52 protein-coding genes and 1 riboswitch (1 of these 53 running past the window's edge) are annotated in these 57027 nt (G+C 72.5%); of the genes, 21 read left to right on the top strand and 31 right to left on the bottom strand.

The window, feature by feature from the left end; genetic code table 11:
• The 3 genes from OO60_RS09080 to OO60_RS09070 form a co-directional block, all read left to right on the top strand.
• On the top strand, nucleotides 1-956 hold the 3' portion of the coding sequence (locus OO60_RS09080; RefSeq protein ID WP_003091080.1) for a quinone oxidoreductase family protein. Its footprint begins 10 nt before the window's first position; the window shows 956 of its 966 coding nt (coding positions 11-966); its start codon lies off the left edge, out of view; it ends in the stop codon at nucleotides 954-956.
• Between the two features lie 136 nt (nucleotides 957-1092).
• On the top strand, nucleotides 1093-2133 hold the full coding sequence (locus OO60_RS09075) for an alpha/beta fold hydrolase (protein ID WP_003091079.1): 1041 nt from the start codon (nucleotides 1093-1095) through the stop codon (nucleotides 2131-2133).
• A 90-nt stretch (nucleotides 2134-2223) separates the two neighbouring features.
• Complete coding sequence (locus OO60_RS09070; RefSeq protein WP_033261179.1) at nucleotides 2224-3660, top strand: amino acid permease; 1437 nt, start codon at nucleotides 2224-2226, stop codon at nucleotides 3658-3660.
• Here OO60_RS09070 and OO60_RS09065 read toward each other — a convergent pair.
• Genes OO60_RS09065 through OO60_RS09055 form a run of 3 tightly spaced genes read right to left on the bottom strand, consistent with a single transcriptional unit; the run spans nucleotide 3657 to nucleotide 5639 of the window.
• A complete protein-coding gene (locus OO60_RS09065) occupies nucleotides 3657-4706 on the bottom strand; it encodes an NAD(P)H-dependent flavin oxidoreductase (RefSeq protein WP_003091076.1) in 1050 nt (349 codons plus the stop codon). The two genes, OO60_RS09070 and OO60_RS09065, sit on opposite strands and share 4 nt — an antisense overlap.
• A 17-nt stretch (nucleotides 4707-4723) precedes the next feature.
• Nucleotides 4724-5080, bottom strand: coding sequence for a nuclear transport factor 2 family protein (locus OO60_RS09060; protein ID WP_003091075.1), 357 nt, complete (start codon nucleotides 5078-5080; stop codon nucleotides 4724-4726).
• 49 nt (nucleotides 5081-5129) lie between these two features.
• Nucleotides 5130-5639, bottom strand: coding sequence for a MarR family winged helix-turn-helix transcriptional regulator (locus tag OO60_RS09055; RefSeq protein WP_003091074.1), 510 nt, complete (start codon nucleotides 5637-5639; stop codon nucleotides 5130-5132).
• 108 nt (nucleotides 5640-5747) lie between these two features.
• On the opposite strand from OO60_RS09055, the gene OO60_RS09050 reads away from it, so the two are divergent.
• The 4 genes from OO60_RS09050 to OO60_RS09035 are packed head-to-tail and all read left to right on the top strand — an operon-like array spanning nucleotide 5748 to nucleotide 9777.
• Entirely contained in the window at nucleotides 5748-7520 is a 1773-nt protein-coding gene (locus OO60_RS09050; RefSeq protein WP_003091073.1) for a family 20 glycosylhydrolase, read from the top strand.
• A gap of 48 nt (nucleotides 7521-7568) precedes the next feature.
• Entirely contained in the window at nucleotides 7569-8723 is a 1155-nt protein-coding gene (locus OO60_RS09045; protein WP_003091072.1) for a pentapeptide repeat-containing protein, read from the top strand.
• An 8-nt stretch (nucleotides 8724-8731) separates the two neighbouring features.
• The gene (locus OO60_RS09040; RefSeq protein WP_003091071.1) at nucleotides 8732-9178 is read left to right on the top strand and encodes a pyridoxamine 5'-phosphate oxidase family protein; all 447 of its coding nucleotides are present in this window, start codon (nucleotides 8732-8734) and stop codon (nucleotides 9176-9178) included.
• A gap of 26 nt (nucleotides 9179-9204) precedes the next feature.
• Nucleotides 9205-9777, top strand: a complete 573-nt coding sequence (locus tag OO60_RS09035; RefSeq protein WP_003091070.1) for a PH domain-containing protein — start codon at nucleotides 9205-9207, stop codon at nucleotides 9775-9777.
• Nucleotides 9778-9783: 6 nt separating this feature from the next.
• On the opposite strand, the gene OO60_RS09030 is transcribed toward OO60_RS09035, so the two are convergent.
• Both OO60_RS09030 and lepA read right to left on the bottom strand, forming a co-directional pair.
• Nucleotides 9784-10353, bottom strand: coding sequence for a Uma2 family endonuclease (locus OO60_RS09030; protein ID WP_003091069.1), 570 nt, complete (start codon nucleotides 10351-10353; stop codon nucleotides 9784-9786).
• A gap of 132 nt (nucleotides 10354-10485) precedes the next feature.
• Entirely contained in the window at nucleotides 10486-12324 is a 1839-nt protein-coding gene (lepA, locus tag OO60_RS09025; protein WP_003091067.1) for a translation elongation factor 4, read from the bottom strand.
• Between the two features lie 115 nt (nucleotides 12325-12439).
• Here lepA and OO60_RS09020 point away from each other — a divergent pair, with 115 nt between their 5' ends.
• A complete protein-coding gene (locus tag OO60_RS09020) occupies nucleotides 12440-13060 on the top strand; it encodes a class I SAM-dependent methyltransferase (protein ID WP_003091065.1) in 621 nt (206 codons plus the stop codon).
• Here the strand turns inward: OO60_RS09020 and OO60_RS09015 are convergent.
• Complete coding sequence (locus OO60_RS09015; protein WP_003091062.1) at nucleotides 13057-13431, bottom strand: VOC family protein; 375 nt, start codon at nucleotides 13429-13431, stop codon at nucleotides 13057-13059. The genes OO60_RS09020 and OO60_RS09015 overlap by 4 nt on opposite strands.
• Nucleotides 13432-13454: 23 nt before the next feature.
• Nucleotides 13455-14318, bottom strand: coding sequence for an EamA family transporter (locus OO60_RS09010; RefSeq protein WP_003091060.1), 864 nt, complete (start codon nucleotides 14316-14318; stop codon nucleotides 13455-13457).
• Between the two features lie 313 nt (nucleotides 14319-14631).
• Here OO60_RS09010 and rpsT point away from each other — a divergent pair, with 313 nt between their 5' ends.
• Nucleotides 14632-14892, top strand: a complete 261-nt coding sequence (gene rpsT / locus OO60_RS09005; RefSeq protein WP_003091058.1) for a 30S ribosomal protein S20 — start codon at nucleotides 14632-14634, stop codon at nucleotides 14890-14892.
• Nucleotides 14893-15436: 544 nt separating this feature from the next.
• Here the strand turns inward: rpsT and holA are convergent.
• A complete protein-coding gene (gene holA / locus OO60_RS09000) occupies nucleotides 15437-16417 on the bottom strand; it encodes a DNA polymerase III subunit delta (protein ID WP_033261178.1) in 981 nt (326 codons plus the stop codon).
• A gap of 146 nt (nucleotides 16418-16563) precedes the next feature.
• Nucleotides 16564-16697: riboswitch (SAM riboswitch) on the top strand.
• Between the two features lie 13 nt (nucleotides 16698-16710).
• On the opposite strand from holA, the gene thrC reads away from it, so the two are divergent.
• Entirely contained in the window at nucleotides 16711-17976 is a 1266-nt protein-coding gene (thrC, locus tag OO60_RS08995; protein WP_033261177.1) for a threonine synthase, read from the top strand.
• 38 nt (nucleotides 17977-18014) lie between these two features.
• Here the strand turns inward: thrC and OO60_RS08990 are convergent, their stop codons facing one another.
• The 7 genes from OO60_RS08990 to nadD all read right to left on the bottom strand — a co-directional run bounded on the left by OO60_RS08990 (nucleotide 18015) and on the right by nadD (nucleotide 24690).
• The gene (locus tag OO60_RS08990) at nucleotides 18015-20387 is read right to left on the bottom strand and encodes a ComEC/Rec2 family competence protein (RefSeq protein ID WP_033261176.1); all 2373 of its coding nucleotides are present in this window, start codon (nucleotides 20385-20387) and stop codon (nucleotides 18015-18017) included.
• A gap of 208 nt (nucleotides 20388-20595) precedes the next feature.
• The gene (locus tag OO60_RS08985; RefSeq protein WP_033261175.1) at nucleotides 20596-21309 is read right to left on the bottom strand and encodes a ComEA family DNA-binding protein; all 714 of its coding nucleotides are present in this window, start codon (nucleotides 21307-21309) and stop codon (nucleotides 20596-20598) included.
• 102 nt (nucleotides 21310-21411) lie between these two features.
• Nucleotides 21412-22317 carry a DegV family protein gene (locus OO60_RS08980; protein WP_003067097.1) on the bottom strand — a complete coding sequence of 302 codons (906 nt, stop codon included), beginning with the start codon at nucleotides 22315-22317 and terminating at the stop codon, nucleotides 21412-21414.
• 4 nt (nucleotides 22318-22321) lie between these two features.
• Complete coding sequence (gene octT / locus OO60_RS08975; RefSeq protein ID WP_003067099.1) at nucleotides 22322-23050, bottom strand: diglucosylglycerate octanoyltransferase; 729 nt, start codon at nucleotides 23048-23050, stop codon at nucleotides 22322-22324.
• A gap of 3 nt (nucleotides 23051-23053) precedes the next feature.
• A complete protein-coding gene (locus OO60_RS08970) occupies nucleotides 23054-23668 on the bottom strand; it encodes a histidine phosphatase family protein (RefSeq protein WP_033261174.1) in 615 nt (204 codons plus the stop codon).
• Nucleotides 23665-24060, bottom strand: coding sequence for a ribosome silencing factor (gene rsfS / locus OO60_RS08965; RefSeq protein WP_003067112.1), 396 nt, complete (start codon nucleotides 24058-24060; stop codon nucleotides 23665-23667). Before rsfS ends, OO60_RS08970 begins: the two co-directional genes overlap by 4 nt.
• A 60-nt stretch (nucleotides 24061-24120) precedes the next feature.
• The gene (gene nadD / locus OO60_RS08960; protein WP_003067114.1) at nucleotides 24121-24690 is read right to left on the bottom strand and encodes a nicotinate-nucleotide adenylyltransferase; all 570 of its coding nucleotides are present in this window, start codon (nucleotides 24688-24690) and stop codon (nucleotides 24121-24123) included.
• Nucleotides 24691-24880: 190 nt separating this feature from the next.
• On the opposite strand from nadD, the gene OO60_RS08955 reads away from it, so the two are divergent.
• The 5 genes from OO60_RS08955 to OO60_RS08935 all read left to right on the top strand — a co-directional run bounded on the left by OO60_RS08955 (nucleotide 24881) and on the right by OO60_RS08935 (nucleotide 30850).
• Nucleotides 24881-26992, top strand: coding sequence for a RecQ family ATP-dependent DNA helicase (locus tag OO60_RS08955; protein ID WP_003067115.1), 2112 nt, complete (start codon nucleotides 24881-24883; stop codon nucleotides 26990-26992).
• Nucleotides 26993-27088: 96 nt separating this feature from the next.
• On the top strand, nucleotides 27089-28375 hold the full coding sequence (locus tag OO60_RS08950; protein WP_033261173.1) for an MFS transporter: 1287 nt from the start codon (nucleotides 27089-27091) through the stop codon (nucleotides 28373-28375).
• Between the two features lie 70 nt (nucleotides 28376-28445).
• Nucleotides 28446-30170 carry an arginine--tRNA ligase gene (gene argS, locus OO60_RS08945; protein ID WP_003067117.1) on the top strand — a complete coding sequence of 575 codons (1725 nt, stop codon included), beginning with the start codon at nucleotides 28446-28448 and terminating at the stop codon, nucleotides 30168-30170.
• Nucleotides 30171-30182: 12 nt separating this feature from the next.
• On the top strand, nucleotides 30183-30569 hold the full coding sequence (locus tag OO60_RS08940) for a PPOX class F420-dependent oxidoreductase (RefSeq protein ID WP_003067118.1): 387 nt from the start codon (nucleotides 30183-30185) through the stop codon (nucleotides 30567-30569).
• Entirely contained in the window at nucleotides 30566-30850 is a 285-nt protein-coding gene (locus OO60_RS08935) for a putative quinol monooxygenase (protein WP_003067119.1), read from the top strand. The genes OO60_RS08940 and OO60_RS08935 overlap by 4 nt, the downstream gene beginning before the upstream one ends.
• On the opposite strand, the gene OO60_RS08930 is transcribed toward OO60_RS08935, so the two are convergent.
• The gene (locus tag OO60_RS08930; RefSeq protein WP_003067120.1) at nucleotides 30820-31419 is read right to left on the bottom strand and encodes a TetR/AcrR family transcriptional regulator; all 600 of its coding nucleotides are present in this window, start codon (nucleotides 31417-31419) and stop codon (nucleotides 30820-30822) included. The two genes, OO60_RS08935 and OO60_RS08930, sit on opposite strands and share 31 nt — an antisense overlap.
• Before the next feature lie 62 nt (nucleotides 31420-31481).
• On the opposite strand from OO60_RS08930, the gene OO60_RS08925 reads away from it, so the two are divergent.
• Entirely contained in the window at nucleotides 31482-32195 is a 714-nt protein-coding gene (locus tag OO60_RS08925; protein WP_003067123.1) for an SDR family oxidoreductase, read from the top strand.
• 204 nt (nucleotides 32196-32399) lie between these two features.
• On the opposite strand, the gene proB is transcribed toward OO60_RS08925, so the two are convergent.
• From proB to OO60_RS08900, 5 genes are all read right to left on the bottom strand, one after another.
• Nucleotides 32400-33509, bottom strand: a complete 1110-nt coding sequence (gene proB / locus OO60_RS08920; RefSeq protein ID WP_003067125.1) for a glutamate 5-kinase — start codon at nucleotides 33507-33509, stop codon at nucleotides 32400-32402.
• The gene (obgE, locus tag OO60_RS08915; protein ID WP_003067127.1) at nucleotides 33506-34960 is read right to left on the bottom strand and encodes a GTPase ObgE; all 1455 of its coding nucleotides are present in this window, start codon (nucleotides 34958-34960) and stop codon (nucleotides 33506-33508) included. The genes proB and obgE overlap by 4 nt, the downstream gene beginning before the upstream one ends.
• Nucleotides 34961-35066: 106 nt before the next feature.
• Entirely contained in the window at nucleotides 35067-35324 is a 258-nt protein-coding gene (gene rpmA / locus OO60_RS08910) for a 50S ribosomal protein L27 (RefSeq protein ID WP_003067129.1), read from the bottom strand.
• 38 nt (nucleotides 35325-35362) lie between these two features.
• Nucleotides 35363-35677: a 50S ribosomal protein L21 gene (gene rplU / locus OO60_RS08905; RefSeq protein ID WP_003067132.1), complete on the bottom strand. Its 315-nt coding sequence runs from the start codon at nucleotides 35675-35677 to the stop codon at nucleotides 35363-35365.
• A gap of 165 nt (nucleotides 35678-35842) precedes the next feature.
• Nucleotides 35843-38866 (bottom strand): translation initiation factor IF-2 N-terminal domain-containing protein, encoded by a 3024-nt coding sequence (locus tag OO60_RS08900; protein WP_033261172.1) that lies wholly within the window; start codon nucleotides 38864-38866, stop codon nucleotides 35843-35845.
• Nucleotides 38867-39403: 537 nt separating this feature from the next.
• On the opposite strand from OO60_RS08900, the gene OO60_RS08895 reads away from it, so the two are divergent.
• Nucleotides 39404-40822, top strand: coding sequence for a S8 family peptidase (locus OO60_RS08895; protein WP_033261171.1), 1419 nt, complete (start codon nucleotides 39404-39406; stop codon nucleotides 40820-40822).
• A 116-nt stretch (nucleotides 40823-40938) separates the two neighbouring features.
• On the opposite strand, the gene OO60_RS08890 is transcribed toward OO60_RS08895, so the two are convergent.
• The 7 genes from OO60_RS08890 to OO60_RS08860 form a co-directional block, all read right to left on the bottom strand.
• Nucleotides 40939-41760, bottom strand: coding sequence for an ABC transporter permease (locus OO60_RS08890; protein ID WP_033261170.1), 822 nt, complete (start codon nucleotides 41758-41760; stop codon nucleotides 40939-40941).
• Nucleotides 41760-42563 carry an ABC transporter permease gene (locus OO60_RS08885; RefSeq protein WP_033261169.1) on the bottom strand — a complete coding sequence of 268 codons (804 nt, stop codon included), beginning with the start codon at nucleotides 42561-42563 and terminating at the stop codon, nucleotides 41760-41762. The genes OO60_RS08890 and OO60_RS08885 overlap by 1 nt, the downstream gene beginning before the upstream one ends.
• Entirely contained in the window at nucleotides 42563-43516 is a 954-nt protein-coding gene (locus OO60_RS08880; RefSeq protein ID WP_081911170.1) for an ABC transporter ATP-binding protein, read from the bottom strand. The genes OO60_RS08885 and OO60_RS08880 overlap by 1 nt, the downstream gene beginning before the upstream one ends.
• Before the next feature lie 33 nt (nucleotides 43517-43549).
• A complete protein-coding gene (locus tag OO60_RS08875) occupies nucleotides 43550-46864 on the bottom strand; it encodes a phosphodiester glycosidase family protein (protein ID WP_051767660.1) in 3315 nt (1104 codons plus the stop codon).
• 90 nt (nucleotides 46865-46954) lie between these two features.
• Complete coding sequence (locus tag OO60_RS08870) at nucleotides 46955-47668, bottom strand: maleylpyruvate isomerase family mycothiol-dependent enzyme (protein WP_004561227.1); 714 nt, start codon at nucleotides 47666-47668, stop codon at nucleotides 46955-46957.
• 60 nt (nucleotides 47669-47728) lie between these two features.
• Entirely contained in the window at nucleotides 47729-48139 is a 411-nt protein-coding gene (gene ndk / locus OO60_RS08865; RefSeq protein ID WP_004561228.1) for a nucleoside-diphosphate kinase, read from the bottom strand.
• 58 nt (nucleotides 48140-48197) lie between these two features.
• The gene (locus tag OO60_RS08860; RefSeq protein ID WP_033261167.1) at nucleotides 48198-49748 is read right to left on the bottom strand and encodes an alkaline phosphatase D family protein; all 1551 of its coding nucleotides are present in this window, start codon (nucleotides 49746-49748) and stop codon (nucleotides 48198-48200) included.
• Between the two features lie 125 nt (nucleotides 49749-49873).
• On the opposite strand from OO60_RS08860, the gene OO60_RS08855 reads away from it, so the two are divergent.
• Nucleotides 49874-52231, top strand: coding sequence for a penicillin acylase family protein (locus tag OO60_RS08855; RefSeq protein WP_004558802.1), 2358 nt, complete (start codon nucleotides 49874-49876; stop codon nucleotides 52229-52231).
• Nucleotides 52232-52251: 20 nt separating this feature from the next.
• Here the strand turns inward: OO60_RS08855 and OO60_RS08850 are convergent, their stop codons facing one another.
• Nucleotides 52252-52821: a TetR family transcriptional regulator gene (locus OO60_RS08850; RefSeq protein ID WP_033261166.1), complete on the bottom strand. Its 570-nt coding sequence runs from the start codon at nucleotides 52819-52821 to the stop codon at nucleotides 52252-52254.
• A gap of 86 nt (nucleotides 52822-52907) precedes the next feature.
• Between OO60_RS08850 and OO60_RS08845 the strand changes: the two genes are divergently transcribed.
• Genes OO60_RS08845 through OO60_RS08835 form a run of 3 tightly spaced genes read left to right on the top strand, consistent with a single transcriptional unit; the run spans nucleotide 52908 to nucleotide 54942 of the window.
• Nucleotides 52908-53819, top strand: coding sequence for an SDR family oxidoreductase (locus OO60_RS08845; protein WP_033261165.1), 912 nt, complete (start codon nucleotides 52908-52910; stop codon nucleotides 53817-53819).
• Between the two features lie 8 nt (nucleotides 53820-53827).
• Nucleotides 53828-54643, top strand: coding sequence for a hypothetical protein (locus OO60_RS08840; RefSeq protein WP_156081300.1), 816 nt, complete (start codon nucleotides 53828-53830; stop codon nucleotides 54641-54643).
• The gene (locus OO60_RS08835) at nucleotides 54640-54942 is read left to right on the top strand and encodes an ArsR/SmtB family transcription factor (RefSeq protein WP_004562804.1); all 303 of its coding nucleotides are present in this window, start codon (nucleotides 54640-54642) and stop codon (nucleotides 54940-54942) included. The genes OO60_RS08840 and OO60_RS08835 overlap by 4 nt, the downstream gene beginning before the upstream one ends.
• Before the next feature lie 3 nt (nucleotides 54943-54945).
• Here OO60_RS08835 and OO60_RS08830 read toward each other — a convergent pair whose 3' ends face one another.
• Both OO60_RS08830 and folC read right to left on the bottom strand, forming a co-directional pair.
• Nucleotides 54946-55332, bottom strand: a complete 387-nt coding sequence (locus OO60_RS08830) for a DUF4233 domain-containing protein (RefSeq protein ID WP_004562803.1) — start codon at nucleotides 55330-55332, stop codon at nucleotides 54946-54948.
• Entirely contained in the window at nucleotides 55329-56984 is a 1656-nt protein-coding gene (folC, locus tag OO60_RS08825; protein ID WP_004562802.1) for a bifunctional tetrahydrofolate synthase/dihydrofolate synthase, read from the bottom strand. The genes OO60_RS08830 and folC overlap by 4 nt, the downstream gene beginning before the upstream one ends.
• Between the last annotated feature and the right edge of the window lie 43 nt (nucleotides 56985-57027).

Here is a 57027-nt window from a genome sequence, read left to right as displayed (position 1 = left end):
TGTACGCGCAGGAACCCAACGCCGAAAGCCCGCTGGACTCGCTCGTCGTCGGCGAGCGCCCCGAACCCGAAGTGCCGGACGGCTGGGTCCGCGTGCACGTCAAGGCGGCCAGCCTCAACATGCACGACCTCTGGACGCTGCGCGGCGTCGGGATCAAGCCGGACCAGTTCCCGATGATCCTCGGCTGCGACGGCGCCGGCACCCTCGACGACGGCTCCGAAGTGGTGCTGCACTCGGTGATCAACGCCCCGGGCTGGCAGGGCGACGACACCCTCGACCCGAAGCGCACGCTCCTGACCGAGAAGCACCAGGGCACCTTCGCCGACCAGGTCGTCGTGCCGGCCCGCAACGTCGTCCCGAAGCCCGCCGGGCTGAGCTTCGCCGAAGCCGCCACGATGGGCACGGCGTGGCTGACCGCGTACCGGATGCTCTTCGTGAAGTCGGGGCTGCGCCCGGGGCAGACGATGCTCGTGCAGGGCGCCTCCGGCGGCGTCTCGACGGCGCTGGTGCAGCTCGGCCGCGCGGCCGGGTTCCGGGTCTGGGTCACCGGCCGCAGCGAGGAGAAGCGCGCGCTCGCCACCAGCCTCGGCGCGCACCAGGCGTTCGAGTCGGGCGCCCGGCTGCCCGAGCGCGTCGACGCCGTGTTCGAGACCGTCGGCAAGGCCACCTGGTCGCACTCGGTCAAATCGCTCAAGCCGGGCGGGATCATCGTGGTGTCGGGCTCGACGAGCGGCCCGGACGCGCACGCGGAGCTGCAGCGCGTCTTCTTCCTCCAGCTGCGCGTCGCCGGCTCGACCATGGGCACCCGCGACGAGCTCGCGGACCTGCTCGCCTACCTCGATCTCACAGGTGTCCGGCCGCAGATCGGCGCGGAACTTCCATTTTCCGAAGCACCCAAGGGCTTCCAGGCGATGCTCGACGGGGACACCGCCGGCAAGATCGTCTTCACCCGCTGAACCGCCGTGAGCTGGGCGGATCGCCGGATCCGCCCTGCTCCGGCATCTGGTGAATTCTTGACGTCTTCAGTTCGAGACCTGGTCGTTAGCACCGAAATTCGACCAAAACCCCACTCCGGCCAGGTAATCTGTAGTCATGACCGCGACGAAGCGGCCCGCTCCGGCTGAACCGGGCGGCCGGCCCAGTGACGCAGGCCCGATCCGGGTCTCCTTCCGGCGCTACGCCGGCGTCCGCACCCGGGTGCTCGAGGTCGGCGACCCCGAACCGGAGCAACCCGCCGCGCGCCGCTCCCTGCGCCGCCGGGCCGCGGCGCCGCACGTGAAGCCGTCGGCACCGCGCCTGGTGCTGCTGCACGGTTACTGCGACAGCGCCGATACCTGGCGCCCCGCCCTGGAGCAGCTCGCGGCCGCCGGGATCCCGGCGGTCGCGGTCGATCTGCCCGGGTTCGGCGACGCGCAGCCGCTGCGGCCGGGCCCGATGCTGCCCCAGCTCGACGCGTTCACCACCGCCGTCGTCCGCGAGCAGGCGGTGCTCGGCTCGGTCGTGCTGGCCGGCAACTCGCTCGGCGGCACCATGAGCCTGCGCGCGGCGCAGAACAGCCGGCTGCCGATCTCCGGCGTCGTCTCCATCGCCGCGCCCGGGTTCGTCGACTCGTGGCTGATCCGCGCCGTCGCGCGCTACCCGCTGCCGCTGCGGCTGTACTCGTCCCTGCCCCTTCCGGTGCCGGGGTTCCTGGTGCGCAAGGTCGCCGAGCAGGTCGTCCCGCGGCTGCTGTACGCCGACTCGAGCGTCGCCGACGCCGTGCAGGTGCAGCGCTTCACCGCGCTGTTCCCGGACTACCGCGCGACCAAGAGCCGGCTGGAGGAGGCCCGGCAGCTCGTCGCGGAGCTCGCCGACGCCTACCGGCTCGAGTCGGTGAAGGTGCCGCTGCTGGTCGTCGCGTGCGGCAAGGACAAGCTCGTCACCGCGGCGTCCGGGCGGCAGCTGCACACGCTGGTGCCGCACAGCAGGCTGCTGGTCCGCGAGGACTGGGGGCACTGCCCGCAGCTGGACGACCCGGTCGAGATCGCCGAGCTGCTCGGCTACTTCGCCGCGGGCGCGGTCCGGACCACGCAGGCCAAGCGGGCCGTGGCGACGGCGTCGGAGGCCGTGAGCGAAGACACCGCGGCGGGCTGAGCGGCTCACGCTGTCTTCACGCGGAGTTGGCGGTAGGTTCCGGCGAGGGTCCGTGATCCGGGCTCTCCACCGACCGTTCGGGAGACGATGATGTCCGCTCCAGTGGGTGCCGGCTCCGGCATCTTCCGGCGCAAGCCGATCGACCAGATCCAGGACACGCCGGAAAGCGGCGGCCTGCAACGCACCCTGGGGCTGTGGCAGCTGACCGCCATCGGCATCGGCGGCATCATCGGCGCCGGGATCTTCGCCCTCGCCGGCAGCGTCGCGCACGGCGACGACGCGGCGGGCATCCCGGGCGTCGGCCCCGCGGTGCTGATCTCGTTCCTCATCGCCGGGGTCGCCAGCGCCGCGGCGGCGTTCTCCTACGCCGAGTTCGCGGGCCTGATCCCCAAGGCCGGCTCGGCCTACACCTACGGCTACGCGGTGCTCGGCGAGGTCGTCGGCTGGTTCATCGGCTGGGACCTGCTGCTGGAGTACACCGCGATCGTGTCGGTGGTGGCGATCGGCATCTCCGGCTACTTCAACTTCCTGCTCGGCCAGATCGGCCTCGACCTGCCCGCGTGGATGCTCGGCGCGCCCGGCACCGGCCCCGGCCACAAGGTCGACCTGTTCGCCGCGCTGCTGTGCCTGCTGATCGCGTTCCTGCTCAACCGCGGCATCCGCAGCGCCGCCCGGTTCGAGACGGCGATGGTCGGGATCAAGGTCCTGATCGTGCTGGTGGTCATCCTGGTCGGCTTCTTCTACGTCAAGACCGGCAACTACACGCCGTTCGCGCCCGCGGGCTTCGGCGGTGCGGTGACCGGCGCGGCCACGGTGTTCTTCGCCGTCTTCGGTTATGACGCCATGAGCACCGCCGCGGAGGAGTCGAAGGACGCGCAGCGGCACATGCCGAAGGCGATCCTGTACTCGCTGGCCATTTCGATGGTGCTGTACGTGCTGGCCTGCCTGGTGCTGACCGGCATGCAGAAGTACACCGAGATCGACCCGAAGAGCGGCTTCTCGACGGCGTTCAAGTCGGTCGGCCTCGACGGGCTGGCCACGGTGATCGCGATCGGCGCCATCGTCGGCATCCTCACCGTGCTGTTCACGTTCCTGATGGGCGCCACCCGCGTCGGCTACTCGATGAGCCGCGACGGCCTGCTCCCGCCGTGGCTGGGCAAGACCCACCCGACCCGGCAGGTGCCGAGCCGGATGACGTGGATCCTCGGCGGCGCGTCCGCGGTCATCGCCGGCGTGCTGCCGATCGGCGAGGCCGCGGAGCTGACGAACATCGGCATCCTGCTCGCGTTCGTCGTCGTCTGCGTCGCGGTGATCGTGCTGCGCTACAAGCAGCCGGACCTGCCGCGGACGTTCAAGACGCCGGGCATGCCGGTGGTGCCCGCGATCGGCGTGGTGTTCTCGATCTGGCTGATCACGTTCCTGCAGCCGGCGACCTGGCTGCGGTTCGCCGTCTGGTTCGTCATCGGCCTGATCATCTACTTCCTGTACAGCCGGCGGCACTCGGTGCTGAACCGCACGGACGCCTAGCGGATCCGGTCGAGGCGCGCGGCGGCGTCGCGCGCCTCGACCTTCAGCCGTTCGATGATCACGGCGGCCGAAGCGTCGTACGCGAGCGGGTAGGTCTGGCCCGCCCACAGCGAAATCGCTTCCGGGTCACCGGCCTTCGCCGACGCCCTGCGCACCGGCCCGGCCAGGTGGTTGAGCTGCGGGTACGCCGCGGGTGCGCCCTCGGACAGCGCGTCCATGAACTTGTTGACCAGGCCCCGCGCCGGGCGGCCGCTGAAGGCGCGGGTGAACGCCGTCTCGCGCTCGGCCAGCGCCAGGGCCTTGCGGTGCGCCTCGGACGTCCCGGCTTCGTCCGCGCGCAGGAAGACGGTGCCCAGCTGGGCGGCCGCGGCCCCGGCGGCGAGGACGGCCGCGACGTCGGCACCGTGCACCAGCCCGCCGGCGGCGATCAACGGCAGGTCGACCCGCGCGGCGACGAGCCGCAGCAGGGCCAGGACGCCGTACTCGGCGCCCCCGCCGGGCCGGTGGGCGTCGTCGGTGAACAGGCTCCGGTGCCCACCGGCCTCGAAGCCCTGCAGGACCAGCGCGTCGGCGCCGAGGTCCGCCGCCCGCTGCGCGGCTTCCGGCGTGGTCACGGTGACGACGACCGTGCTCCCGGCCTCCTTCAGGCGCACCACGTCCGACGGGGTGGGCGGGCCGAAGGTGAACGACACCACGGGGATCCGCTGCTCGAGGACGACGTCCAGCTTCGCCGGGTAGCTGTCGTCATCCCACTTCGGTTCGCCGAGTTCGACGTCGTACTCGCGGGCGAACGCCTCCAGCCGCTCGCGGTGCGCACCGATGTCGGCGCCGGTGTCCGGCTGCGGGACGAAGAGGTTGACGCCGAACCCGCCCGTGGTGAGCTCCCGCGTCCGGTCGATCTGCGCGGCCAGCGCGGCGGGGGTGAGCATGCCGGCGGAGAGGAAGCCGAAGCCACCGGCCTCGGTCACCGCGGCGACCAGCTCGGGGGTGGTGGGACCGCCCGCCATCGGCGCGGCGACGACCGGGAACGTCAGCTCGTCGAACATGCCACCGAGCGTAGTACTCAGGCGGGCAGCAGCATCGTGTAGAGCTTCTCGATCACGCCGTCCTTGATCAGCGCGACATCGATCCCCCGCACGACCGGCGGGGCGCCTTCCGGGCCGAGCTGCCAGGCGAGGTGGCCCAGATCGTGGTTGACGAGCACCGGGCCGGCGGGCGAGAACACGAAGCCCGGCGACTGGTCGAGCAGCCCGCGCGCCTTGGCGTTCAGGGCTTCGTGACCGGTCACGAACCCTTCCGGGTCGGCGAACTCGACGCCGGCCGCGTAGGTCTCGGCGATCGCCTTGGCGCGCCGCTCGTCGTCACGCTCGTTGAACACCTTGAGCAGATTGGCTTCCATCAGCTCGGCCACCGTCGCCATGCGTCCTCCTCGGGTCCGCCGCCATATTACGTGACATGTCACGTAACTGTCAGGGGTGGTCGCTCGGCCGGGGCAGGCTGCCACGCTCGACGAGCGTGTCGTAGACGCGTTCCAGCAGCGTCGCCAACTGCGCCTGTTCCCCGGACCCGAGGGCGTCCAGGAACGCTTCGCGCACGAAGGCGACGTGGTCCGGCGCGGCCTCCCGCAACGTCTCCCAGCCCGCTCCCGACAGCACGACCTCGGTCACCCGGCGGTCGTCGGCGGCGGTCCCGGTCTCGACCAGCCCGCGGTCCCGCATCCGCCCGAGGTGGTGCGAGAGCCGGCTGCGCTCCCAGCCGATGCGGATCGCGAGGTCGGTGACCCGCATCCGGCCGCCGGGCTCGCTCGTCAGGGCGACCAGCACGTGGTAGTCGGCGAGCGAGATCCCGCTGTCGGCGCGCAACTGCCGGTTCAGCTCGTACTCCAGCCGCAGGTGCACCTTCATGTAGGCGTACCAGGCGGCCGTTTCGGCCTCCGAGAGCAGCGCGAACGGCGATCCCGGCACGAAGTCCCGCGTCACCGGCCGAGCTTAACCACCCAAACTGGTCTAGACCATCAGCGCGGGAAGTGCGACCATCCGGGCAGGTGCGACGGCGAGGTCGCGCCCTGCCCGCCAGGAGGTCCCCCGGTGAAGACGTCCCGAACGCGGCGCCTCGGCCGCGCGCTCGCCGTACTGGCCCTGATCGGCGCCAGTACGGCCGCTGCCCAGCTCACCCCGGCGTCGGCGGCCACGCCGGCACTGCAGTCGATCGTGCCGGTGCCGGTCTCGGTGACCCCGGCCGCCGGCGTCACGTTCCCGCTGGTGGCGACGACGAAGATCGTCACCGAAGCCGGTTCGGCGCCGGCCCGCCAGGTCGGCGACTACCTGGCCGGGGTGCTGCGCCCGTCGACCGGCTTCGCGCTGCCGGTGTCCGACACCCCGGCCTCGGTGCCGTCGGACAGCATCGCCCTGCTGCTCAGCGGCGCACCGGCGTCCGTCGGCGCGCAGGGCTACCAGCTGGTGTCGACGGCGGCTTCGGTCACCGTGCGGGCGGCCACCGCGGACGGGCTCTTCGCGGGCGTCCAGACCCTGCGGCAGCTGCTGCCGGGCCGCGTCGAAAGCCCCACCGCCCAGCAAGGCCCGTGGAGCATCCCCGGCGCGACGATCGTGGACTACCCGCGGTTCGCCTACCGCGGCGCGATGCTCGACGTGGCCCGGCACTTCCACCCGGTGTCGACGGTGAAGCGGTACCTCGACCAGCTGGCCCAGTACAAGATCAACAACCTGCACCTGCACCTGGCGGACGACCAGGGCTGGCGCATCCAGATCGACAGCTGGCCCCGCCTGACGACGTACGGCGGCAGCACCCAGGTCGGCGGCGGCGCGGGCGGCTACTACACGAAGGCGCAGTACGCGGACATCGTGGACTACGCGGCGTCGCGCCACATCACGATCATCCCGGAGATCGACATGCCGGGGCACGTGAACGCGGCGCTGGCGTCGTACGCGGAGCTGAACTGCAACGGGGTGGCGCCCGCGTTGCGCACCGACACCGCGGTCGGCTACAGCTCACTGTGCATCTCGAAGGACATCACGTACACGTTCGTCGCGGACGTCCTGCGTGAACTGGCGGCCATGACCCCGGGCCCGTACCTGCACATCGGCGGCGACGAAGCTTCGGCGACTTCGCAGGCGGACTACGTGACGTTCATGAACAAGGTGCTGCCCCTGGTCGCGGCGACGGGCAAATCGGTGGTGGGCTGGCACGACATCGCGAAGGCGTCCCTGCCGGCGTCGGCGACACCGCAGTTCTGGGGGACGACGACGTCGGATTCCGGTGTCTCGACGGCGGTTTCCCGCGGCAGCAAGGTGATCCTGTCGCCGGCGAACAAGGCGTACCTGGACATGAAGTACAACAGCTCGACCCCGATCGGCCTGTCGTGGGCGGGCTACATCGAGGTCCAGGACGCGTACGGCTGGAACCCGGGCTCGTACCTGTCGGGCGTCGGCGAAGCGGCGGTCCGCGGGGTGGAATCGCCGCTGTGGACGGAAACCGTGGTGAAGCCGGCGGACATCGACTACCTCGCGTTCCCGAGGCTCGCGGCGCACGCGGAACTGGGCTGGTCACCGTGGTCGACGCACGACTGGACGGCGTTCCGGACCCGCCTGGGCGCGCAGGCCCCGCGCTGGGTGGCGCAGTCGATCAACTTCTACCGCTCGACCCAGGTGACGTGGGACGACGGCGGGACGACGAACCCGGGCACGTGCACGGACCCGGAGTGGAGCGCGTCGCAGGTGTACACGGGCGGGAACGTGGTGGCCCACAACGGCCACAAGTGGACGGCGAAGTGGTGGACGCAGGGCGAGGAGCCGGGAACGACGGGCCAGTGGGGAGTGTGGACCGACAACGGCGCCTGCTGAATCGCCGAACCATCGCGCCGGGCGGGCCGGGCGTGGCACAGTCGACGGGTGAGCGAACCGCCCGGCACCGTCCCGGAGAAACCCGCCCGGCGCGCCGAACGCCTCGGCAAGGTGCTCACCACCCGGGCCATCGTGCTCGCCGGGCTGATCGTCGTCGTGGTCGCGCTCGGGACGCTCTGGCTGCTGCTGGCGCTGTTCGGCGACGGCACACCGGCGGACCAGGCGCAGCTGGACGTCTTCCGCGCGACCGGCAACGTCGTGCTCGGCGCGGGCGGTGCCGTCGCGCTGGTGCTGGCCGCGCGGCGGCAGCGCCTGGGCGAGCTCGAACTGCGCCGGAAGGAGCAGGAGCTCGCCCAGCGCGACCACGCCCAGAAGCACGTCGAGCAGGTGGCGGCGGACACCGCGGCGCACCAGCAGCGGCTGGCCGAGGACGCGCGCGTCGACGCGGCGGAGCGGCGCATCACCGAGCTCTACACCAAGGCCGCGGACCAGCTGGGGTCGGAGAAGACGCCGATCCGGCTGGCCGGCCTGTACGCACTGGAACGGCTGGCCCAGAGCACACCGGGCCAGCGGCAGACGATCGTCAACCTGCTCTGCGCCTACCTGCGGCTGCCGTACGCGCTGCCCGCCGGACCGCCGCCGGGCCACCAGGGCGACGAGGAGTTCGAGGTCCGCGGCACGGCCCAGCGCATGCTGGCCAACCACCTGTACCCCGGCGACGTTCCCGGGGTGACACGGCCGGAGTTCTGGCCCGGGATCACGCTGAACCTGACTCGGGCCGTGCTGTGCCACTTCGACTTCCGGGGCTGCCGGGTCGGCCACGTCCGGTTCGGCGGCGCGCGGTTCGCCGGCTGGACCCGGTTCGAGGACGTCGAATTCACCGGCTACGCGATCTTCGGCGGCAGCACGTTCGACCGGTCGGCGAACTTCGTCCGGGCCCGGTTCCACGGCCGGGCGGTGTTCCGGGGGACGACGTTCCGCAGCAACGCGATGTTCGACGAAGCCGTGTTCTCCGACGAAGCGTTGTTCGGCGGGCCACGCATGGTCGACGGCGTACCCCACCCGGACGGCGCCGTGTTCGGCGGCACCGTCTCCTTCGCCGCCGCGACCTTCGCACGGGACGTCGTCCTCGAAGACACCAAGGTGGCGGACGAGGCGGCCGGCCATGTCTGGCCGTCGCGCGGGGACAGTCCGGCAGGTTAGGTTGGGGCATGAGCGTTGATCTGGAGCAGGTTCGCACGCTGTCGCTGCAGGAGAACGGCCTCGCCACCGTCGCCACGACCCGTGCGGACGGCACCGTGCACGCCTCCGTCGTCAACGCCGGTGTCCTCGACGACCCGGTGACCGGCGCCCCGGGCGTCGCCTATGTCGCTGTCGGGCGGGCGCACAAGCTCGCGCTGCTGCGGCGGGCCGGGCACGCCACCGTGACCTTCCGCCGGGGCTGGAACTGGGTCTCCGTCACCGGCGCCACCCACCTCGTCGGGCCCGACGACCCCGATCCCGCCTTCGACCCCGCGGGCCTGCCGCAGCTGCTGCGGGACGTCTTCGTCGCCGCCACCGGCACCCACGACGACTGGGCCGAGTACGACCGCGTGATGGCCGAAGAGCGGCGGGTCGCGGTGTTCGTGCGGGCGGACCGGATAATCGGCAATCCCTGACCCACCCGGCCCCCGGAGTCGTCCCGTTGTCCTCCTTCCGTGTCACCACGCCGGTCAAGATCCTGCTCGGCGTGCTCTTCGTCGCCGACGCCGGCTTCGGCGCGGCCCTCGCGCTCGGGCTGCTGCGCGGACTGTCGCCGTGGCTGATCGGCGGCGCCTACGCGGCGACCGTGCTCATCGCCGTGCTGGCCTACCGGGCTTCCCGCGCCCGCGCGCTCAAGCGCGGCTTCGACGGGCTGCGCGATCTCACGATCGGCGACGAAGGCATCCGCCTCCCCGCCGGCACGCTCAGCACCCGGGTGGTCCCGTGGGCCCAGATCGCCGACGTCACCACCCGGCGTTCGGCCCGCTTCGGTGACGGCCACCTCCGCGACGCCCTCTGGCTCGACCTGGTCACCGGCGGCGGCATCGAGAGCTCGGTCCAGCGGTACGCGCCCCGCGGCAAGCTCGAACCGGCACCGCCGCAGCGACGGCAGTTCGACCAGACGGCGATCCTCGACCCGGCCCTGTTCGACGCGGTGGTCGAGCGGCTCCGGAAGGAACTCCGGCACCGGCAGCTGCACGCCCAGCTCCGCAGCACCCGCCTCCGGGAGTACTGACCGGCGTCAGCCGAGCCGGCCCAGCAGCTCCCGGGGCACGATCCGCACCGGGAACGGCCGCTCGAGTTCGGCCGGTTCGTCGCCGGCTGCCTTGGCCACCTGCTGGTAGTGGCCGTCCTCGTCCAGCTCGAAGACCGTCAACGCCGGCTCAACCGGGTCGATCACCCAGTAGCTGCCCGTGCCGAACCGTTCGTAGACCGCCTTCTTGAGGTTCATGTCGTAGATCGCCGTGCTGGGCGACAGGACTTCGACGGCCAGCACCGGCGGCGCCGGGAGGTCCTTCTCGGTGAAGTCCTCGTCCCGGCCGACCAGGACATCCGGCTGCAGTTCCGTGTCATCGCCCGAGTGCACCGCGAACGGCGCGACAAGAACGTCGTACTCGGCCGGGCACGCGTCCTCGAGAACCCTCGCAAGCCTGAACACGATCTTCTGGTGTCTTCGTCCCGGCGCGGGGCTCACGATGAGCACCCCGTCGATGAGTTCGTGACGCCGTCCATCGTCGGGCATCCCCTCGAGGTCGCGCACCGTCAGGGGGCCAGAATCGGCGGGATGCTCGAGGTCAGCCATGACCGTCATGGTGCTCTCCTTTCGCTCTTCACACCAGAGGAGACCAGAGACCACCGACAGAAACCGCATCGAACGCGAGTTCGGCGCCCATATTCACACCACCGCGTGAATATGGGCGCCGCTGTCACATCAGCAGAACAGTTACTTCTTCTTCCCGGAGTCCTCAGTGGACAGTGCGGCGACGAAGGCTTCCTGCGGGACCTCGACCCGGCCGACGGTCTTCATCCGCTTCTTGCCTTCCTTCTGCTTCTCCAGCAGCTTCCGCTTCCGCGAGATGTCACCGCCGTAGCACTTGGCGAGCACGTCCTTGCGGATCGCGCGGATCGTTTCCCGCGCGATGATCCGCGACCCGACCGCCGCCTGGATCGGCACCTCGAACTGCTGGCGCGGGATCAGCTCGCGCAGCCGCGTCGCCATCCGGTTGCCGTAGCCGTAGGCCGCGTCCTTATGCACGATCGCCGAGAACGCGTCGACGGTTTCGCCCTGCAACAGGATGTCCACCTTGACCAGATCCGAAATCTGCTCGCCCGCCTCTTCGTAATCGAGAGACGCGTAGCCGCGCGTACGCGACTTCAGCGTGTCGAAGAAGTCGAAGATGATTTCCGCGAGCGGGATGTTGTAGCGCAGTTCGACGCGATCCTCGGACAGGTAGTCCATGCCGAGCAGGGTGCCGCGCTTGGTCTGGCACAGCTCCATGATCGTGCCGACGAACTCCGACGGCGCGAGGATGCTCACCTTCGACACCGGCTCGTGCACCTCGGCGATCTTCATCCCGGTCGGCCAGTCCGACGGGTTGGTCACGACCACCTCGCTGCGGTCCTCCAGCACCACGCGGTAGATGACGTTCGGCGCCGTCGAGATCAGGTCGAGGCCGAACTCGCGCTCGAGCCGGTCACGCGTGATCTCCAGGTGCAGCAGGCCCAGGAACCCGCAGCGGAAGCCGAAGCCCAGCGCCACCGACGTCTCCGGCTCGTACGCGAGCGCCGCGTCGTTCAGCTGGAGCTTGTCCAGGGCCTCGCGCAACTCGGGGTAGTCGGAACCGTCCACCGGGTACAGTCCCGAGTAGACCATCGGCTTCGGCTCGCGGTAGCCGGCCAGCGGCTCCTTCGCGCCGTGGCGCTCCGACGTCACGGTGTCGCCGACCTTCGACTGGCGGACGTCCTTCACGCCGGTGATCAGGTAGCCGACCTCGCCGACGCCGAGGCCCTTGCTGGGCTTGGGCTCGGGCGAGATGATCCCGACCTCGAGCAGCTCGTGCGTGGCGCCGGTGGACATCATCCGGATCCGCTCGCGGGGGGTGATCTTGCCGTCGACGACCCGGATGTAGGTGACGACGCCGCGGTAGGTGTCGTAGACCGAGTCGAAGATCATCGCCCGGGCCGGTGCGTCGGCATCCCCCTGCGGGGCCGGGACCTGCTTGACGACCTCGTCGAGCAGCTCGCCGACGCCCATGCCGGTCTTGGCCGAGACCCGCAGCACGTCCTCCGGTTCGCAGCCGATGATGTGGGCGAGCTCACCCGCGTACTTGTCGGGGTCGGCCGAGGGCAGGTCGATCTTGTTGAGCACCGGGATGATCTGGAGGTTGTTCTCCAGGGCCAGGTAGAGGTTGGCCAGCGTCTGGGCCTCGATCCCCTGCGCGGCGTCGACCAGCAGGATCGCGCCTTCGCACGCCTCCAGCGCCCGGGAGACCTCGTAGGTGAAGTCCACGTGGCCGGGCGTGTCGATCATGTGCAGGACGTGGTCCTGCCCGTCGACCTGCCAGGGCAGCCGGACGTTCTGCGCCTTGATCGTGATGCCGCGCTCGCGCTCGATGTCCATCCGGTCGAGGTACTGGGCCCGCATGGCGCGCTCTTCGACGACGCCGGTGAGCTGCAGCATGCGGTCGGCCAGGGTCGACTTGCCGTGGTCGATGTGCGCGATGATGCAGAAGTTCCGGATCAGCTCCGGCGGCGTGAAGGTGGTGTCGGCGAACGTCGTCACTCGAATGAGTCCTCGGAAAGTCGGGGATGGCCACCTCTATGTTCCCATGACCCTCCGGGTGCGGGTGGGGGTCATCCCCGATGCGGGTTGTTCCGCGAAGTGGTGCCCTCGAAGTATGAGCACTCCGCACCAGCCGGCCCCGCCTCCCCAGCCGGATCCAGGCGGCCTCGCCCGCGTCCTCGACCGGGCCTTCGGTCACCCGTCCGGCGCGCTCGGCCGCCTCGGCGGCTGGGTGATGGCGAGGGGCAACGCCGCCACCGAACACCGCATCGTCGACCTGGCGAAGATCGAGCCGCACGAGACCGTCCTGGTCGTCGGGCCCGGCCCGGGCGTCGGCCTGGAAGCCGCCGCCCGGCTGGCCGGGCGCACCGTCGGCGTCGACCCCTCCCCCGAGATGCTCGGGCTCTGCCACGAGCGCTGCGGCGACCGCGCCGAGCTGCGCGAAGGGTCGGCCGCGCACACCGGCGAGCCCGGCGCGTCCGTCGACGTCGTGCTGACCGTGAACAACGTCATGCTGTGGGACGACCGCGCGGCGGGGTTCGCCGAGCTGTTCCGGGTGCTGCGCCCCGGCGGCCGGCTGCTGCTGTCCGCGCACGAGAAGTGGCTGCCCGTGAGCAGGCACGTCCTCGCCGACGAAGCCGCCGCAGCGGGCTTCACCGACCTGCAGACGTGGACCTGGGAGCCGCCGGGCTTCGCGGCGCTCGCGGCGCAGCTGCGCGCCGGCAAGCCCGCCTAGCGGGTGTCCGTACGGATCGGGTGGCCCTCGGGCACCTCGACCAGCACGATCCGCGTGCCGTCCGGATCGGCGATCCAGGCTTCGTCGAGGCCCCAGGGCTCGCGCTGCGCGTCCCGCACCGGCTCCAGGCCCTTGGCCTTCAGGCCGGCCAGGGTGCCGTCGAGGTCCCGCACCTGCAGCCAGAGCACCAGATCGGGCGACGCGCCCGTCTCGCCGCGGCCGGAGACCTCGAGGGAGCCGTGGCCGAGGAAGAACACCGTGCCGCCCGGGAACTCCCGCTCCACAGCCAGGCCGAGGGTGTCGCGGTAGAACGCCGTGGACGCGGCGGCGTCCCGCGGGCGGATCAGCACCCGGCTCTTCAGGATCTCCATCCGACCATCCCTACCGGACGGGCTCAGGCGGCCGCAATCGCGGCGATGCCGGACAGCACGATCACGGCCCCGGCCAGCCGCCGCCCGGCGTCGCGTTCGCCCAGCACCAGCCACGCGGCGAGGCTGCCGAGCACGATGCTCAGCTCCCGGGCGGGCGCGACCAGGCTGACCGGCGCCGTGGTGAGGGCGACCAGCACGAGGACGTAGGCGACCGGCGACAGCACGGCGACGACGAGGACCTCACGGCGCTGCTCGCGCCAGATCCGCCGCACTTCGGCGCGACCGGCCAGCGCACCGGGCACGAGCAGCACGCTCTGCAGGATCGAGCCGAGGCCGAAGTAGACGACCGGCGGGACACCGAGGCCGGTCACGGAGTGCGCGTCCCAGAGCGTGTACCCGGCGATGACGGCGCCGGTCAGGAGGCCGTAGAAGACACCGGCCTTCACCGCGCGCGGGTCTCCGGCCCGGCGGCCGGTGCTGATCACCAGCACCCCGGCGACGACCAGGAAGGCCCCGGCCAGTCCCAGCGGGCCGGGGCGTTCCCCGAGCACGAGGACGGCGGCCAGCACGGACAGCAGCGGCCCGGTCCCGCGCGCGACGGGGTAGACGATGGAGAGGTCGCCGACGCGGTACCCGCGTTGCAGCACGATGCCGTAGGCGATGTGCAGGACCGAGGTGACGACGGCGGCGACCAGCCAGCTCCACTGTGGACGCTGCTGTTCCACGGCGAGCAGCACGCCGGTGACCGGCAGCAGCAGGACGGCGGAGGCGGTGTAGTAGAGCCAGACGAACTGGGTGCCCCCGGAGGTGACCCGCTTGGCGGCGAGGTTCCACCCGGCGTGCACGACGGCGGCGGCGAGGACGAGGGACAAGGCGGTGGTGTTCACGGGACCCTTCCGGGTTTTCGCGCGCGCGAAAACCGGGTCCTCCAGGCTTTTGCCCCGTCAGATGAACGGCGAGCCGTCCGGGCCCGCCGACGGTGCCGCTCGGACCAGCCCCGCCGACCCTGGTTGTGGGCGTTCCTGCGGACCGGCGACGGAACCCTAGGCACTACCGCCGCCCACCGTACTCGGCCTGCTGACCCGGCTGTTAGAGTGGACGCTCGCTGCCCGTGCGGCATTCCGTCATGGAGGAAACCCGGTATTTCCGGGGCCACTTCAGCGCGGCGGCGATCTCACCGAGTGAAACAGGAGTTGCCCTATGGCCAACATCAAGTCGCAGATCAAGCGCATCACGACGAACGAGAAGGCGCGTCAGCGCAACCAGGCGATTCGGTCCTCGGTGAAGACCGCGATCCGCAAGGTCCGCGAAGCCGCCGAGGCCGGCGACAAGGCCAAGGCCACGGAGCTGCAGCGCGACGCCGCCCAGAAGCTGGACAAGGCGGTCTCGAAGGGCGTCATCCACGCCAACCAGGCCGCGAACAAGAAGTCGGCGCTGGCGAAGCGCGTCAACGCGCTCTGAGCTGGTTGATTTCCGGGAAGGCCCCGGCTTCGGCCGGGGCTTTCTTCATGTCCGGGTTCGGCGCACGCTCGGCGATCGGCAGCGGGATGTGTGGTGGGCGGCTCGCGGGCATTAGCGGCCACCTGTTGCGGGGGTCAGGTGGCCCCGCTGCCGTAGTCGCCTGGCGGTCCGCCCAGCGGCGGTCCCGCTCCGGCCGGAACCGCTCAGCGAGCCTGCCGAGCGGCGGTCGCCCGCCGCTGCAACCGCCCGGCGACGGTCGCCGTCGGCCACAGCCGCCCAGCGGCCCCGCCCAGCGACGGTTGCCCTCAGCCGCAATCGTCCAGCGGCCCCGCCCAGCGGCGATCGCCCGCCGCTGCAGCCGCCCAGCGACGGTCGCCCTCAGCCGCAACCGTCCAGCGGCCCCCGCCAGACGGCGCTCGCCCGCCGCTGCAGCCGCCCGGCGACGGTCGCCCTCAGCCACAGCCGCCCCGCCGCAGCCGCCTGGTGGCCTGCCCGCCTGGTGGTCGCCCTCCGCCGCGGCCGTCCGGTGGCACCTTCCGTCCGCTCAGCGGTCGCCCTTCGCCGCGGCCACCTCGAGGACCGCGCGCTCCAGGGCGTAGCCCGGGTCCGCCGCTACGCCCTTGACCTCGGCGTTCAGCCGCGCGACCACGCGCATCGCCGTCGCGAGGCCGTCCGGGTTCCAGCCTCGGGACTGGCCCTGTGCCTTGCGGATCTTCCACGGTGGCATTCCCAGCTCGCCCGCCAGCTGGTTCGGGTTGCCGCGGCCGGCGCCCGAAACCCGGGCGATCGTGCGGACCGCGTCGGCCAGTGCGTCGGCGACCAGGACGTGCGGGACCCCCAGCTGCATCGCCCAGCGCAGGGACTCCAGCGCCGCCGCGCGGTCGCCGCCGACCGCCTTCTCCGCCACCGCGAACCCGGTCACGTCGGCGCGGCCGCGGTGGTAGCGGCGGACCGCCTCGGCGTCGACCGCGCCGCCCGTGTCCGCGACCAGCTGCGTCGCCGCTGAGGAGAGTTCGCGCAGGTCCGAGCCGACCGCGTCGATCAGCGCCGCGACCCCGGCCGGGTCGATCTTGCCGCCCACCCGGCGCACCTCGTGGCGCACGAACTGCTCGCGCTCGGCCGGCTTGGTCAGCTTCGGGCACTCCGTGATCTCGGCCCCGGCCTTCTTCAGCGCCGCCGGGAGCGACTTGCCCGCCTTGCTGCGGCCGCCGCCGGTGTGCACGACGACGAGCACGACCCCGTCCGCCGGGTCCTTCAGGTAGGACGCGACGGCGTCGGCCAGCTCCTGCGAGATGTCCTGGGCCGACTCGAGGACGATCACCCGGCCTTCGCTGAACAGCGAGGGGCTGACCAGTTCGGCCAGCTCGGGGGCTGTGAGATCGGACACCCGGACCCGGGTCAGCTCCGCCGTCGGGTCCGTCGCGCGGGCGGCCGCGAGCGTCTCGCGGACGGCCCGCTCGATCAGCAGTTCTTCCTCGCCCAGGACCAGGTGCAGCGGGGCCGGGGCGGTGGCTTGCGCGGTCACCCCGGAATCTTCTCACTTGCGCTGTCGTGCCCCCGCTCCGGTGATGTCGGGCGGCCACCATGGCACGGGCCGAGCGCGATGTCGTACGGTGTAGCCGAGGCAGCCGCCCCGGAAGATCCGGTGTGCGCGCTCCGACAACCGAATACCGCTCATCCAGAGGGGCAGAGGGAACGGCCCGACGAAGCCCCGGCAACCGGCGTACAGCCTGTCATCCCGCGATCGCGGGGTAGCTGACGACCACGGTGCCAATTCCGGCCCGCTTCGGCGGGGCAGATGAGGAAAGGAACCTCGCGATGACCGCAACCCTCGGCACGACCTCCACCACGAAGACCCCGGATCTCGGTCCCGCCGTCGAACTGGTGTCGAAGGAAGAGGGCCACCGGCAGCCGCTCGCCCCGGAGTTCGTTTCCGCCGAAGACTTCTCGCCGCTCGAGGTCGCCTACGACTTCGGTCGCGTCCGCCGCGAGGACATCGAGGCGGGCCCCAAGAACATCTGGCGCTACAAGAAGCTCCTCCCGGTTCCGTCCAACGTCGAAGAGATCCCGAACACCGAGCCCGGCGCGACCCGCCTGGTCCGCGCCGACCGCCTCGCCAAGGAACTCGGCCTCAAGCGCGTGTGGGTCAAGGACGACACCGGAAACCCGACGCACTCGTTCAAGGACCGCGTTGTTGCGGTCGCTCTGGCCGCCGCCCGCGAGTTCGGGTTCGAGGTGCTCGCGTGTCCGTCGACCGGCAACCTGGCCAACGCGACGGCCGCCGCCGCGGCCCGCGCCGGCTGGCGGTCGGTCGTGCTGATCCCCAAGACCCTCGAGCGCGCCAAGATCCTCACCACCGCGGTGTACGACGGCGACCTCCTCGCCATCGACGGCAACTACGACGACGTCAACCGCCTCGCCACCGAGCTCGCGGGCGAGCACCCGAAGTGGGCGTTCGTCAACGTGAACGTCCGGCCGTACTACTCGGAAGGCTCGAAGACGCTGGCCTTCGAGGTCGCCGAGCAGCTCGGCTGGCGCATCCCGCCGCAGATCGTCGTCCCGATCGCCTCCGGTTCGCAGCTGACCAAGGTGGACAAGGGTTTCCGCGAGCTGGGCCAGCTCGGCCTGGTGGAAGCCAGCCCGTACAAGGTCTTCGGCGCCCAGGCGACCGGCTGCTCGCCGGTGTCGGCGGCCTTCCGCGAAGGCCACGACGTGGTCCAGCCGGTGAAGCCGGACACCATCGCCCGTTCGCTGGCGATCGGCAACCCGGCCGACGGCCCGTACGTGCTCGACATCGTCAACCGCACCGGCGGCGCGATCGAGGACGTGTCCGACGAAGAGGTCGTCGAGGGCATCCGCCTGCTGGCCCGCACCGAGGGCATCTTCACCGAGACGGCAGGCGGGGTCACGGTCGCCACGGCGAAGAAGCTGGTCGAGACGGGCAAGCTGGACCCGGACGCGGAGACGGTCCTCCTCATCACCGGCGACGGCCTCAAGACCCTGGACGCGATCGAGAACCACGTCGGCCCGAAGGCGACGCTGCCGCCGTCGGCCGCCGCGGTGAACGAGGCCCTCGGCTACTGAGCTGCCGGCCGGGGCGGGCGGTGGCCCGCCCCGGCCACTCAGCGCCTCGGCGGGCCACGGGGCTCGCCGCGGCGGGCGATGGCCGCTCCGGCGACCACCGCGGTGTCGCCGTCGACGTCGGTGCGGGTCACCCGGGCGCCGAGCGCGGCCAAAGTGTCCAATGTGGACTTGTTCGGATGACCGTAGGTGTTGCCCGCGCCCACGCTGACCATGGCCACCCGGGGTGCCACCGCCGCGAGGAACGACGGCAGTGAGTACCTCGAGCCGTGGTGGGGGACCTTCAGCACCTCCGCTCTCAAGTCGCCGATGTCCGCCAGCAGGTCCGCCTGCGCCGCCAGCTCGACGTCGCCGGTCAGCAGGATCCGGCCCGCCGGGGTGTCCGCGCGCAGCACCACGGAACTGTTGTTGATCGTGGTGCCGTCCTGCTGCCCGGGCGAGTGCGACGGCACGTACCGCGGGCCGAGCACGTCCAGGGACAGGCCGGGCCACTCCAGCCGCTCCCCCGGGCTCAGTTCCACCAGCGGCACCGCCTGCCGGGCGGCCTCCGCGGCGACCTGCCGCCACGCCCACTCCGGCGCGCGGCCCGGTCCGACGGCGATTCCGCCCACCGCCCGGCCGTCGAAGACCGACGTGAGGCCGCCGATGTGGTCGGCGTGCAGGTGGCTCAGCACCAGCAGCGGGATCCGGTCGACGCCGAGCCGGTTCAGGCACTCGTCGACCGGGCCCGGCTCGGGTCCGGTGTCGACCACGACCGCGCGGCCGGGCGACGCGGTCGCCAGCACGACCGCGTCACCCTGACCGACGTCGCACTCGACCGCCGCCCAGTTCCGCGGTGGCCAGCCCGGGGCCAGCACCTTCACCGGCACGAACACCAGCAATGCCCCGACGACGAGCACCGCCATGAGCACCCGCACCCGCCGGTGCCGGGCCGCGAGCACCAGCACGCCGAGGACGGCGGCGGCGAGGAGCCCGCCCAGCCAGCCGCCGGGCCAGGTGATGACCGCGCCCGGGGCCCGTGCGCCGTGCCGGGCCACGGTGATCAGCCACCGGGCCTCGGGATCGGCCAGGTGCACCAGGACCTTCCCGGCGCCCGGCCACCACGGTCCGGTGAGCGTCGCGAGCACGCCGAGCACCGTCGCCGGAGCCACCACGGGCGCGGCGAGGATGTTGGCCAACACCGAAACCAGGCTCACCGAGCCCGCCATACCGGCGAGCACGGGCGCCGTGACGAGGAAGGCCGCCAGCGGGATCGCCAGCCCGTCCGCGAAGCCCGGCGGGACCCCGCGGCGGACCAGCGCACCGGCCCAGCGGGGCGCGAGCAGGACGAGCCCGGCGGTGGCGCAGACCGACAGCGCGAACCCGAAGTCCGTGGCCATCGCCGGATCCGCCACCACCAGCAGGCACACCGCGAACGCGAGCGCGGGCAGCGCCGACCCCCGCCGTCCCAGCGCCAGAGCCAGCAACGCCACGGCCGCCATGACGCCCGCCCGGAGCACGCTCGGCTCCGGGCCGACCAGGACGAGGAAGCCGGCCAGGCACGCGCCGGCGGCCGTCGCCGACAACCGGGGCCCGAGGCGGAGCAGCCGTAGGAGGAGCAGCACCGCCCCGCAGACGACCGCGAGGTTCCCGCCGCTGACCGCGGTGAGGTGCGCGAGGCCCGCGGTGACGAACTCCTGCTCGACGCGCGGCGACAGCGCGCTCGTGTCACCCAGCACGAGCCCCGGCAGCAGGCCCGCGGGTTCGTCGGGCAGGACCTGGCACAGGTCGTGCAGACCGGTGCGCAGCCCGGCCGCCGCCCGCTGCCACCACGGCGCCGGGCCGGGTTCGCCCGGCGGTCCGCGCACGGACAGCACCGCGACGGTCAGGTCGGAGCCGCGTGGCGGCATCAGCAGGCCCGTCACGGCCACTTCTTTGCCTGGCAGCAGTGAAGCCCACTGCGCGACCGGCGCCAGCAGCAGGACGCGCCCGGACGACGGGACCGGCCGTCCGTCGGCCGACGCCGTGAGCACGTCGGCCGCGAGCACGACCGACCGGGCGCCGGCCTGCCGGTCGGCGTACCCGGCGCTGCGCACGGGCTTCGGTCGTTCGGCGACGGCGACCCGCAACGTTGCGGGCAGCCCTTCGGCGGCGACGGCGCGGAGTTCGTCCTGCTGCGCGTCGCGGATCCGCCATGCGACCGGTCCGGCGGCGAGCAGTCCCAGCGTCAGGAGGGCCGCTGCCGCACTGCGGGCCCGGGGGCGGTCGCGGACTCGCCAGAGCACCAGCGCGGCGAGCGCGGCCGATGTGAGGCCGGTCGCGAGGGCTGCCCACCAGCCGAGCAGGAGGCCGGTCAGGGCGGCGAGCCAGCAGGCCAGTGCGGCCGGGACCAGGCGCATGTCCTGCCGGGTGTCGACCACGGGGAGGGTGCTCATCCGGCCACCACCTGCTTGTGGCGGTGATCGGACTCGCGCCGGGCAACCGAGCGGGTTGCGGGACTGCAGGAGAAGGCCCGGCGATCGGCCGACCCGACGGACCGGAACCAGGCAACAATCTCCCGCCGACCGCAGCGACCGGCCCGGAGATCGGCGACCCGCCCGGAAGCAGGGCGCCCTGACCGGCGCCGGCGACGTGGCAAGGTGCTCATCCGACCGTCACCTGCTCTCGCAGGCGTTCGAACTTGCTTTCTCCTATCCCGTCGACATCGCGCAGTTGCTCGACCTTCGCGAAACCGCCGTGGTCGGTGCGCCACTGGACTATCCGCTTGGCCGTCACCTCGCCGACGCCGGGGAGCGTGTCCAGCTGGTCCGGGGTGGCCGTGTTCAGGTCGACCTTGCCGGGGCCCGACGGGGCGCCGGGGGCCGCGGCGGGTGGCGGGACGCCGACCGCCAGCTGCTCGCCGTCCGCTACCTTGCGGGCCAGGTTCAGCGGGCCGAGGTCCGCTCCCGGCTCGGGGCCGCCCGCTGCGCGCAGCACGTCCGCCACCCGCGCGCCCTGGGGGACCGTGATCAAGCCCGGCGAGCGGACGCGGCCGATCACGCTGACCACGAGACCGGCGGGCGGCGCCGAGCGTGCCTCCGCCGCCGGTTTCGCGCTCGGCAGTGCGGGCGGGGGCTCGGGCGGCGGGCTGCCGCCGGCGAGTGCGACCGCGCCGAGGACGATCACCACGACCGCCGCGAGGACGCCGGCCAGCGCCCATCGGCGGCGCGCGGGGCCGGCCGGGCCGCCCGGCAGCCAGCGCCGGAGCAGCCGGCCGCCGGGCCCGACCGTGCTCTCGTCGGGCGAGAGCTGGTCGGCCAGCCAGGAGAGCCGGTCGTTGACGGGAGGGCCCGGATCCCGGGCGGTCTGCTCGAACACACGATCGACGTTAGGGCCCGCGGGGAGCGTCCGACAGGGGTGCCGCCGCGACCTGTGGACAACCGGGGTGTTGTGGACGGATTCCCGGGGCCGGCGCCGGGATCAGGCGTTTTCGTCGTACCCGGGTGGCATGCTGGCGGGTTCGGCGCGCCCGTTCCCCGGCGGGACCGTGCGCTGGACGACCACGCCCAGCACCCCCGGCCCGGTGTGCGCCCCGATCACCGCGCCCAGCTCGGAGACCACGCAGCCCGCCGAGCGCGGCACGGCCTCTTCCAGCCGGTTCGCCAGTTCGACCGCCCGTTCCGGCGACGCGAGGTGGTGGACGGCGAGCTCGACGTCGTGGTCATCCGCGGCCGCGGCGGCCAGCTCGACCAGCCGCGCGATCGCCCGGTTCATCGTGCGGACCTTCTCCAGCGGCAGGATCCGGCCGTCGGACATGTGCAGCACCGGTTTGACCGCCAGCGCCGTGCCGAGCAGCGCCGCCGCCGGGCCGATCCGGCCGCCGCGGCGCAGGTGGTCGAGCGTTTCCACGACGAACAACGTCGACGAGCAGCCGGCCGCGGTCACCGCGGCGGCCTCGACGGCGGCCGCCGAAGCTCCGGCGGAGGCGGCCGAAGCGGCGTGCAGCGCGGCGAACCCGAGGCCCATCGCGGTGGTCCGCGAATCCACGACGCGGACCCGGTCCGGCCCCACTTCCTGGGCCGCCAGCACCGCCGCTTCCCAGGTGCCCGACAGCTCGCGGGACAGGTGCACCGACACGATCGCGTCCGCGCCGTCCGCGAACGCCGCTCGGTACTCCTCCGCGAACTCGGTGGGGGTCGGCCGCGAGGTCGTGACGATCTTCCGCTGCTTCATCGCCTCCGCGACCGCCGCCGGCCCGGTCTCGACGCCGTCCAGCGAAACCACGCCGTCGACCAGGACGTGCAGCGGCACCACCCGGACCGCGTGCCGTTCGGCGAAGCCCTCCGGCAGGTGGGCGGTGGAATCCGTGACTACGGCGACCGACACGCCGTCAGCCTACGTGCCGGGAGGCCAGCACCGGCGCGATCAACACGGACATCGCCTCGCCCACCGCGGCGTGTCCCGGCCAGCCCCAGTGCATGCCGTCCGGGTTGCCCGCGCCGCTGAGCACGTGCTCGCCCACGACGGCTTCGAGGTCCAGCAGCGGAACCCCGGCCCGGGCACCCCACGCCGCCATCGCGGCCGCCGCGGCCGGGCGCGCGGTGTGCACGCCGCCGTAGGCCGCCGCGCGGTGCACCGACGGCAGCATGCCGAAGATCGGCAGCCCGGGCCGCAGGACGCGCAGCGCGCCCACGGCGGTGTCGAGGTACTGGACGGTGAGTTTGGCCGGCAGCACCGCGGGCCGGCCGCGGAAAGCGACCGAAAGCCGCGGTTGCGCCGCGAGATACGCCTTGCGGACGACGCGCCGCACCGGGTCGGGCCGCAGGTAGCGCAGCCCGGTGCGCAGGTAGGTCGGCAGCGGCGAGGGCAGCGTGTCCATGCTGCCGATCGCGAACACCACGGCGTCGACGTGGTGCAGGTCGGCCCAGACGCGCGGGTCGCCGGTCAGCGACCACCAGGCGTCCCGGGCGTTCCAGCCGATGCCGGCGACCAGGTCGGCGGAGCCACCGAGCGCGGCGGCCGCGACGTTCGGCCACAGCCGCGGCTCGTCCGCGGCGCAGGGTCCTTCGGGACCGTGAAAGCTCAGCGAATCGCCGAACACCAGCAGGCGCGGCCCCATCGGCTAGCCGTGCATCCCCGCGTTGTAGGCGTTCAGCCGCCACTTCCCGTCGCGGCGGCCCAGCTCGACCCAGTGGCAGTTCGAGATGCCGCCGAGCGACGGCCAGATCGCGACCGGCAGGTTCAGCAGCCGCGCGGTGAGCGCGATGATCAGCCCGCCGTGCGCGGCCAGCAGCACGGTCTCGCCCGCGTCGGAGTTGGCCTGCTGCAGGTCGGCGACGACTTCGCTCGCGCGGTCGGCGACGTCGACGCGGTTCTCGCCGCCCGGCGGTGCCCAGGTCGCGTCGGTGCGCCAGCGGTCGCGTTCACCGGGGTAGGCCTTGTCGACCTCCTCGCCGGTGAGTCCCTGCCACTCGCCGAGGTGCGTCTCGCGCAGCCGCTTGTCGATCCGCAGGGGAACGCCGATGGCGTCGGTGAGCACGGTGGCGGTGTCGGTGGCGCGGCGCAGGTCGGAGGCGATGACGAGGTCCGGGGAGAAGCGGGCCAGCGCGGGCACCGCGAACCGGGCCTGGTTCCAGCCGCGCGGGGTCAGCGCGGAGTCCAGGTGACCCTGCATCCGCCCGGCGGCGTTGTAGTCCGTCTCGCCGTGACGCCAGAGCACCAGCCGCCGCGGGCTCACGGGACGTCCGGGTCCTCGTCGGCGGGTGGCTCCTCGAGTCCGGCCACCTCGATGCGCGGGCAGTCCTTCCAGAGCCGCTCGAGGCCGTAGAACGTGCGCTCTTCGACGTGCTGGACGTGCACGACGACGTCGACGTAGTCGAGCAGCACCCACCGCCCTTCGCGGGCGCCTTCGCGGCGGACCGGCTTGTGGCCGCTCTCCCGCAGTTTTTCCTCGACGTTGTCCACGATCGCGCCGACCAGGCGCTCGTTGGACGCGGAGGCGATGACGAAGGCGTCGGTGATGACGAGCTGTTCGGACACGTCCAGCACGACGACGTCGCTGGCCTTCTTGTCCGCCGCCGCGTGGGCGGCCGCTACGGCCAGCTCTCGAGCCTCGGACGTGGCTGCCACGGTGCTCCTTTTCCGGATCGGGTTCGCCCGAGAAGGGTACCCGCAGGCCCGAGCGGCCGTTCAGTCGCTCTTCCGGTACAGGTCCTTCTTGGCGATGTAGCGGACGACGCCGTCGGGAACGAGGTACCAGACGGGCTCCCCGCGCTCGACCCGGTCGCGGCAGCCGGTGGACGAAATGGCCATCGCGGTGACCTCGACGAGGCTGACCTTTCCGCTGGGCAGGTGGTGCGAGTTGAGCCGGTAGCCGGGCCGGGTGACGCCGATGAAGTGCGCGAAGTCGAACAGCTCGTCGGCCTTGTGCCAGGTCAGGATCTGTTCGAGCGCGTCGGCGCCGGTGATGAAGAAGAGCTCGTCTTCGGGGTACTCGGCGTGCAGGTCGCGCAAGGTGTCGACGGTGTAGGTCTGGCCGCCGCGGTCGATGTCGACGCGGCTGACCGAGAAGACCGGGTTCGACGCGGTCGCGATCACCGTCATCAGGTAGCGGTCCTCGGCCTTGGTCACTTCGCGGTCGGTCTTCTGCCACGGCTGCCCGGTGGGGACGAAGATCACCTCGTCGAGCCCGAACCGGGACTGGACCTCGCTGGCCGCGACGAGGTGGCCGTGGTGCACGGGGTCGAAGGTGCCGCCCATGACCCCGATCCGCCGTGGTGACATGACCGGAGAGCCTATACAGCCGGCGCCCGCGCGGCCCGGTGCTCTTCGCCACGCTGCCCACAATTGAGTGATCTAGCTCACATTACGGCCCGTATCGGTCGCGAACGCTCCGTTCGCGACGGTTCCGATTCCCGATCTGTCGGTGTCATGGGGTAGACGTGGGGACGTGGACACGACCAGCACCGCCTCAGCCCTCCGCGACCGAGCCGAGACCCTCCTCCGGGCCCTGGCCGGCGACTCGGCGAAGCTGCGCGAAGACCAGTGGACGGCCATCGAGGCCCTGGTCGCGCAGCGGCGCCGCGCGCTGGTCGTGCAACGCACCGGGTGGGGCAAGTCGGCGGTGTACTTCCTGGCCACGGCGTTGCTGCGGGAACAGGGCAGCGGCCCGACGGTCATCGTCTCGCCGCTGCTCGCCCTGATGCGCAACCAGATCTCGGCGGCGGCGCGGGCCGGGATCCACGCGGCGACGATGAACTCCGCGAACCCGCAGGAATGGGACCAGGTCCAGGCGTCGGTCGCGGCCGGCGAGGTGGACGTCCTGCTGGTCAGCCCGGAACGGCTGAACAACCCGGACTTCCGCGACAACGTGCTGCCCAAGCTGACCGCGAGCACCGGCCTGCTGGTGGTCGACGAGGCACACTGCATTTCGGACTGGGGCCACGACTTCCGGCCGGACTACCGGCGGCTGCGCACACTGCTGGGCGATCTCCCGGACGGCGTGCCGGTGCTGGCGACGACGGCGACCGCGAACGACCGCGTGGTCACCGACGTCGCCGAGCAACTGGGCCTCGGCACCGGCGCGGACACGCTGGTGCTGCGCGGCAGCCTCGACCGGGAGAGCCTGAGGCTGTCGGTATGCCGGCTGCCGACGTCGCAGGCGCGCCTGGCCTGGCTCGCGGAGCACCTGGCCGAGCTGCCCGGTTCCGGAATCATCTACTGCCTGACCGTGGCGGCGGCGCACGACGTCGCGTCGCTGCTGAAGGACCGCGGCTACCCGGTGGCGGCCTACACCGGCAAGACGGACCCGGCCGACCGGCAGGCGGCCGAGGACGACCTGCTCGGCAACCGGGTCAAGGCCCTGGTCGCGACGTCCGCGCTGGGCATGGGGTTCGACAAGCCGGACCTCGGGTTCGTGGTGCACCTCGGCGCGCCGTCGTCGCCGATCGCGTACTACCAGCAGGTCGGCCGCGCCGGGCGTGGCGTGGAGCGCGCCGAGGTCGTCCTGCTGCCCGGCGAGGAGGACAAGGCGATCTGGGCGTACTTCGGGTCGCTGGCCTTCCCGGACGAGCTGCGGGTGACGCAGGTGCTGAACACCCTCTCCTACGCCGACCGTCCCCTGTCGACGGCCGCGCTCGAACCGTCGGTCGAGCTTTCCCGGTCACGGCTGGAAATGGTGCTCAAGGTGCTGGACGTCGACGGCGCGGTCCGGCGGGTCAAGGGCGGCTGGACGAGCACGGGCGAAGACTGGCAGTACGACCGCGGGCGGTACCAGCGGGTCGCGCAGGCCCGTGACCGCGAGCAGGAGGCGATGCTCGGCTACCTCGCGACCGGGGGCTGCCGGATGGAGTACCTGCGGCGCCAGCTCGACGATCCCGAGGCGGTGCCGTGCGGCCGGTGCGACAACTGCACCGGACAGCACTGGGACACGACGGTGGCCGACGAGGTCGTCGACGCGACCCGGGAGCGGCTGCAACGGCCCGGCGTCGAAGTGGCGCCGCGGAAGCAGTGGCCCACCGGGATGTCCTCTTTGGACGTTCCGGTGTCCGGCCGGATCTCGGCCGACGACCAGGCCGAGCCGGGCCAGGTGCTCGGGCGGCTCACCGACGTCGGCTGGGGCAACCGGCTGCGGGAGCTCGTCGGCCCGCAGGCGGTGGACGCCGAGGTGCCGGACTCGGTGTTCAAGGCGTGCGTACAGGTGCTGGCCGGGTGGCAGTGGGCGCAACGGCCGGTCGCGGTGGTCGCCGTCCCGTCGGAGACGCGGCCGCAGCTGGTGTACAGCCTGGCGACGCGCCTGGCCGAGATCGGCAGGCTGGAGTTCCTCGGCGCGCTCGACGCCGAGGGGCCGCCCCCGCGACAGGCGAACAGCGCGCAGCGGCTGGCCGACCTGTGGCGGCGGTTGAGCATGCCGGCCGACCTCGCGGGTGTGCTGCCGTCCGGGCCGGTGCTGCTGGTGGACGACGTCATCGACACCGGCTGGACGATGACGCTGGCCGCACGGCTGCTGCGCCGGGCCGGCGCACCCGCAGTCCTGCCGTTCGCACTGGCCAGCACGGCCTGAGGGGAGGAGACCAGGAAACCGGGCAGTCAGGATCTTTCGCACCGCGAACGGATGTGGCAAAGTCCCGTTCCACCTTCGGGGGACGTGGAGGCCGCCATGACCGATTCCGCCGTCCAGGTGCCGCAGCGCCACCGGCTGCCGGTGCGCAAGCTGTTCGCGGCGAGCGCCGGGAACGCGCTGGAGTGGTTCGACTGGACGATCTACGCGACGTTCAGCATCTACTTCGCCAGTGCGTTCTTCCCCGCCGGGAACGACACGCTCGCCCTGATCAACACGTTCGCGACCTACGCGCTCGCGTTCTTCTTCCGCCCGCTGGGCGGGGTGCTGCTCGGGCGGTTCGCGGACACGCGCGGCCGGAAGCCGGCCATGATCCTCACCATCCTGCTCATGGCGGGCGGGTCGGTGGCGATCGGGCTGCTGCCGACGTTCGCGCAGGTCGGGTGGCTCGCGCCGATCCTGCTGCTGCTCGCGCGCGTCGCACAGGGGCTGTCGCTGGGCGGCGAGGTGTCGAACGCGTCGGCCTACCTGGGCGAGATCGCGCCGCCGGAGCGGCGCGGCCGGTACTCGGCGTTCTTCTACATCTCGACCGGGTCGGCGGTGCTGGTCGCGACCGTGCTCGGGTTCGTGCTGGCCCGGACGCTGGACAAGGCGCAGCTCGTGTCGTGGGGCTGGCGGCTGCCGTTCCTGCTCGGCGGCGTCTTCGGCCTGGTCGGGCTGTGGCTGCGCCGCAGCCTCGCCGAGACCGAGCTGTTCGAGCAGACCAAGACCAAGGCGCGCAAGATCGAACGGCCGCTGCTGACCACGCTGACCCACCACCCGAAGGCCGTCGGCAGGCTCGTCGGCTTCACGATGCTGTCGACCCTCTGCTACTACACGTTCTTCAGCGCGCTCACCTCCTTCGCGGTGAAGAACCGGCACGCGGACGCGGACGCCGTCTTCCTCGCGCTGTCGGTCGGGACGGCGTTGTTCATCGCGCTGCAGTACCCGATGGGCGCGCTCGCCGACCGGGCCGGGCGGAAGCCGCAGCTGCTGGTCTGGTCCGGGGCCACCGCGGTGGTCGTCGTGCCGCTGTCCACTTTGATCGGCCCGAACGTCGGCGGGCTGCTCGTGGTGTTCTGCGTCGGGCTCGGGCTGTACACCGCCATGACGTCGATCGCGCCGGCCATCATGAGCGAGCTGTTCCCCACCGAGCTGCGCGGGCTGGGCATCGGGGCCTGGTACAACCTGACCGTCGCGATCTTCGGCGGCACCGCTCCCCTGCTCATCACCCTGTTCGGGACGGTGTCGCAGACGCTCTACTTCTGGTACGTCGCCGCGGGGGCCGCGATCGCGTTCGCCGTCATCCTCACGCTGCCGGAGACCAAGGGCAGCAAGCTGCGGTAAACCCTTCGTCACCGGCCGGTCACGCTCGCTACGCTGCGGGCTTCCAGACCTGAGCCGAAGGAGGGACACCGTGCAGCAGACCGCCGACGTTACCGAGGAGCTGGCGCGCCGCGTGGTGACCGCCGCCGGCCGGGCACTCGATGTCGACCTGACGCCGGAGCAGGCGCTGGTCCAGGCGTCACCACGCGACGGCGTCGACTTCCAGGCCAACCTCGCGATGAGCCTCGGCAAGCAGCTCGGCCGGCCGCCGCGCGAGGTCGCCGGGCTGATCGCCGGGGCGCTGGAGCTCGGCGGGATCGCCGATCCGCCCGAGGTCGCCGGGCCGGGCTTCCTGAACTTCGTGCTGTGCAAGGAATGGCTGGAGGCGCGCACCGGCGCGCTGCTCGGCGATCCGCGTCTGGGCGTGCCGGAAACCGCCGCGCCGCGGCGGATCGCGCTCGACTACAGCAGCCCGAACGTGGCCAAGGAAATGCACGCCGGGCACCTGCGCTCGTCCGTGATCGGCGACGCGCTCGCCCGCCTGCTGCGGTTCGCCGGGCACGAAGTGCTGCCGCACAACCACCTCGGCGACTGGGGCACGCCGTTCGGCATGCTCATCGAGCACCTCCTCGACGTCTCCGCCGGGCAACGCACGATCGCCGACCTCGACGCCTTCTACCGCGAAGCGCGGCAGAAGTTCGACAGCGACGAGGCGTTCGCGACGCGGGCGCGCACCCGCGTCGTCAAGCTGCAGAGCGGGGACGAAGACACCCTCGCCGTCTGGCAGGAACTCGTCGACGAGTCGACCCGGCACTTCAACGCGGTCTACGCACTGCTCGGGATTTCCCTGACCGACAACGACATCTACGGCGAAAGCTTCTACAATCTGTACCTCGCCGCCGTGGTCGACGACCTCGAGAAGGCCGGGCTGACCGAAGTCAGCGACGGCGCGATCTGCGTGTTTCCCGAAGGGTTCCGCAACCGCGAGGGCGACCGCTTGCCGCTGATCGTCCGCAAGCGCGACGGCGGTTACGGGTATGCCGCCACGGATCTGGCGACCGTCCGGTACTGGACGTCGGAGCGTGGCGCGACCGACCTGCTCTACGTCGTCGGGGCGCCCCAGGCGCAGCACTTCGCGATGGTGTTCGCCGCCTGCCGCGCGGCGGGCTGGCTGACCGGGCACGCCGAGCACATCGGCTTCGGCACGGTGCTGGGCGCGGACGGCAAGGCCATGCGGACCCGGGCCGGCGAGACCGTCAAGCTGGCCGACCTGCTCACCGAAGCCGTGACGCAGGCCGCCGCGGTCGTCGCCGAACGCAGTGAGCTCGACGCCGCGGGCCAGGCCGAGGTCGCCCGGGCGGTGGGCATCGGCGCGGTCAAGTACGCGGACCTGTCCGGTGATCGCGAACGCGACTACGTCTTCGCGTGGGATCGGATGCTGGCCAAGGAGGGCAACACGTCGGTGTACCTGCAGTACGCGCACGCGCGGACGCAGTCGATCCTCCAGAAGGCGGGCGGGGTGCCCGACGGCGCGGGGATCCTGCTGGAGGCGCCCGCGGAACGAGCGTTGGCCCTGAAGCTGCTCAGGTTGGGCGAAGCGGTGAAGGCCGCAACCAGTGCGTACGCGCCGCACAAGCTGTGTACGTATCTCTACGAAACGGCCGTGGCGTTTTCCCGGTTCTACGACGATTGTCCGGTCCTGAAGGCGCCTTCGCCGTCGCTGCGCGCGTCACGGCTGAGGTTGACTACGCTGACGTCGAACACGCTTGCGCTCGGGCTTTCCCTGCTCGGCATCGAAGCGCCCGACCAGCTCTAGCGGGAGACCACTGTGGAACTGCCCGGCGACCTGCTCGCGCTGCTGCGCGGCCCCAGCCTCTGCTTCCTGTCGACGCTGATGCCCGATGGCTCGCCGCAGCTCACCCAGACCTGGGTGGACACCGACGGCACGCACATCCTCGTCAACACCGTGCTGGGCCACCAGAAGCAGCGCAACATCGCGCGTGACCCGCGGGTGGCGCTGAACGTCGCCGACCGCGAACGGCCGTCGCGCTACTACGCGGTCCGCGGGCAGGTCGTCGACATGACCGAGGACGGCGCGGTCGAGCACATCGAGGAGCTGGCGCAGCGCTACCTCGGCGGCCCGTACCCGTGGTGGGGCGGCCGCGACCAGACTCGGCTGCTGCTCACGATCAAAGCGGACCGGATCGCGTCGTGATCATCGTCGCCGGCTGGCTCGCCGTGGCTCCCGAAGACCGGGCCGCCTACCTCGACAGCTGCGCCGAAGCCGTCCGGCTCGCGCGGGAGGCGCCCGGGTGCCTGGAGTACGCGCTGGGCGCCGACCTGCTCGACCCCGGCCGGATCACGGTGTACGAGCGCTGGGAGTCCGATGCGGACCTCGAGCGGTTCCGCGGGTCCGGGCCGTCGGGCGAGCAGGCGGCGCGGATCCTCGACGCGTCGGTGGCCCGCTACCGGATTTCGGCGGTCGAGGCACCGTGATCCGCCAGTAGCGTCACCAGTTCACCGGCCAGGCCGCGGCCGATCGGCTCCCGCGTCGCGAGGAGCCGGTACCAGAGCGTGCCGAAGACGACGTCGATGACCGTGCCGGGAGCGACGCCCGCGGGCAGTTCGCCGCGCTCGCGGGCGCGGTCGACGAGCGTGCCCAGTGCTTCGCGGCGGCGGTACAGGAAGTCTTCGCGGAACCGCTTGCCGAACTCCGGGTCGAGCTGCGCCTGCGCCATCAGCGCCCGCAGCGTGTCCGAGACCTGGTTCTTGTCCCCCAGCTCGAACGTGCTGTCCAGGAAGTGCCCGAGGTCGGCGCGGAACGAGCCCGCGTCGGGGATCGGGATCTGCAGGTCGGCCTTCGTCGCGAGCGCGTCGAGGAGGACGTCGGCCTTCGACGGCCACCAGCGGTAGATCGTCTGCTTGCCGACGCCCGAACGCGCCGCGATGCCCTCGATGGTCAGAGCGCCGTAGCCGGCCTCCGCGACGAGGTCGAGCGTTGCGGCGAGGATCGCCAGCCGGCTGTGCTCGCTGCGCTTGCGGCCGGGGCGGGACTGGTCGGTCATGGGATCCGATGGTAGCGTCGAATTCGAAACGAGACGTACCGGTTCGAAATGGGGAACAAGACATGAGCATCGCTCTCGTGGCCGGCGGCACCTCGGGCATCGGCCTGGCGACCGCGCGACGGCTGCAGCAGCGCGGGTACGACGTCCACGTCACCGGACGCGGCAAGGAGCGCCTCGACGACGTCGCTTCGAGCGACCCGGAGCTGACCGGGCACCAGGCCGACGGCGGCGACGCCGAGGCGATGGCTGCGCTGGCCGGGACGCTGGGGACGGTCGACGTGCTGGTGGTGAGCCTGTCCGGCGCCGAAGGGATGGGGCCGATCGACGCGCTGGACCTCGCGGTGCTGCGGCGGGCGTTCGACGCGAAATTCTGGGCGCACCTGACGACGATCCAGGCGGTGCTGCCGCACCTGGCCGCGGACGGGTCGATCACGCTGCTCAGCGCGATCACGGCCCGGGCGGCGATGGCGGGCACGGCGGGGATCGGGGCGCTGAACGCGGCGATCGAAGCGCTGGTCAAGCCGCTGGCGGTGGAGCTGGCGCCGCGGCGGGTGAACGCGGTGTCGCCGGGCGTGGTCGACACGGCGTGGTGGAGCGGCTTCCCGGCGGAGATGCGCGAAGGGTTCTTCGCGCAGACGGCGGCTTCGATCCCGGCCCGCCGGGTGGCGACGGCGGACGACGTGGCAGAGGTGGTGACGCTGGCGGCGACGAACCGGAACCTGACGGGAACGGTCCTGGAGGCCGACGGCGGCGCCCGCCTGGTCTCCCTGGGCTGAGCCCCCGAGAGCGCCGACCGCCGGGCCTCACCGTGCTCGAAGGGGCATCAAGCGTGATTGGAAGGGCATCACACGTGATTGGAGGGGCGACACGCGTGATTGGAGGGGCATCACGGTGATGCCTCGGGAATCACGGGTGATTCCCCTTGGCGCACGGGTGATGCCCGGCTGATCACAGGTGATTCCCCTTGGCGCACGCCGGGGTCAGCGGCGGAGGGGGACGAGGTCGTCGGCGTGGACGACCTCTCTCCGTTGCTCCTCCGGGAGTTCCGGTGTTGAGCGACCGATCAGGTCCGGGAGCTCGGTTGCGTCGAAGGCGACCACTCCGCGGGCCACCGGGCGGTCCTTCGCGTCCACCAGGTCGACCACGTCGCCGGCCTGGAACTCGCCGTCGATGCCCGTGATGCCCGCCGCCAGCAGGGACCGGCGGCGGCGGACCACCGCCGTCACCGCGCCGTCGTCGAGGCGGAGCTTGCCCGTCGTGTCCGCCGCGTAGCCCAGCCAGAACCTGCGGGCCGACAGGCGGGTGTCCGCCGGGGCGAACGCCGTGCCCGGGGACGCCGAGGTCAGCGCCGCCGAGGCTTCCGAAGCTGCGGCCAGCAGGACCGGGATGCCCGCGCCCGCCGCCGTGCGGGCGGCCGCCAGTTTGGACACCATGCCGCCCGTGCCGAGGCCCGAGCTGGACATGCCGACCGAAATGCCGTCCACATCGGACTCCGAGAGGACCTCGGTCAGCTTGCGGGTCGCGCCGCTGCGGGGGTCGCCGTCGTACAGACCGTCCACATCGGACAGCAGGAGCAGCGCGTCCGCGCCGATCAGGTGGGCCACCAGGGCCGCCAGGCGGTCGTTGTCGCCGAAGCGGATTTCCTCGGTCGCCACCGTGTCGTTCTCGTTGACCACTGGGACCGCGCCCAGCGCCAGCAGCCGCGAAAACGTCCGCTGGGCGTTGCGGTAGTGCGACCGGCGGACGACGTCGTCGGAGGTCAGCAGGACCTGGCCGACCGTCAGCGAGTACCGCCCGAACGACTCGGCGTACGCGTGCGCCAGCGCCAGCTGGCCGACGCTCGCCGCCGCCTGCTGCGTCGCCAGGTCGCGCGGCCGCTTGCCCAGCGAGAGCGGGGCCAGGCCGGCGCCGATCGCACCCGAGGACACCAGCACGATCTGCGTTTCGCGGGCGACGCGCTCGGCGATCGCGTCCACCAGCGCGTCCAGGCGGGCCACGTCGAGCCCGCTGCCCGCCGTCGTCAGCGCCGACGAGCCGACCTTGACCACCAACCGGCGCGCGGCAGCGATCGCTTCGCGAGTGCCGCTCACGCGTCGAGGTCCAGGTCGTCGTCCTCGCCGGAGCCCGCGCGCCGGATCCGGCGGGCCTCCTTGCGCTCGGCCGCGCCGATCCGGTCGGTGCGCTCCAGCCGGACGTCGGTGCCGCGCCCGGACAGGTGCACCGCCACCGAAGGCGTCGACGGCTCCCATTCGAACTGGACGTCGCCGATCGTGACCGGGCTCCCGGGCTGCGCGCCGAGCTTCGCCAGCTCGTCCTCGACGCCGAGGCGGTTGAGCCGGTCGGCGAGGTAGCCGACGGCCTCGTCGTTGGCGAAGTCGGTCTGGCGGATCCACCGCTCCGGCCGTGCGCCGCGGACGACGAACGCGCCCTCTTCCTCGGGGTCGAGGCTGACGGTGAAGCCCGAGTCGTCGACGGCGAGCGGCCGCAGGACGATCTTCTCCGGCTCCAGCACCGGCTGTGCCTCGCGGTACTTCTCGACGATCGAGGCCAGCGCGAACGTCAGCTCGCGCAACCCCTTGCGCGACGCCGTCGAAACCTCGAACACCTGCAGGCCGCGGGCCTCGAAGTCGGGGCGGACGAACTCGGCGAGCTCGGCGGCCTCCGGGACGTCGATCTTGTTGAGGACGACCACGCGCGGCCGTTCTTCGAGCTTTCCGCCGAGACTCGGCGTGTACTTCGCGAGCTCCGCCTCCAGAGCGTCCACATCGGACAGTGGATCGCGGCCGGGCTCCAGTGTCGCGCAGTCGACGACGTGCACCAGCACCGCGCAGCGCTCGATGTGGCGGAGGAAGTCCAGGCCCAGGCCCTTGCCCTCGGACGCGCCGGGGATGAGGCCGGGCACGTCGGCCATCGTGAACACCGTGTCGCCGCCGGTGATGACGCCGAGGTTCGGCACCAGCGTGGTGAACGGGTAGTCGGCGATCTTCGGCTTGGCCGCGGACAGCACCGAGATCAGCGACGACTTGCCCGCGGACGGGAACCCGAGCAGGCCGACGTCGGCGACCGACCGCAGCTCCAGCGTCAGGTCGCGGCTTTCGCCCGGCTCGCCCAGCAGCGCGAACCCGGGCGCCTTGCGCGCCTTCGACGCCAGCGCGGCATTGCCGAGGCCACCGCGGCCGCCCTGCGCGGCGACGAACGTGGTGCCGGGGCCGATCAGGTCGGCGACCATCTCGCCGTCCTCGGTGAACACGACGGTGCCGGACGGCACCTTCATCACCAGCGTCTCCCCCGCCGCGCCCGCGCGGTTGCCGCCCTGGCCCATCTTGCCGCTGCCGGCCTTGGCGTGCGGCCGGAAGTGGAAGTCGAGCAGGGTGTGCACGTTGGGGTCGACGACCAGCAGGACGTCACCGCCGTTGCCGCCGTTGCCGCCGTCGGGGCCGCCGAGGGGCTTGAACTTCTCGCGGTGCACCGAGGCACAGCCGTTGCCCCCGTCACCGGCGGTCAGGTGGATGACCGCGCGGTCCACGAACCGGGACGCCATGACTCTGCCTCACTTCACTCAACGAAAAGGGTACTGACAAACAAACGAGGGGTGGCGCCGGATATTCCGGCCCCACCCCTCGTCAGAGGTCTAGACAGAAGCCGAATCAGGCTTCCGACGGCACGATGTTGACCGTCTTGCGGCCGCGCTTCTCGCCGAACTGGACCGCACCGGCGGCCAGGGCGAACAGCGTGTCGTCGCCGCCACGGCCGACGTTGACGCCGGGGTGGAACTTGGTGCCGCGCTGGCGGATCAGGATCTCGCCGGCGTTGACTTCCTGGCCGCCGTAGCGCTTGACGCCGAGGCGCTGCGCGTTCGAGTCACGACCGTTGCGGGAGCTGGATGCACCCTTCTTGTGAGCCATAGCTCAGTCCTCTTTCTTACTAAGATCCGGAAAAGTTCTTACAGCGAGATGGCGGTGACCTCGACGCGGGTCAGCTTCTGCCGGTGACCCTGGCGCTTGTGGTAGCCCGTCTTGTTCTTGAACTTGTGGATCCGGATCTTCGGACCCTTGGTCTGCTCGACGACCTTGCCGGTGACCGAGACCTTCGCCAGCGCGTCGGCGTCCGTGGTGACATCGCCACCGTCGACGTACAAAACGGCGGGGAGGATGTGCTCGGTGCCCGGCTCGCCCTCGAGCTTCTCGACCTCGACGACGTCGCCGACGGCCACCTTGTACTGCTTGCCGCCGGTCTTGACGATCGCGTACGCCGACACGGAAGTCTCCTGCATTACTCGACAATGGGTGGGGGCTCCGCGCGATCGGCCCACCTGGTGGAACGGGCGGTCCTGGACTCGCGCAGGCGACCTGCTCTGGTGGCAGGCCGTACTACAGGTTACGTGGGGTGCCCCGGTGCGTCACCACCGGGGTCCCCTAGTCGTTCACTGGCTCTGGTCGGAGGCGTGCACCGGCGGGCCCGCCGGCCGCGACGCCGCCCGGCGCGGACGGCGCCGGGTGGAGCGCACGGCCGGTTCGGGCACGCTGACCTCGGGGTCGGCGACCGGCTCGGCGGGCTCCGCCGCCGCGGTGACCGGCTCTTCCGCCGGTTCCGGCGCCGGGGACTGCTCGACCTCGGGCTCCTCCTCCTGCGGCACCGGCACCTCGTCCGCCTCGGTGGTCACCGGGGTGCCGGCGACCTCCTGGGCGGGCTCGGCGGGCGGCTCGGCCGCCACCGGCGTCTCGTCCGCCTCCGTGGTCGCCGGGACGTCCGCGACCTCCCGGGCGGGCCCGTTGCCGTTCAGCGCGCCGTGGTCGTGCTCCTTGGCGGCCTTCGACGCGTTCGCCATCGCCGCCACCGCCGACGCGATCGACTCGCGCTGCTCCGGCGTCGGGACGGCGTGGACCTCTGCCTTGGCGGCTTCGGCCGGCTCCTTCGCCGCGGCCTCCTCGCCCTTGCCGCGGCCCCGCGACCGGCGGGAGCTCTTCTCCCCGCCGCCACCGCCGTTGCCGCCGTTGGCGTTCCCGCCGTGGTTGTGGCCACCGCCGCCACCGCCGCCCGCGCGCTGCGGCTCGGTCGAGACGATCACGCCCCGGCCCTTGCAGTGCTCGCACGGCGTCGAGAACGCCTCCAGCAGGCCGGTGCCGATCTTCTTGCGGGTCATCTGCACCAGGCCGAGCGAGGTGACCTCGGCGACCTGGTGGCGCGTGCGGTCGCGGCCGAGGCACTCGGTCAGGCGGCGCAGCACCAGCTCGCGGTTGGACTCGAGCACCATGTCGATGAAGTCGATGACGATGATGCCGCCGATGTCCCGCAGCCGGAGCTGGCGGACGATCTCCTCCGCCGACTCCAGGTTGTTGCGGGTCACCGTCTCCTCGAGGTTGCCACCCGATCCGGTGAACTTGCCGGTGTTGACGTCGATCACCGTCATCGCCTCGGTGCGGTCGATGACCAGGTAGCCGCCCGAAGGCAGCCAGACCTTCCGGTCGAGGGCCTTGGTGATCTGCTCATCGATCCGGTGGTCGGCGAACGCGTCGCCGGTGCCGGTGTAGCGCTTGAGCCGGTCGGTCAGCTCCGGCGCGACGTGGCTGACGTAGCCGTTGATGGTCTCCCAGGACCGGTTGCCCTGGATCTCCAGCTTGGTGAAGTCCTCGGTGAAGAGGTCGCGCACGACCTTGACCAGCAGGTCCGGCTCTTCGTAGAGCATGGTCGGCGCGCCGCCCTTCTTGCCGGAACCGGCGGCGGCCTTCTCCTTGATGACGTCCCACTGCGCCTTCAGGCGGTCGACGTCGCGGCCCAGCTCCTCCTCGCCGATGCCCTCGGAGGCGGTGCGGATGATCACGCCCGCGTCCTCCGGGACGATCCGCTTGAGGATGTCCTTGAGCCGGCGGCGCTCGTTCTCCGGCAGCTTGCGGGAGATGCCGGTGGCGCCGCCCGCGGGCACGTAGACCAGGAAGCGGCCGGGCAGCGAGATCTGCGTGGTCAGCCGGGCGCCCTTGTGCCCGACCGGGTCCTTCGTGACCTGGACCAGCACCGAGTCGCCGGTGGACAGCGCCTGCTCGATCTTGCGGGCCTTGCCCTCCAGGCCGGCGGCGTCCCAGTCGACCTCGCCGGCGTAGAGCACGGCGTTGCGGCCGCGGCCGATGTCGATGAACGCGGCCTCCATGCTGGGCAGCACGTTCTGGACGCGGCCGAGGTAGACGTTGCCGACGATCGAGCCGGACCCCGACTGGGTCACGAAGTGCTCGACGAGGACGCCATCCTCGAGCACCGCGATCTGGGTGGAGTCGCCGTGCTCGACGACGACCATCGTGCGCTCGACCGACTCGCGCCGGGCCAGGAACTCGGCCTCGGACAGGATCGGGGCGCGGCGGCGGCCCGCCTCGCGGCCGTCGCGGCGGCGCTGGCGCTTGGCCTCCAGGCGGGTCGACCCGCGGACGCTGCGCACCTCGTCGCGCGCCGGGCGCTCGGGCTGCTCGGCCTTCGCCTGGCGGACGTGCGTGACGGTGTTGGGCGGGTCGTCGGTGGCCTCGGCGTCTTCGCCGTCCGAGCCCTTGCGGCGACGACGGCGGCGGCGACGGCGGCTGCCGCCTTCGCCCTCGTCGGCGTCGCTTTCGGACTCCGGAGACTCAGCGGCGTCCTCCGCCTCTTCGGTGTCCGCTTCGGCCTTTTCGTCCCCGCCGCGGCCCTTGCGGCGCGGCTGCTCCTCGGCCTGGTCGTCCTCGTTCTCGGAGGTCTCGTCGCCGCCGTCGGCGCCCTTGCCACGGCCACGGCCGCGACGGCCACGGCGGCGGCGACGGCGGCTGCCGCCGTCCTCGTCCTCGTCGGCCCCGGCGTCGGTGGCCGGTGTCGTGTCCTCGGCCTCTTCCTCGGCCACCTCGGGCTCGGGCCGCGCCGGCGGCTCCGCGAACGGGTCGACCGGCTTGCGGGCGGGCTTGGCCGCGAGTTCCGCGGGCTCCGGCGGCAGGAAGACCGGCGACGGCGCGGCGAACACCGGCAGGTGCGCGCGGGTCTTCTGCCGCGGCCGCGGCTTCTCGGCCTCGGGCGCCTGCTCGGTGGCTTCGCCGGCGGCCTGCTGGGCGAACGGCTGGCCGGCGCTGCCCCGGCCGGCGCGCTGCCGGGCGGGGGCGCGTTCGGCGGCGCCCTGGCCGGCGGTGTCCGGAGCGGCCGGCTGGTCCGAGCCGGCCTGGTCCGGACCGGTCGTGGCCGGCTCGGCGGGCTGCTCGCTCTCGGCGGGCGCGAACGCCTCGGCGACCTTGAGCGCCACTTCCCTGGTCACGCTCGACTGCGCGCTGCGGACGCTTTCGCCCAGCTCCGCCAGCTTCGCGAGGATGTCCCTGCTGTGCGATTCGAGCAGCTTGGCCAGCGCGTGCACCCGGATCCGGGCGGGCAGGTCGGCCAGCGGGCCGCCCGTGGGTGTGGCGGGATTCCCGCCGGCGTGCTCGGCGGGTGTTTCCGCGTTCGACATGTGTCTCCTCCGCCCCCGGGCGCGTCTGCCGGTTCGCACCGGCAGGGACGCGGCCGCGCAGGGGCCCCTTTCTGTTCGTACCGCCGTGGTGGTCACCAGCGGCGGGAATCCTTGCCCGACGACCGGGCGCCGCACCACCGCTTCCGGTGGGACGCAACCCGGTCAAAGGTCTGCTCGGCGGCGTGCATAAGGCACTCGCGGCCCCCGGGCCGCCCGCCACGTCGTCCAGCCGCCCGGTTCGCGGGCGGCGACGCGCGTCGCGGGAGTCCACGCACTTCACCGGGCCACAACGCCGCAGGCAGCACCTCTCACATGCGCCCCGCGGCCCAGCGGCCACCCCGAGTATCCCACACCGGGTGACCGCTCCGGTGTACTCGGTACCTCCGCCCACGCCGCCGGGCGCGCCGCGAGCCCCACCGGCGGGGGAACTTGGCCGCAGCGCTTGTCCGCCGGGCACGGGGTGGCTACCGTGCGGCTCGGGGTGACCGGGATCTCGCGCGCCGGCACCCGCGGTTCCTGCATCCGGTGGGAGGTCCGGTGTCCCTGCTGGCGCGGCCGCTGCGCGCGGCCGTGTGCACCGTCCTGGTGCTTTCGGGGTGCGTCACCGCCGGTCCCGCGGCGGCCGGCGAGCCCGGCTGCGCCCATGGCCGGGTCCTGCGGTACGTCGTCACCTTCGACCGCGGCACCGCCGAGCCCGCGGCCCGCTCGGAGATCGCCGCCGCCTGCGGCGCGACCACCGTCTACTACCCGCAGATCGCCGTCGCGGTCGCCACCTCCGGCGACCCGGGCTTCGGCGGCCGGATCGGCCTCGACCGGGCGTTCAGCGCCCAGGGCGAACGGCTCGCCGCGCAGCGCGCCACCGAGGTCCGGCCGCAGCCGGTGCGGGCGCCGCTGCCGCCGACCGATCCCGCGCGGGTGCCCACCGCGGACCTGAGCGGGCAGCAGTGGGACATGGCGATGATCAACGCCCGCCGCGGGGCCGGCGGCAGCCGGGACGTCGTGGTCGGCGTCCTCGACTCCGGCATCGACCCGGACCACCCCGACCTCGCCGACGCCCTCGACCGCGACGACTCGGCCGGCTGCCTGACCGGCGCCCCCGACCGGTCGCCGGCGGCCTGGGCGCCCACGACGTCGGTGCACGGGACGCACGTGGCCGGGATCATCGCGGCGGCCGACGACGACCGCGGGGTGACGGGGGTGGCGCCCGGGGTCAGCGTGGCGTCGGTGAAGGTCATCGACGACCGCGGTTACGCCGATCCCGAAGCCGCGGTGTGCGGCCTGATGTGGGCTGCGTCACGGCACATGCGGCTGACGAACAGCAGTTTCTTCGTCAACCCGTGGACGCTCTCGTGCATCCGCGGCAACGACCGCGGCGTCGTCCACGAGGTCCTGGCGCGCGCGGTCGAATACAGCACGTCGGCGGGCACGCTGAACGTGGCGGCGGCGACCAACGAGGCGGTCGACCTCACGCCGTCGGCGCGGTCCGGCGCACCCGGGGCGAGCAGCGGCTGCGAGGCCCTGCCGGCCGGGCTCCGGGACGTCGTCGCGGTGTCCGCCGTCGGCGCCGACCGGGTGAAGGCGGGCTACAGCTCGTACGGGCTGGGCGTGATCGACATCACCGCGCCCGGTGGGGAGGCGGGCGAGTGCGTCCTCTCGACGGTGCCGGGCGGGTACGCGCCACTGTGCGGGACGTCGATGGCCGCGCCGCACGTCACCGGTGTGCTGGCGCTGCTGGCGTCCGCCGCGGAGAAGGCCGGGCCCCGGCAACTGCGGCGCACGCTCGACGTGCAGGCGATGCCGATGCCCTGCCCGGCCGACTACGACCTGACCGGCGACGGCCTGCAGGACGCGTACTGCGCCGGGTACGAGGGCTACAACGGGTTCTACGGGCACGGGATGGTCAACGCGCCGGCGGCCGCCGTGGCACCGGGCGGACGGCCGGATCCGGCGCGCTGACCCCGGCGGCCGGTGCCCGAAGCCGGATCTGGCGTGATTGAGGACGGATCTGGCGTGATTGGGGGCGGATCTCGCGTGATTGAGGGGGCATCTCGCGTGATTGGCGGGGCATCACCTCAGGTCAGGAGGAGTTTGGCGATCCGGCGGGTCGATGCCCAGAGACCCACTGCGCCCAGGAGCAGGAGGTAGGCCAGGTTGACCAGCATGCTGCCGGACAGGATTCCGGTGGCCAGGCCGCGCATCAGCTCGATCGCGTGGTAGAGCGGGAGGCAGCGGACCACCCACTGGAGGGGCTCGGGGTAGACCGACAGCGGGAAGAACGTCGTCGCGAAGAGGAACATCGGGGTCAGGCCCAGCTGGATGTAGTCGAACTGGGCCGTCGACCGCAGGAACGTCACCAGGGCCATGCCGATCGCCGAGAACGCCAGGCCGACCAGGAGTGCCGCCGGGACCATCAGCAGCGCCCACCACGACGCGAGCAGGCCCATCGCCGCCGCGATCGCCAGGAAGGCGACCGCATAGATGCCGCCGCGCGTGATCGCCCAGCCGATTTCGCCCAGTGCCACGTCCAGCGGGCCGATCGGGGTGGCCAGCATGGCGTCGTACAGCTTGGCGTAGCGCAGCTTGAAGAAGAGGTTGTACGTCGACTCGAAGACGGCGCCGTTCATCGCCGACGTCGCCAGCAGCGCGGGCGCCACGAACGCGACGTAGCTCATCGGGTGCCCGTCCGGGCCCGTCACCTCGGTGACCAGCTTGCCGAACCCCAGCTGGAAGGCCAGCAGGTAGAGGAACGGCTCGACCGCGCCGGACAGGAAGATCAGCAGGTTGCCGCGGTAGACCATCGCCGCGCGTTCGACGAGCATGCGGGCTCGGCCCGCGTACAGCGCGGGCGGGAGGATGCGCAGGAACAACCCGGCGCGGGTTTCGACGGCCGCCATCAGACCACCAGCCTCCGGTAGAAGGCCCGGTGCGCGAGCACCCACCCGGCCGCGAACAACGCCGCCAGCACGACGAAGTGGCCGAGCAGCGCCCAGCCGCCGACCCCGCCGATGCTCACGCCACGGGCGAGCTGCGTGCCGTGCCACAGCGGGGAAAGCCAGGCCAGCCAGCGGATCGCCGCCGGCAGCTGGGAAATCGGGAAGAACGTGCCGGAGAACAAGGTCATCGGGATCAGGACGAAGCGGAAGATCAACCCGAAGCGCTGGCCCTCGTCGAAGGTGCGGGCGGCCAGCGCGGCCATCGGCGTGGTGCAGGCGAGCCCGGTGACGGTGCCGGCCAGGATCACCAGCAGCACCCCCGGCCCGGTCCAGGCGCCGAAGAAGAGCGCGACGAACGCGTAGATCGCGCCCGCAAGGGTCAGGCGCAGGGCCGACCAGATCAGGTGGCCGCCGAAGACCTGGCCCGGTGACACCGGGGTGGCGGTGACGGCCAGGTAGTCCTTCTGCCACTTGAAGCCGGACAGGACGGGGTAGCTCGACTCGCCGACGGCCTGCTGCGCGGCCCCGGCGGCCAGCAGCGCGGGCGCGACGTACTGCAGGTACGACAGCCCGCCGGTGACCGTGCCGGGCCGCACCTGCGAGCCGAAGCCGAGGCCCATGGCGGCGAGGAAAAGCACCGGTTGCAGGCCGGTGGAGTACAAAGTGGACACCCAGTGCCTTCGGTACCACGTCCAGTACCCCTCGACGCGCAGCCAGGCGCCGTGCCACTTGCCGACCACGCGGCCGGTGGAGACCGTCGCCATCAGTCCACCAGCGTCCGGCCGGTGAGCCGCAGGAACACGTCCTCCAGCGAGCTCCGGCGAACCAAGCTCGACAACGGCCGCACCCCGCGGGAGTGCGTGTGTTCCAGGGCTTCCTCGCCGTCGTCGGCGTACAGCAGGACCCGGTCCGGCAGCACCTCGACCCGCTCGGCCAGGCCGTCCACCTGCTGGGCCGCCGCAACCTGCTCCCCCGGCGCGAACCGCAGCTCGACCACCTCGCGCGTCGAATACCGCCGGATCAGGTCGGCCGGTGAGCCCTCCGCGGCGATGCGGCCGTGGTCCATCACCACCAGCCTGTCGCACAGCTGCTCGGCTTCGTCCATGTAGTGGGTCGTGACGATCAGCGTCGTGCCCTGGGCCTTCAGCCGGAACAGGCGGTCCCACAGCAGGTGGCGGGCCTGCGGGTCGAGGCCCGTCGTCGGCTCGTCGAGCAGGAGCAGCTCCGGGTCGTTGACCAGGGACCGCGCGATCGTCAGCCGCCGCTTCATGCCGCCCGAGAGCGGGTCGACCTTGTCGTCCGCGCGGTCGCTCAGCTGGGCGAACTCCAGCAGCTCCGCCGCCTTCCGCCGGGCCGCCGCGCGGGACAGGCCGAAGTAGCGGCCGTAGATCAGCAGGTTCTCCCGGACCGTCAGCTCGACGTCCAGGTTGTCCTGCTGCGGCACCACGCCGAGGCGCGCGCGGATCCGCGGCCCGGCGGCCTCCGGATCCAGCCCGAGCACGCGCAGGTCACCGTCGGTGCGAGGCGACACGCAGGCGATCATCCGCATCGTCGACGACTTGCCGGCGCCGTTCGGGCCGAGGAAGCCGAACGCCTCCCCGCGCCGCACCTCGACGTCGATCCCGCGCACGGCCTCGAACTCGCCGAAGCGCTTCACCAGTGCCTTGGCCTGCACCAGTGCCGGTTCCCGGTCCTCCGATTCGTCCACGCTCCGCACCCTAGGACGCACCACCGACAAAAACCGAACGCTTTACCCGCGCACGGTCACGACCAGCGACTGCGTCACCCCGTTGACCGTCACCGAAAGCCGCGCGACCCCCGGCCGCAGCGCCGTCAGGACGCCGGAAGCGGGGTCGAACGCCACGACGCCCCAGCCGACCTGCCAGTCCGCGCTCACCGGGTAGGCCACCGGCACGTCCCGCGTCCCCTGCCGCAGCGAAGCCCGGACGACCGCGCGTTCGCCGCGGGCCAGTGACGACGGCCCCGAGAGGGAAAGCGCGTCGACGTTCGGGCGCGTCTCGAAGCGCACCGGCTGGGCCCGATCGGCCGGGTCCACGCGCAGCAGCGTCCAGCCGACGAACCCGCCGTCGCCCGGCGCGGCCGCCGGTGCCTTGCCCGAATTGCCGTTGACCAGGTACGGCACCCCGTCGACGCGGGACAGCGAGAACACCCCGGCGTGCGAAGCGACGGCCGCAGCCGGTTTGCCCGACGCCTGCTCGAACCCGGTCAGCCACCGGGTCAGCAGGGCCGCTTCCTTGCGGTCGCCGAGCTGGGAGTTCCCGGTCGGGCTGGGGTCCTGCACCGGGTGGTGCATGGCGACGACGACGCCGCGGATCGACCGGTCCGCAGCCGCCGAATCCAGCGCCGAACGCAGCATCCGGACCTGGTCGAACCCGCCCGCGCGCAGCGAGCCGCGCGAGGAGTCCAGCAGCACGAGCCGGATGCCGCGCACGTCGATGACCTGGTGCGGCACCCCGAACGCGGCCTGGAAGTTCGCCAGGCCGTTGCCCGCTTCGGCCTCGTGGTTGCCCGGCACGTAGTACCAGGGCACCCTGCCGTCGAGCTCGCCGGTGATCACCTGCCGGGCCAGCGCGAAGTCGGGTGCCGTGCCGCGGTCGACGAAGTCGCCGTTGATCAGCACCAGGTCCGGTTTCGCCGCGACGGCTTCGCGCAGCGCCCGCCGGGCCTGGGCGACCAGCGGTCCCGCCGGGTCGTCCGCGGTGAACTGGGCGTCGCTGACCACCGCGACCCGCAGGCCGCCGGCCAGCACGCCGTCGGTGACCAGTGCCGGGTCGTGCGGGGCGGGATCGGCGGGCACGGTCGTCGTCGGCGCCACCTCGAACGTCAGGTCGTCGAACACGAGCCGGCCTTCGTACTGCTGGTCGGGCACGTTTTCGACGGCGTAGAACCGGGCCAGGCGCTGCCCGGCGGGCAGCCCGGCCGGCACCACCGCCGTGACGTACCGCCAGCCCGTCCAGTCGACGCTCAGCGAAAGGTCCACAATGGACGCCACATTCGCCGCGTCGCGCAGTTCCGCCCGCAGCCACGCGCCTTTGCCGTCGCCGTTGACCCACAGGCCGATCTTCTGCGTGCCCTCGGGGACCGGCAGCGGGGCCGACGGCGTCACGTAGGCCGCGCGGGTGGCCGTCGTGCCGGTGAGCCGGTAGTCGAGCGCGAGCCCGGCGCCGCCGTCACGGCCGGGCGCCGCCGACAGGGCCGCGCCGACGACCGCCGGGAACACCGTCGCCGTCCAGCCCGCCGGGCCGTCCAGCGGGGCCGCGATCCGCGGCACGGTGCCGACCGACGCGGCCAGGTGCGTGGTGAACCCCGCCGCCGACGCGGTGATCGCGGAAGCGCCGGAGGCTGTCAGCGCGGTCACCGCGTAGCCGTCGCCCGACGGCTCGATCCGGACGACCGAGTGGTCGTAGTCGAGCTTGACGTCGTCGGGCTCCAGCCAGGTGCCGTAGCCGTCGGCGTCGTAGCCGTAGACCTTGAACGTGCTCTTCGCACCCGCGCCCGAGAGGGCGACCTGCTCGGTGCTCGTCCCCAGCCGGACCGGCTTGCCCAGCACGGAAAGCGCCGTCTTCCCGGACGCGCGGCCGGAGCGCGCGACGACGTCGACGGCACCCGCGCGGTGACCGGTGACGACCCCGTGCGTCACGCTCGCACGCCGGGGGTCCGACGTGCTCCAGCGCGGGTCGGCGGCCACCGCGGCGCCGGTCTCGTCGTGTCCGTCGGCGACCAGGTGCCTGCTCAGCCCCGACAGCACGCGGTTCGCGCCGTCCGCGGCCACCGCCGGGGCGGGCGCGAACCCGGTCAGCTTGCCGCTGCCCGGCACGGTCGCGAAGCCGATTCCGTTGGGCACCAGGCGTTCCCCGCCGTCGGACGGCGAGTTCCGGACGCTCGGCGCCGCTTCGCCCTCGTTGCGCGCCAGGAGGGTCGACGACCCGCCGCCGTCGAGGTTGATCGCGTCGTCGGCGCCGAGGCTCTTCATGTGCCGCGCCAGTTCGAGCTCGGTCATCCCGCGGCTGTCGGCCTGCCGCCCGTCCACGGTGGCCAGCCAGAGCTTCCGGCCGTCGGCGGAGAAGCCGACCGCGGTCCGCGGGTGCATGGCGACGTTGTCGACCGGCTGCACCACGCCGTCGCGGAGGAGGACTTCGTTGCCGCCCACCGCGACCGCGATCTTCCCGGCGTCCGAGCGGGGCGCGTAGGTGACACCGACCGCGTCACCCGGCTGGAGCGCGGCGAGGGCGTCCGCGCCGGCTTCGCGGGCCAGGAGCAGAGTGGTGCCTGCCGCGATCGGGCCGGCCGCGGGCTGCTCGCGCGTGGCGGTCACGACGCCGTCGCGCAGCTCGACCTCGCGCACCCGGGACGCTCCGGCCACCGACGTCTGACGGCTCGAAGCGCCCCACAACGGCGTGTAGACGCCGATCGCGTCCGTGCCGAGGACCGGGCTGTTGAAGTTGGTCGCCTTCACCACGCCGCCGGGCAGCGTCACGGTGGCTTCGAGGAAGACCGACGCCAGCACTGCCTTGCCTTGGTCGGTGATCGATGCGGTGAGGTTGTGCCCGGCGGCGGGGGCAGTCTGCAGCTGCCCGCGGTCGATGCCGACGCCGATCGGCGCGCCGGTGGCGTTGATGTCGAAGAAGTCGCCGTTGACGCCGGCCACCGCGCCCGCCCGCGCGACCTGCTGCGACAACGGCGTGCGCGCGGAGACCGTGCCGGGGCTCAGGTACGCCGGCTTGAGCACCTTGCTGCCCAGATCGACGGCGAGGGTGTCGCCGCGGATCCAGCCCGCCGGGTCGAACCGGTCGAACTGGGTCAGGTTCAGGCCCGGCGCGACTTCGGTGGTCGCGCTGCCGGTGACCAGGCCGTCGTCGGGGTCCGCGGCGGCGAAGGCGGCCGGCCCTTCGTGGGCCGAGGACGCGGCGGGCGCGGCCTCGACCGGCGGCGTCCCGAGCGGCGCTTTGAGCGGGTCGGCGTGGGCGGGGACGACGAACACCGTCGCGAACAGGGCGGCGAGCGGCAGCGCAGTGCGTGACTTCTTCACCAGGTACCCCAGCATCAAGTGGAAGTGAGCCGGACCAGCACAGCGCAGCGGCACGGCCGGCGGAAGACTTCCCGGTGAACGCCGCCTGAATGGTCTAGAACACCATCACGGGGTCAGCGGGGCGGCGAGGAGCGCCTCCGCGGCTTCGCCGGTGGCGCGGGGCTCCGGCCCGGTCCGCTTCCACAGCCGCAGCAGGAGTTCACGGGCGGAACCTTCGACGGTCGCGGCCCCGGAAGCGGCCGGGCCGAGGGCGGGCGGCTCGCCGGGGTGCACGGTCCAGGCGTCACCGGTGTCGGTCGCGCGCAAGGTGACCGGCCCAGGCAGCCGCGGCACGGCGTGCCAGCGCGTCACGCGCGGCAGCATCGCGGTGAGGACCTCGTCGACACCATCGGCGGCGACAGCCGGATCGAGCACGTGCCCGCTCCCCGAATCGGCGAGGTGGACGGCGGTTTCGTGGACCTGGCGGCGGAACCAGAACGCCTTGGTCTTCCCGGTGCCGCCGAAGTGCCAGCACGGGTCTTCGGGGGTGGCCGCGGCCAGCGCGTCCACGAGGATCCCGGCGCTTTCGGCGTACCAGGCGGCCAGGTCGGCGCCCGGGGGCTGCTCGAAGTCCTGGCGCTGCGCGTCGCCGGTGGTGACGACGGTGGCGGCCCAGCGGTGCACGTTCCCGAGGTGGGTGCCGAGGTCGGCGAGGGTCCAGCCGGCGCAGTCGGGCACCGCCGCGGCCGGGTCGGCGGTGCGCAGCCGCTCGGCGAACGCGCCGGTCAGCTCGCGCAGCACCGGCAGGTACTCGCGGGCGGGGAACGGCATCGTGGTCATCGGGTCTCCCCCCGGAAACCGGGGCCGCGCGATGGCGCGGCCCCGGTGCCGGTCACGGCATCACAGGTCGGGGAACCAGAGCTTCAGCTCGCGCTCGGCCGACTCCGGCGAGTCCGACCCGTGGACCAGGTTGTACTGGGTCTCCAGCGCGAAGTCGCCGCGGATGGTGCCCGGGGTGGCCTTCTCGACCGGGTCGGTGCCGCCGGCCAGCTGGCGGAACGCCGCGATGGCGCGGGGGCCCTCGACGGCGAGCGCGACCAGCGGACCCGAGGTGATGAACTCCAGCAGGTCGCCGAAGAACGCACGCTCCTTGTGCTCGGCGTAGTGCTCCTCGGCCAGCGCCTGCGGAACGGTCCGCAGCTCGAGGGCGGCGAGCTTGAGGCCCTTGCGCTCGATCCGCGAGACGACTTCGCCGACGAGGCCGCGCGCGACGCCATCGGGCTTGACGAGGACCAGCGTGCGTTCAGTCACGACGGTTTTTCTCCTTGATGCGGTGAGTTTCGGTGCGCGTGAGCGTAGCCGACAGTGTTCAGCGGCCCTGCGGGTGCAGTGTCTTCGACCACAGCGACGCCCCGGTGGCGTCCCGCAGGTCGACGGTCAGGTCGCCGCTGGCGCCGTCGACGTTCAGCTCCCCGAAGTGCTGGAAGCCGTCGATCGGGGCGGTGTTCGCCGTCGGCGGGGCGTGCACGAACACCGCTTCCGGGCCGAACGTCGGGTCCAGCTTGTTCGGCCCGAACGCGCCCGCGTTCAGCGGCCCGGACACGAACTCCCAGAACGGGTCGAAGTCCTGGAAGGCCGCCCGGTCGGGCGAGTAGTGGTGCGCGGCCGTGTAGTGGACGTCGGCGGTCAGCCAGACGACGTTGCGCACGCGGCGGCGCTGGATCTGCCGCAGCACCCAGGCCAGCTCGGTCTCGCGGCCGCCCGGCGCGCCCGGCAGGTTGTTCGCCACCGCTTCGATCCCGCTGGGGCTGTCCGGGACGACCAGGCCCAGCGGCATGTCGGCCTGGACGATCTTCCACGTCGCCGTGCTGCGGCCGAGCGCGTCGGCGAGCCAGCGGGCCTGGGTGTCGCCGAGGATGTAGCCCGGCTTCGCCGGGTCGGCGGTGTTCGCGTTGCGGTAGGTCCGCATGTCCAGGACGAAGATTTCGACGCGCGAGCCGTATTTGAAGCTGCGGTAGACGCGGCCGTCGACCGCCTGGCGCGGGTCGATCGGGTGCCACTCGTGGAACGCCTGGTACGCCCGCGGCGCGAGCACGTCGACCCGCTTTTCGGTGTAGGCCGGGAGGTCGAGGATCTCCCCCGGGTACCAGTTGTTCAGGACCTCGTGGTCGTCCCACTGGACGTACGACGGAACCTGCGCGGCGAAGCGCTTGAAGTTGTCGTCGAGCCGGTTGTAGGCGTGCTGGCCGCGGAATTCGTCGAGGGTCTCGGCGACCTTGGACTTCTCCGGCATGACGACGTTGCGCCAGGTCCGGCCGCCGGGCAGGGTGACGGTCTCGGTCAGCGGGCCGTCGGAGTACACCGTGTCGCCGCTGTGCAGGAACAGGTCCGGGCAGCGGGCGGCCATCGCGGAGAAGATCGTCATCCCGCCGAGGGCCGGGTTGATCCCCCAGTTCTGGCCGACGACGTCGCCCGACCACAGGATGCGCGCGTCGCGGCGGCCCACCGGCGCCGTGGCGAACCGGCCGGTCAGCGGCTCGCTCGTGGCGCGCCCGTCGAGGGCTTCGGCCGTGACGCGGTAGTGGTACTCGGTGCCGGGCGCCAGCGCGGGGACGCGCACCCGGCCGGTGCCGCCGCTGTCCGGGCCCACCACCGGGCCGGGCACGCGGCGGGCGTGCCGGAACGACGGGTCCCGCGCGATCTCGACGACCAGGCGCGACGGGCGGTCCGCGCGCGACCAGACGATCGCCGAGCCCGGGGTGACGTCGCCGGACTGGACGCCGTGGGTGAGCACCGGCCGGTCGCGGCGGACGAGCGGGACCGCGGCGAAGGCCGTCGACGGCACGACGAGGCCGGCGGCGACGGCGGAGGCGCCGGTCAGCCCGGCCTTGAGGAGGGTGCGGCGGGAGTGTGCGGTCATGCGCGGTTTCTATCCCGCCGCGGCCAACGCCGGTTTGCGCGCGGGTGAACGAATACCGGGGGTTTCCCCCATGTCCGGACGTCATCGCCGTCGGTAGCGTGGCGATCACGACAAGGGGGTACGCAATGTCACACATCCGGAAGGCGCTGGCCGTTTTCGCGGCCGCACTCTCGGTGTCCACGCTGGGCGCGGGGGTCGCGAACGCCGGACAGGACGGCGCGAAAGCCGTCCTCCGCTACACCGAACACGGCATCCCGCACATCGTCGCCAAGGACTTCGCCGGCCTCGGCTACGGGTACGGCTACGCGGCGGCGACCGACAACGTCTGCGAACTCGCGAAGATCTACGTCACGGTGAGCGCGCAGCGGTCGCGGTACTTCGGCCCGGACGGCGGGGGTTACCCGTCGCTGTCCGAGGCGAAGAGCAACCTGCACAGCGACCTGTTCTTCCAGCAGCTCAACGACTCCGGGGTGGTCGACCGGCTGGTCGCGCAGCCCGCGCCGCAGGGGCCACGGCCCGAGGTCCGGCAGGTCGTCTCGGGCTATGTGAAGGGGTACAACGCCTTCCTGGCGCGCACGGGCCGGTCCGGGATCACCGATCCGGCCTGCCGCGGCGCGGACTGGGTCCGGCCGATCACCGAACAGGACTTCTACCGGCACTTCTACTCCATCGCCGTCACCGGCGGCCTGGGCTTCGTCACCGAAGGGCTGTTCGCGGCGCCGCCGTCCGGGGCGCCGACGCCGGCCCCGGGCACGGCCGCGCAGCTCTCGGCGAGCCTACGCGACGGGCTCGGCAAGGGCGGGCTCGGCAGCAACGGCATCGCCGTCGGCAGCGACGGCACCGCGTCGGGCCGGGGCAGCGTGCTGCTCGGCAACCCGCACTACCCGTGGCACGACGGGCGGCGGTTCTGGCAGAGCCAGCTGACCATCCCGGGCCGGGTCGACGTGGCCGGGGCGAGCCTGCTCGGCATGCCGTTCGTGATGATCGGGCACACCGCCGACGCGGCCTGGACGCACACGGTGTCCACCCCGGTCACGTTCGGCCTGTTCGAAGTGCCGCTGGCGGCCGGGAACCCGACGACGTACGTGGTCGACGGCAAGCCCGAGAAGATGACCTCCCGCGAGGTCACCGTCCAGGTGCGCCAGGCCGACGGCTCGCTGAAACCGGCGCGGCAGACGTTCTGGTCGACGCGGTACGGCCCGGTGCTGACCGACGTCGGCGGGATCCCGGTGCCGTGGACGGCGAAGTCGGCGTACGCGCTGCGGGACGCCAACGCGACCAACATGCGCGGGCTCAACACGTGGTTCGAGCTCGACCAGGCGCGCAGCACGGCCGACGTCGTCCGCGCGCTCAGCAGCACGCAGGGCGTGCCGTGGGTGAACACGATGGCCACCGACCGGGCGGGCAACGCGCTCTACGCCGACATCCAGGTCGTCCCGCACGTCACCGACGAACTGGCCGCGAAGTGCAGCACACCCTTGGGCCGGCAGACGTTCGCCGGCGACGGACTGCCTATTTTGGACGGTGGGAAGTCGTCGTGCCACTGGGGTTCGGATCCCGGCGCGCTGGAACCGGGGATCTTCGCGCCGGACCGGCTGCCGCAGCAGCAGCGCCGGGACTACGAGCTGAACACCAACGACAGCGCGTGGCTCGCGAACGCCAAGGCGCCGCTCACCGGGTTCCCGCGGATCGTCGGCGACCAGGACACCGAGCGTTCGCCGCGTACGCGGGAAGCGCTGCTCACGGCCGAGGCGAGCAAGTTCAGCACGGACTCGATGAAGAAGATGCTCTTCACCGACCACAGCCTCGTCGCCGACCTGGCGGCGGCGGACCTGGCGAAGCTGTGCGCGTCGTTCCCGGGTGGGCAGGCACCGTCGTCGTCCGGCCCGGTTCCGGTCGGCCCGGCGTGCACCGCACTCGCGAACTGGGACCACACGTACTCGCTCGACAGCCGTGGTTCGCTGCTGTTCCAACGGTTCGCCGCCCGGCTGGCCAACCTGCCGAGGTTCACCGTGCCCTTCGATCCGAAGGCGCCGCTGACCACGCCGAACACGCTGAACGTCGGGGACGCGGGCGTGCAGAAGGCGTTCGGGGACGCGCTGGTGGAGCTGCGCACGGCGGGCCTGGCCCCGGACGCGCGGCTGCGGGACGGCCAGGCCGTGACGCGCAACGGCGAGCGCATCCCGATCCACGGCGCCCAGGGCTTCCTCGGGGTGCTGAACGTGATGACGCCGGTGTGGGACCCGGCGCACGGCAACGTCGAGGTCGCGCACGGGTCCAGCTACATCCAGGTGGTCGGCTTCGGCGGGCGCGGGTGCCCGGACTCGTCGACGCTGCTGACGTATTCGCAGTCGGCCAACCCGGCGTCGCCGTACTTCAGCGACCAGACGAAGCTCTACAGCCGCGGTGAGTGGGTGAAGGAGCGGTTCTGCGAGGCCGACATTCTGCGCTCCCCGGCGCTGCGGGTGGTCGTGCTGCGTTGACGTCCGGCGGAGGCGGGCGCTCAGCCGCCCGTCTCCGCCGACAACGTGCGCAGGTCGGCGAAGGCCTCTTCGAGGTGTTCGTCCAGGCCGCGTGCGGATTCTTCGATCCACGCGCCTGCCGCGTGGTGGAAGGTGGCCCAGCCGACGTGGGCCGCCAGCGCGGCGAGCCGGGGGTCGACGCCACGCGCGCGCAACGCCGCCGCCAGCGCGTCGCCCATCGCCGCGGCCTTGGCCAGATCACGCTCGCGCAGGGCCGGGGTCGCGGCGATGACCGCCAGCCGCGGCTCGGCGAACGGCCGGTTGCCCTCCATGATCCGCGCGGCCTTGCGGAAGGCGCGGAGCAGGGTTTCCAGCGGCGGCAGCCCGTCGGGCGCGCCGGCCACCGATGCCGTCAGGTCCGCACGCAGCGCGGCTTCGCCGTCGAACAGCACTTCGCGCTTGTCCGGGAAGTGCCGGAAGAACGTGCGCTCGGTGACACCGGCCCGCGCCGCGATCTCGGCCGTGGTGGTCCGGTCGAAGCCGCGCTCCCGGTACAGCTCCAACGCCGCCTGCTGGAGACGGCGGCGCGCTTCTTCTCCGCTGCGTGGCACCCCGCCAGCCTACCCGTAGTGACAGTGACTGACACTACGAGGTACGGTTTGTAGCGTCAGTCACTGTCACTACGCGGGAGAGTCCCATGCACGTCTTCGTCACCGGCGGGTCCGGCCAGACCGGCCCCGCCGTCGTCGCCGAGCTGCTCGCGGCCGGGCACACCGTCACCGGCCTGGCCCGGTCGGACGCGGCCGCCGCCCGGCTCGGGTCGCTCGGCGCCACGCCGCACCCCGGTTCGCTCGACGACCTCGGCAGCCTGCGCGCGGGCGCCGAAGCCGCCGACGGCGTGCTGCACATGGCCTTCGGCGGCGACTTCACCGATCCCGACGACATGAGTCGCCGCGACCGGACGGCGATCGAGACGCTCGGCCAGGCCCTGACGGGCTCCGGGAAGCCGTTCGTGAGCACGTCCGGCACGCTGGTCATGCCCGCCGGGCGGGAGCGCACCGAGCGGGACGAACCCGACCCGGCCGGGCTCGCCGCGTTCCGGATCGCCGGCGAGCGCGCCTGCCTGGACTTCGCCGCGCACGGCGTGCGGGCGAGCGTCGTCCGGCTCGCCCCCACCGTCCACGGCCCCGGCGACCACGGGTTCATCGCCTGGCTGGTGGACACCGCGCGCAAAACCGGGCGGTCGGCCTACATCGGCGATGGCGCCAACCGCTGGCCAGCGGTGCACCGGCTCGACGCGGCGGTCGTCTTCCGCCTGGCCCTGGAGGGCGCTCCGGCCGGCAGCGTGCTGCACGCGACCGCCGAGAACGTGCCGTTCCGGAGCATCGCCGAGACGATCGGGCGCGGCCTGGACCTGCCGGTGGTTTCCCTGACCCCGGACGAGGCCGCCGGGCACTACGTGAGCCCGTTCATGGCGGCGGCCTACGGCTTCGACGGCCCGGTTTCCAGCACCTTCACCCGTGAACTGCTCGGCTGGTCACCGAAGCAGCCGGGCCTGCTCGACGACATCGCACAGGGGGACTACCTATATCCGGATATGCGGATATAGTGCTCGGCATGCGTGTTCTGGTGGTGGGACAGGGCCCGGTGGCCCGGGTGCTGGCGACGTCGCTGACCCGTCCGGTGGGGTTGGCCGTGCGCGAGCGGACGGCGGACTCCCTGCTGGTCGAGACCCGGCGGCGGCGCACCGCCCGGCGGACCGTCGACCTGGTGACGACGGGCGAGGGCTGGGACGTGGCGATCAGCACGGCCTCGCCCACCTCGCCCGGCGTCGCCGAACTGCTCGCGCCGGCGGCGGTCGTCGCGGCGGTCACGCAGGTGCCGTCGGAGGTCGAACTGCTCCGCGAACTGGCGGGCGACCGGCCGTGGGGCCTGGTGGTGCCCGGGTTCTTCGCCGGCGGCGCCGATCCGACGTGGCTGTGGCCGCGGGCGCGGTTCACGGTCGCCGGTCCGGCGTCGGCGCTGCTCGGGTCGTTGTTCGCCCGGCCGCGGACCGCACCCCTGGCGGCGCCGTTGCTGTCCGCCGCGGCGACGATGCCGGTCGTGGCCGGGCTGCACGCCGCGGACTTCGACCTGGCGGCCGCCCGCCGGTCCGCGCGCCGGCTCGCGGCCGCCGCGACGCAGGCGCGCAACGCGGTCGCGGCCGAATTCGACAGCCCGGTCCCCCGGCCCGTGCGCCCGCAGGCCGTGCGCACGGCGCTGGCGGTGCTGCCGCGGCTGGCGCCGTTCGACGTGCCGCAGTACCTGCGCAGCCACTTCGGCGGCCACGGCGAGCAGACGCTTCGGATGCTGCAGGACTGGATCGCGCTGGGCCGACGGCACGGCTTGCCGACCGGTGAGCTCGAAGAGCTGCTCGAGCGGGTGCCGGCGTGATCCAAAACGCGCTCACCACGGCCCTGCCCGTGCTGCGGGCGCTCGGCGAAGCGACCCGGGTGCAGATCGTCGGCGTGTTCCTCGAACGCGGCGGGTCAGCGACGGTCGGGGAGGTGCAGGAGGCGCTGGGGCTGCCGCAGTCCACGGTGTCGCGGCACCTGCGGGTGCTGCTCGACGCCCGCCTGCTGGCGGTGAGCCGGTCGGGCCCGCACCGGATCTACCACCTCGACGTGCCGGCCGATGCGTTGGACGCGCTCGACTCGCTGGTCACCGAGGTCCGGGCCTGCCAGCACCCGTGACGGTCAGGGCTGGGGCTGCTGGCTGGCCAGCGTCCCCGCCGCCATCCGCCGGGCGACATCGCGGCGCAGCCACAGCAGCCACAGCCACACCGCCAGGAAGATCACGCCCAGCACCGCGATCGCCGGGAGCCAGAACACCAGCGCGATCAGCACCACCTGCAGCGCCAGGATCACCGGCACCGCCCACGGGCGCTTGACGAACCCGCACGTCACGATCAGCAGCGCGGCCACCGCGATGACCGTCCAGCCGGTGCCCGTCGAGATGCCGCCGCCCAGTTTGTTCACCACCGGGATGGCCAGGGCGACCGTGATGGCCTCCATGATCAGCGTCCCCGACATCACCCCGCGGAAGCCCTTCATCGGGTCCTTGGGCTTGGCTGGCGACGTCACGCCGGCTCCTTCCCGAACAGCGTGCGCGCCTCGCCCGCCGTGACCACCGAGCCGGTGACCAGCACGCCGCCGCCCGCCAGGGGTTCCTCCGGGTCGTCGTTGGTCTCGACGAGCGCGATCGCCGTCTCGATCGCCGTCTCCAGGTCCGTTTCGGCGACCACGCGGTCCTCGCCGAACACCGAGATCGCCAGCTCGTTGAGCTCGTCCAGCGGCATCGACCGGGGCGAGGAGTTGCGCGTCACGACGATGTCCGAGACCACCGGCTCCAGCGCGTCCAGGATGCCGTGGGCGTCCTTGTCGGCCATCACGCCGACCACCGCGACCAGGCGGCGGAAGGCGAACTCCTCGGACACCGTGGTGGCAAGGGCTCGGGCGCCGTGCGGGTTGTGCGCCGCGTCGAGCAGGACCGTCGGCGCCGAGCGGACGCGCTCGAGCCGTCCCGGCGTCTCGACCTCGGCGAACGCCTCGCGCACCGCCTCGACGACCAGCTGCTTGTCCTTGCCCGCGCCGAAGAACGCTTCGACCGCGGCCAGCGCCAGTGCGGCGTTCGCGGCCTGGTGGGCGCCGTGCAGCGGCAGGAAGACGTCGTCGTAGACCCCGCCGAGGCCCTGCAGCTTCAGCAGCTGCCCGCCGACGGCGATCTCCTTCTCCAGCACGCCGAACTCGCTGCCCGCGCGCGCGACCGCGGCGTCGACCTCGACCGCGCGCTCCAGCAGCACCTTGAGCACCTCGGGGTCCTGCTCGGCGATCACCGCGACCGAGCCGGGCTTGATGATGCCCGCCTTTTCGCGCGCCGCGCTCACCGCGTCGGGCCCGAGGTACTCGACGTGGTCGAGGCCGATCGGCGTGATGACGGCGACGTCGGCGTCCGCGACGTTCGTGGCGTCCCAGGCGCCGCCCAGGCCCGCTTCGAGCACCGCGGCCTCTACGGGGGCGTCGGCGAACGCGGCGAACGCCATCCCGGTGAGGATTTCGAACTTGCTCATCTCGACGCCGTCCGCCGAGGCACCGTCCACCATGGACACGTACGGCGCGATGTCGTGCCACAGCTCGGCGTAGCGCGCGGCGGAGATCGGCCGGCCGTCGAGCGCGATCCGCTCGGTGACCAGCTGCAGGTGCGGGCTCGTGTAGCGGCCGACGCGCAGGCCCATCCGGGTCAGCAGCGCATCGATCATCCGGGCCGTGGAACCCTTGCCGTTCGTGCCGGCCACGTGCAGCACCGGGTAGCCCTTGTTCGGCTCGCCCAGCAGCTGCGTCAACGCCGAAATGCGGGTCAGCGACGGCTCGATCTTCGTCTCCGGCCAGCGCTGGTTCAGCTCGGCCTCGACGGCCATCAGCTCGCGCCGCGCCTCGGGGCCGTCCGGGTCGCCGTACGCGACCTGTTCGCCCTGGTCGTCGAGCTCGTGCAACTCGGCGTCCTCGGGCACGGTGAGGTCGGGCACCGGGCCGGTGGCGAGGTTGTCCCCGAGCTGGCCGACGCCGCCGATCCCGCCGCGCGAGCCGCCGCCGGCTTCGAACGCGGTGTCGCGGACGTCCAGCTCCGGGTCGTGGTCGTCGGACTCCTCGTAGCCCGACGTCCCCAGTTCGTCGACGCCCGCGAAACTGTCCAGATCCGACAGGTCCGGCCTGCGACCTGTCTCATCCTGCGGCACTGAATCTCCTCCGGCCTGGGGTTTTCGCACTTGCCTTCCGAGT

It is taken from the genome of Amycolatopsis vancoresmycina (assembly GCF_000716785.1).
In the GTDB taxonomy this organism is placed as follows: Bacteria; Actinomycetota; Actinomycetes; order Mycobacteriales; family Pseudonocardiaceae; genus Amycolatopsis; species Amycolatopsis vancoresmycina.
This window is presented reverse-complemented; position numbering and strand designations above follow the sequence as displayed.

Excerpts from the sequence above, each read along its gene's own strand:
- OO60_RS09075 (WP_003091079.1), top strand. The coding sequence starts at position 1,093 with ATGACCGCGACGAAGCGGCCCGCTCCGGCTGAACCGGGCGGCCGGCCC.
- OO60_RS09070 (WP_033261179.1), top strand. The coding sequence starts at position 2,224 with ATGTCCGCTCCAGTGGGTGCCGGCTCCGGCATCTTCCGGCGCAAGCCG.
- OO60_RS09065 (WP_003091076.1), bottom strand. The coding sequence starts at position 4,706 with ATGTTCGACGAGCTGACGTTCCCGGTCGTCGCCGCGCCGATGGCGGGC.
- OO60_RS09060 (WP_003091075.1), bottom strand. The coding sequence starts at position 5,080 with ATGGCGACGGTGGCCGAGCTGATGGAAGCCAATCTGCTCAAGGTGTTC.
- OO60_RS09040 (WP_003091071.1), top strand. The coding sequence starts at position 8,732 with ATGAGCGTTGATCTGGAGCAGGTTCGCACGCTGTCGCTGCAGGAGAAC.
- OO60_RS09030 (WP_003091069.1), bottom strand. The coding sequence starts at position 10,353 with ATGACGGTCATGGCTGACCTCGAGCATCCCGCCGATTCTGGCCCCCTG.
- OO60_RS09020 (WP_003091065.1), top strand. The coding sequence starts at position 12,440 with ATGAGCACTCCGCACCAGCCGGCCCCGCCTCCCCAGCCGGATCCAGGC.
- OO60_RS09015 (WP_003091062.1), bottom strand. The coding sequence starts at position 13,431 with ATGGAGATCCTGAAGAGCCGGGTGCTGATCCGCCCGCGGGACGCCGCC.
- rpsT (WP_003091058.1), top strand. The coding sequence starts at position 14,632 with ATGGCCAACATCAAGTCGCAGATCAAGCGCATCACGACGAACGAGAAG.
- thrC (WP_033261177.1), top strand. The coding sequence starts at position 16,711 with ATGACCGCAACCCTCGGCACGACCTCCACCACGAAGACCCCGGATCTC.
- OO60_RS08990 (WP_033261176.1), bottom strand. The coding sequence starts at position 20,387 with ATGAGCACCCTCCCCGTGGTCGACACCCGGCAGGACATGCGCCTGGTC.
- octT (WP_003067099.1), bottom strand. The coding sequence starts at position 23,050 with ATGGGGCCGCGCCTGCTGGTGTTCGGCGATTCGCTGAGCTTTCACGGT.
- nadD (WP_003067114.1), bottom strand. The coding sequence starts at position 24,690 with ATGGGCGGCACCTTCGACCCCGTGCACCACGGCCACCTCGTCGCGGCC.
- OO60_RS08950 (WP_033261173.1), top strand. The coding sequence starts at position 27,089 with ATGACCGATTCCGCCGTCCAGGTGCCGCAGCGCCACCGGCTGCCGGTG.
- OO60_RS08930 (WP_003067120.1), bottom strand. The coding sequence starts at position 31,419 with ATGACCGACCAGTCCCGCCCCGGCCGCAAGCGCAGCGAGCACAGCCGG.
- OO60_RS08925 (WP_003067123.1), top strand. The coding sequence starts at position 31,482 with ATGAGCATCGCTCTCGTGGCCGGCGGCACCTCGGGCATCGGCCTGGCG.
- obgE (WP_003067127.1), bottom strand. The coding sequence starts at position 34,960 with ATGGCGTCCCGGTTCGTGGACCGCGCGGTCATCCACCTGACCGCCGGT.
- rpmA (WP_003067129.1), bottom strand. The coding sequence starts at position 35,324 with ATGGCTCACAAGAAGGGTGCATCCAGCTCCCGCAACGGTCGTGACTCG.
- OO60_RS08900 (WP_033261172.1), bottom strand. The coding sequence starts at position 38,866 with ATGTCGAACGCGGAAACACCCGCCGAGCACGCCGGCGGGAATCCCGCC.
- OO60_RS08890 (WP_033261170.1), bottom strand. The coding sequence starts at position 41,760 with ATGGCGGCCGTCGAAACCCGCGCCGGGTTGTTCCTGCGCATCCTCCCG.
- OO60_RS08885 (WP_033261169.1), bottom strand. The coding sequence starts at position 42,563 with ATGGCGACGGTCTCCACCGGCCGCGTGGTCGGCAAGTGGCACGGCGCC.
- OO60_RS08875 (WP_051767660.1), bottom strand. The coding sequence starts at position 46,864 with ATGCTGGGGTACCTGGTGAAGAAGTCACGCACTGCGCTGCCGCTCGCC.
- OO60_RS08870 (WP_004561227.1), bottom strand. The coding sequence starts at position 47,668 with ATGACCACGATGCCGTTCCCCGCCCGCGAGTACCTGCCGGTGCTGCGC.
- OO60_RS08860 (WP_033261167.1), bottom strand. The coding sequence starts at position 49,748 with ATGACCGCACACTCCCGCCGCACCCTCCTCAAGGCCGGGCTGACCGGC.
- OO60_RS08855 (WP_004558802.1), top strand. The coding sequence starts at position 49,874 with ATGTCACACATCCGGAAGGCGCTGGCCGTTTTCGCGGCCGCACTCTCG.
- OO60_RS08845 (WP_033261165.1), top strand. The coding sequence starts at position 52,908 with ATGCACGTCTTCGTCACCGGCGGGTCCGGCCAGACCGGCCCCGCCGTC.
- OO60_RS08840 (WP_156081300.1), top strand. The coding sequence starts at position 53,828 with ATGCGTGTTCTGGTGGTGGGACAGGGCCCGGTGGCCCGGGTGCTGGCG.